This is a genomic window from Rheinheimera tilapiae, from assembly GCF_042432165.1.
Classification (GTDB): domain Bacteria; phylum Pseudomonadota; class Gammaproteobacteria; order Enterobacterales; family Alteromonadaceae; genus Pararheinheimera; species Pararheinheimera tilapiae.
Genome location: NZ_JBHLXP010000001.1, coordinates 2,192,291 through 2,249,961 on the forward strand (window position 1 = coordinate 2,192,291; position 57,671 = coordinate 2,249,961).

A 57,671-nucleotide genomic window follows, 5' to 3' on the forward strand; every position below is an offset into this window, starting at 1 on the left:
TCTGTCCATTGCAGGGCCAGCGCAGTAAATACCGGAAAAGCAAAGGCAGCGCCAAAGGCGACAATAGCGAGACCAGGCCAAAATCGGCGCGCCGGCACTTTTTGACGCATCACCCATAACAATAACAGGCTCAACAGACCGGCCACTGCCGCCCGGCCCGCGCCAACGAACACGGGTGGCAATTCAAGCACTGCCATCCGGGTTGCTACTATGCCGCCGGAAAACATCAGAACACCGGCTAAGCCATAAGCATAGGCTTCTGTCAGCACTGAAGACGGTTTAGTGACGACTGTGGTTCTGGGCAACACCTGCTCCGACATAAAAACTCCTGTGATTTAAAAATGTGTTCCGTGCCTGACAGTAACGCGAAAACACCTGTACACTCAGGACAGTTGATATTCTTAGTTTCGTACTGTACTGGTCGGTCAGCCGGTACAGTCGCTCAATAACCGGGAGTTACCAATGCAGGTAGCATTAAAAGATTTCCAACTGGATTTAGCTTCAGCGCAAGGTCTGACTACGCAACTGCTGCAGCAGTCGCGCCAGCAAGTGCAGCAAGGTAGCTGGCCGGCAGGCGCTCGCTTGCCCTCAGTGCGTGCGCTGGCGTCGCATCTGGGCATCAGTAAATTTACCGTAGCTGATGTGTATGAGCGGCTCAACGCCGAAGGTCTGGTGTTGAGCCGGCCCGGCAGCGGCGTATTTGTCGCGCGGCGCCATCCCGCCCTGCAGTTGCAGGAAAACAACAGTCCGAGTGAGCTGGCTGACGAAGTTGCACTGATGCGCCAGACGTTGCAACGCGAACCACACTGGCTAAAACCGGCCGCTGGCTGGCTGACGCCAGACTATCTGCCACAACAGGAGATCCGCGCTGCCCTGAAAGAAATCGCCCGCCAGGAACAAGCACTGACGGACTATGGTCCGGCCCAAGGTTATCTGCCGCTGCGTCAGTATTTGGTGAACCGGCTGGCGGAATTGCGCATCCAGTTGGCGCCACAGCAAATATTGCTGACTCAAAGCGCCACTCATGCGCTGGATCTGGTGCTGCGTCTACTGATCAAACCCGGTGATAAAATCATCGTAGACGATCCGGGTTTCTATAACTTTCAAGCTATGTTGCGCCTGCATCAGCTGGAACTGCTGTATCTGCCCCGCACTGCTGACGGTCCGGATCTGCAGATATTAAACGCCTTGCTGGACAACCATAAGGTGCGGGCCTATCTGACCAATTCGGTGTTGTCGAATCCGGTTGGAACTTGCGTCACTCCACCCAAAGCAGTGCAGGTACTGTCTTTGCTGAAACAACATCAGGTATTGCTGATTGAAGATGATATTTACGCAGATTTTGAAGCGCAACCGGCGCTACGTTATGCCAGTCTGACCGGTCTGCAGGAAGGTATCTATCTGGGCAGCTTGTCGAAAACTATTTCGGCTGACCTACGCGTTGGCTATATAGCAGCGTCGCCGGCACTGGTCGCATCGCTGACCGATTTGAAGCTAATCACGAGCACCTCGACGCCTGCGACTGTCGAGCGTGTGGTGTATCAGGTATTGACCAGCGGTAGCTACCGCCGCCATCTGAAACAACTCCAACAGCGCCTTGATGGCTTGCGTCGCGACGTCGTGGCTCAGTTTGCTTTACGCGGTATCCAGCCTTGGTATCTGCCCGAAGCTGGTTTTGCATTGTGGTTACGTCTGCCTGCAGGGATCAGTAGCCGTGCGTTAACAGCTTACGCGGCCGCGAAACAAGTCGTGCTGGCACCTGGCCCGAACTTCAGCCAATGGCCGGATGCCGATCAGTTTATGCGGGTCAACATCACTCAATGTGCCGATCCCAGGCTTTGGCAAGTACTGGATGACGCTCTGGCGTCGCTCGGCAACACATTACGGGGCTAAACAAAAAACCGGCGCTAGCCGGTTTTTTTCTGCAAAGTCACAGCGTTAGCCTTTGGCTTTTGCCACTGCGTCTTTACACAATTGCGTGATGCGGTCCCAATCACCGGCGACAATCGCATCATCCGGTACTATCCAGCTACCGCCAACACAACGCACGTTGGGCAGTGCCAGATACTCCAGGAAGTTCTTTTCATTGATGCCGCCTGTTGGACAGAAACGGATGTCTGAGAATGGACCGTGGATAGACTTCAGTGTTTTCACACCACCTGCCGCTTCCGCCGGGAAAAATTTAAAGTGGGTGTAGCCTAAGCCTGTCCCTTCCATCAATTCAGAAATCGATGCGATGCCTGGAATTAAAGGAATAGGAGCTTCTTTACCGGCAACCAGCAATTCGCGGGTCAGACCCGGGCTGATGGCAAACTTCGCACCAGCTTCCACCACTTTTTGCAGCTGATCAGCTGTAGTCACTGTACCAGCGCCAACAATGGCATCCGGCACTTCTTTGGATAACAACGCAATGGCTTCCAGTGCGACCGGAGTGCGCAACGTCACTTCCAGAACCTTGATACCGCCGGCCAGTAAGGCTTTCGCCATCGGCACCGCGGTTGCCAGATCTTTAATCACGATCACCGGAACCACTGGGCCCTGTGCAAATAAGGTGTCTGGTTGTAACTGCCAGTTTGAAAACGACATAATCAGCCCGCCAATTTTTGTTTTAAATAAACTGCACAGCCGAGTAAACCCGGTTGCTCTGCAGTGACGATATAAGTTGCGATTTGCCGGTTGAACGCGGCAAAGCGTCCTTTGGCTTCGAATCTGCTGCGAAACTCACTTTGCTCTAACAACGGCAGCAATTTGGGCGTGATCCCACCTGCGACATAAACACCACCAAAAGTGCTTAAGGTCAGGGCTAAGTCACCGGCCAGACTACCGAGTGAAGCAAAAAACTGCGCAACGACGGCCTGGCTCAACGCACAGCTACCATCCAGTGCCTGTTGGCCAATCTCTGCAGCCGTTTTTGCTGGTACATCCAGTTGCTGATAAGCAGCCAGTGCCAGATACAGACTTTCCAGTCCAGGGCCTGATAACAGCCGCTCCGGCGAGACATGACCATAATGCGCCGCCAGATAACGCTGGATGAACCACTCCTGATCGTTCTGCGCTGTCCAGTCGGTATGACCGCCCTCGCCAGGCAATGGAATGTAACCTTGTGCCGTTGGGATCAAATGGGCAACGCCTAAGCCGGTACCGGCACCGAGCACTGCCATTGGCTTCGTCAGATCGCGCTCGCCAGCACCAGTTTTCACCAGTTCTGCATCACCAATCGCCGGCAATGACATTGCCACTGCGGTGAAATCGTTCAGCACGAGAAACTCAGCCAGACCCAGTTCAGCTTTAATCTGCGCGATAGAAAATTCCCAGTGGAAATTGGTCATCTTGACGAAATCGCCGGTTACCGGGCAGGCAATTGCCACTGCCACATGCGCGATATCGGTCAATTCCTGCTGTTCGCGGTAATACTGCAGTGCCAATGACAGCGTGGCAAAATCCGCACAGGGATACACCACGACTTTATCCAGCGCCAGCGTGTCTAAATCCACCCGGCTGAACCGGGCGTTAGTGCCGCCAATGTCCGCGACGATTGCGAAGCGGATCTGTGCCTTAGCCATTGAGGTGCTCCTCAGTGGTAAACAGACTGCAGGCCCCTTGTTCAGCACCGGTCAGCACTGTGCGCAAACCACCAAAGATTTCGCGTCCCATACCGTAATAGCTTTCTGACATATCGCAGGTCGCCAGCGGCCGTGCATTAAATTCTGCAGCATCGACCAACACTTGTAACTCACCGGTCTGAGCATTGACGCGAACCATGTCGCCATCCTGAATGCGGGCGATAGCACCGCCTTCAATTGCTTCCGGTGTGACATGGATAGCTGCAGGGACTTTACCTGAGGCGCCAGACATCCGGCCATCAGTGACAAGAGCCACTTTAAAACCACGGTCCTGTAACACGCCCAGCGGCGGTGTCAGTTTGTGCAGCTCTGGCATACCACAGGCTTTCGGCCCCTGGAAACGCACGACCACGACACAATCTTTGTCCAGTTTGCCGGCTTTAAAAGCGGCATCCAGTTCATGTTGATCGCTAAAAACTACCGCAGGTGCTTCAACAATATCAGTGCCGGCACGCAGCGATGAGGTCTTAATCACACCGCGGCCGATGTTGCCGGATAACACGTGGACGCCACCGGAAGATTTAAACGGTGCAGCGACTGAAGAGATAACTTTGTCATCGAGTGATTTAGCCGGGCCATCAACCCACACCAGTTCGCCGTTTTGCAGCTCAGGCACCTGGGTGTAACGACGCAGGCCGTAACCGGCAACCGTGTGAACGTCTTCATGCACTAAACCTGCATCTAACAGTTCACGGATCAGCACCGACATACCGCCGGCCTGATGGAAGTGGTTCACGTCTGCTTCGCCGTTCGGATAGATCTTCGCCAGCAAAGGAGTTGCTTTGGATAAATCTTCAAAATCATCCCAGTTGACGATAAAGCCAGCACTGCGGGCGACCGCAACTAAGTGCATGGTGTGGTTAGTAGAACCACCGGTTGCCAGCAAACCGACAATACCGTTCACCACAGCTTTAACATCAACGATTTGGCCGATTGGCGTGTAGTTGGCGCCTAAATCAGTCAAACGGGTGACCTGACGCGCCGCCGCTTTGGTCAGTGCATCGCGTAATTCAGTACCTGGGTTGACAAAAGATGAGCCCGGCAGATGCAGACCCATCATTTCCACCACTAACTGATTCGAGTTGGCAGTCCCGTAGAAGGTACAGGTGCCAGCTGCGTGATACGACTTGGCTTCAGAATCGAGCAGTTCTTCTTTGCCGACTTTGCCTTCAGCATAGAGCTGACGCACACGGGCTTTTTCTTTGTTTGGAATACCGGAAGGCATTGGACCGGCCGGAACAAAAACAAACGGCAGGTGGCCGAAACTTAAGGCTGCCATCAACAGACCTGGTACGATTTTGTCACAGATCCCGAGCATCATGGCGCCGTCAAACATGTTGTGAGACAGACCAACTGCAGCAGACATCGCAATAATATCGCGGCTGAGCAGACTCAGCTCCATGCCCGGTTGCCCCTGGGTCACGCCGTCACACATTGCCGGTACACCACCTGCAAACTGCGCCACGCTGCCCACTTCAGCACAGGCCTGCTTAATCATGGCCGGATAAGTTTCATAAGGCTGATGTGCTGACAGCATGTCGTTGTAGCTGGAAATAATGCCGATGTTGGCTTTGGTCAGACTACGCAGGTCCGTTTTTTCCTGCGCGGTGCACGCAGCAAAACCGTGCGCCAGATTGCCACATGCCAGAGCTCCGCGATGCGGACCTTTGCGCCGGGCTTTTTCCATCCGTTGCAGATAAATGGCGCGGCTTTTTTCGCTGCGGGCCAAAATCCGTTCTGTAACCTGTAGTATGACCGGGTGCATATAAACCTCTATTGATCTGCGTACATAACTGATAACTCAGGAGTTGTCAGTTGAATAAAAGCTCGGATTGGCATCGCTGCCACATCAGTACCGGCAGCCGCCTGCTCGAGCACCTGCAATTTTTTACTGCCAACCAGATGTAGATAAATGGCGCGTCCTGCAGCGAGGCGTTTTTTGCTGAAACTAATGCGCTGATAAGGCGCAGTCGTTGGATTAGTTGCCAATAAGTCGGCTGCATCGTCCGCAAGGCCAGCCGCCAATTCTTGGCTACATGGAAATAATGATGCGGTATGACCGTCCTCGCCCATGCCGAGGATCACCACATCAAAGCGTGGTAAACCGTTAACCCGGCTCAGCAACTCAGGCACAGCAGCTTCGGCGTTATCTGCTTGAGCATACAGACTGACAAAACGCGCGGCTGCGGCTTTGTGCTGTAATAACGCAGACTTAACCAACCGTTCGTTGCTGTCTGGCGCGTCATCTGGCAAATACCGATCGTCAGCCAGCGTAATGGTGACTTTCGACCAGTCCAGATCGGCGTTTGCCAAAGTTTGGAACAATGGCAAAGGTGTGCGGCCGCCAGAGACGACAAGCACGGCTTCACCGCGTGCGGCGATCGCGTCTTGTAACTGAGCACTAATTTGCTCGGCAAAAGCGGCATTAAGCGTTTGTGAATCCGGAAATTGCTGCAATTGCATGTTATTCATCCCAGTTCCGATCGTCACGCGCCAGCAGTGAAATGGCGGCGACCGGGCCCCAGGTACCAGCCTGATAGGCCTTTGGCGGTTCATTGTTGATACGCCATGCATCCAGAATACCGTCGACCCAGGTCCAGGCCTGTTCAACTTCGTCCCGGCGTACGAACAAATATTGGTTGCCTAACATTGCTTCTAACAACAAACGTTCGTAAGCATCCGCGATGCGCTGTGACTGGAAAGTTTCGTCGAAACTCAAGTCCAGCTTGCTTTGCTGCAGTTGCATCGTTTCGCCCAGACCCGGGATCTTGTTCATGATCTGGATCTCGACACCTTCATCTGGCTGTAAGCGGATGATCAATTTGTTGGCAGGCAACTGTTTGTAGGTTTCATGGAAAATATTGTGCGGTTGTGGTTTGAAACAAATAACCACTTCGCTGACTTTATTTGGCATACGTTTACCGGTGCGCAAATAAAACGGCACGCCAGCCCAACGCCAGTTGTCGATATCGATTTTGATTGCAACAAAAGTTTCGGTTTTGCTATTTGGCCGCGCGTCTTCTTCTTCCAAATAACCCGGAACTGCTTTACCAGCAACAAAACCGCTGGCGTATTGGCCGCGGACAGTTTTTTCCTGCACGTTTTGCAGGTTAATCGGCCGCAGCGCCTTTAAAACTTTTAATTTTTCGTCACGGATACTGTCTGCATCAAGGCGCGCCGGTGGTTCCATCGCGATCAATGACAATACCTGTAATAAATGGTTTTGCACCATGTCGCGCATTTGACCGGCATCATCGTAATAACCCCAGCGCCCTTCGACACCGACTTCTTCGGCGACGGAGATTTGCACGTGGTCAATGGCGTTGTGATCCCAGTTCGAAGCGAAAATCGCGTTAGCAAAACGCAGCGCTAACAGGTTCAACACCGTTTCTTTACCAAGATAATGGTCAATCCGATAAATCTGCGATTCTTTGAAATAACGCGCGACTTCGTCGTTGATGACTTTCGATGATTCCAGGCAATGGCCAATCGGCTTTTCTAACACCACGCGTGATGGCTCTGCCGACAAACCTGCCGCATCTAGCCCTTTGCAAATGTTGCCAAACAACGACGGCGCTGTGGCGAAATAGCTGACCGGAATGCGTTTCGACGGATTGGTCACATCTTTTAATTGCAGATAATCCGCTTCTTTAGTCAGGTCAACCTGTACATATAACAGTTTGCCTTTCAGTCGTTGCCAGACGTCAGCATCGATTGGCTCTTTAATGAATTTGTGTAAGTTGGTTTCAACAAGCTCGAGATAGTCGGCCTGCGTCAATGCGTCCCGTGCCACGCCAATAATGCGCGAATCGGCATGCAGCAAGGCTGCACGTTCCAGTTGATATAAGGCAGGGAGTAGTTTACGGCGCGCGAGATCGCCTTTGGTGCCAAACAGAATTAAATCACAGGCTTTGTTTGATTGTGCTGTTGCTGTCATGCAAATGACCCTTGAATAGATGTAATTTTACAACACTTAGCCGCATACTAGCCGACTGAAAAGCGCTTGTAAACCTAATAAGATGTAATTAAATTACACATTAACTAAAGAAATTGACGAGCCGATGGCTGCACGCAGTCTTTGACAACTATCATCAATTGTGTGGTAAATTTATCACTTTTGATGTAGCCGTCCTTGTCAGACTACAAATAATATTACATAAACCTGCCCCCGCAGGTCTCATAACAAGCAGGTAACCGCGGATGAATGTGCTGGAAAAAATCGTCAACAGTGTCAACAGCTTTAGTAAGTCAGAGCGAAAAGTGGCAGATGTGATCCTGGCCAACCCGCAAACGACCATTCACAGCAGCATTGCTGCGCTGGCGAAAATGGCTGATGTGTCAGAACCAACTGTGAACCGCTTTTGTCGCCGCCTCGATACTAAAGGTTTTCCGGATTTTAAGCTGCACCTGGCGCAAAGTCTGGCAAACGGTACGCCTTATGTAAACCGCCACGTCGAAGAAGACGACGGCCCGGAAGCTTATACCGCCAAGATATTCGAATCAACGATGGCAGCTTTGGATGCCGCTCGACAAAATGTTGATATTCCAACGATTAATCGCGCGGTTGATGTACTGACTCAAGCGAAAAAGATTTCGTTTTTTGGCCTGGGCGCCTCTGCGTCTGTGGCGCATGATGCACAAAACAAGTTTTTCCGCTTTAACGTACCGGTTGTTTGTTTTGATGACATCGTCATGCAACGGATGAGCGCTATTAATAGTGCTGAAGGCGATGTAGTGGTCTGTATTTCTCACACTGGCCGCACAAAAAATCTGTGTGATATCGCCACTATTGCCCGCGAAAACGATGCGACAGTGATTGGTATTACCGCCTATGACAGTCCATTGGCGAAAGAATGCACGCTGGTGTTATCACTGGATGTGCCGGAAGATACTGATATGTATATGCCAATGGCGTCACGCGTTGCGCAGTTAGTGCTGATTGATATTCTCGCCACCGGTTTTACCCTGCGCCGCGGCACTAAATTCCGTGAAAATCTGAAGAAAGTAAAAGACAGTTTGCGTGGCTCACGCTTCGATAAAAAGGATTTTCACAGCTGATCGGAGCAGTTGAACGGCTAAAATTGTAGTTTTTTTTCAGATGCTCGCTATATTCTGTAATTTAATTACATTAAACTAATCCAGTTCGAACCGGGCATCCGCCCGGTTTTTGCCAATCAACAGGCAGGAGTTGCCAATGCCAAGAAGAACCAAAATAGTCGCCACTCTGGGTCCCGCTACGAATACACAAGCCGCCATTGAAAAACTGATCCAGGCTGGTGCTTCAGTATTTCGTTTTAACTTTTCCCACGGCAGTGCCGACGACCACATTCAACGTGCAGCGATGGTCCGCGCTGCCGCAGCCGCATGTGGTGCACATGTCGCTATCTTAGGTGATCTGCAAGGCCCGAAAATCCGGGTTTCCACTTTTAAGAACTCCAGTGTAGAACTGTCCGAAGGTCAGGATTACGTGCTCGACGCTGCCCTTGGTAAAGGTATGGGCGACGAGACTCAAGTTGGTATTGATTACAAAGAGTTGCCGGGCGATGTTTTCCCGGGCGATTTATTGCTGTTAGATGATGGCCGGATCCAACTGGTGGTCTCTCATGTTGATGGCAGCCGTATCGTGACCAAAGTCACTGTCGGCGGAAAACTCAGCAACAATAAAGGCATCAACCGTCAGGGTGGTGGTTTGTCTGCTCCGGCACTGACTGATAAAGATAAAAACGATATCGCATTAGCTGCTGATATTGATGTTGATTATCTGGCCGTGTCGTTCCCGCGTACCGGTGATGACCTGCGTTTGGCCCGTCAGCTGGCACGTGCTGCTGGTTCTGAGGCATTGATCGTGTCTAAAGTTGAACGCGCCGAAGCCGTTGCCGATGATGAAACACTGGATGATATTATCCGCGCTTCAGACGCTGTGATGGTTGCCCGTGGTGACTTAGGCGTTGAGATCGGTGATGCCGAGCTGGTTGGTCAGCAAAAACGTATTATTGCCCGCTCCCGTCAGCTAAACCGTGTGGTGATCACGGCGACGCAAATGATGGAAAGCATGATTGAAAGCCCGATGCCAACACGCGCAGAAGTGATGGACGTCGCGAACGCAGTACTGGATGGCACAGATGCTGTGATGTTGTCTGCGGAGACCGCGGCCGGCAAATATCCGACTGAAACGGTGAAAGCAATGGGCCGGGTGTGTGACGGCGCCGAAAAACATCCAAAAGTGTTGTCATCAAAACACCGGATGGACGTGACCTTCACTGAGATCAGCGAAACGATTGCGTTGTCTGCTATGTATGCAGCCAACCACCTGGCTGGCATCAAAGCGATTATTGCGCTGACAGAATCGGGTTATACCGCCAAACTGATGTCGCGCATCACCTCATCTCACCCGATTTATGCCTTATCGCGTCATGTGAAAACACTGAACAAAATGGCGTTGTATCGCGGTGTGTATCCGGTGTCCTTTGACAGCCATGGTATCAGCAACGACCATATTGCTGATGAAGCCGTCGCTGCGGTGAAAAAAGCGGCTGGTCTGCAAAGCGGTGATCTGGTGATCCTGACCCACGGCGATGTGATGGAAACTGTCGGTGCCTCAAACACCTGTAAGATTGTTACCGTGAAGTAAGTCCGTAGTACTACAAAAAAAACCGCCGATGGCGGTTTTTTTTTGCAGGTACATTAAGTTTCAGAACAACACTAGGCAGCAGCCCCCAAGTTAGACGGACTAAGCCCGATCAGCCAGATGTTGTTTCAATAGTGGCGATAACGCCGTGATCGCAGAACCAGCGACGACCAATAAAGCGCCAGTAACCGACCAGAAATTCAGCGCCTGTGCCGGCGCAGCATCCGGGAACAGCCAGCTCACTATATTGGCAAACAAAATGGTCAATAATGGCGTGATCGCCAGCACTGCACTTACTTTTGATGCTTCCCAGTGTTCCAGCGCTTCAGCGAATGCGCCGTACGCGATAATGGTATTTAAACAACAAAACGCCAGTAGGCCCCACTGTAAACCGGACAGATGTAAGATAGGGTTCAGCTCTGCGACCGGCAAGAAGCACAAGGCTCCGGCAAGATAAATAAACCACATAATTTGCTGCGAGTTGAAGCTCATCAGTAACTGTTTCTGTGCCAGCGCATAGCAGGCCCAGGTAACTGCCGCGATAATAACTAACAAAACACCAATGCTGTCCTGACCAAACTGGGTCAATAACAACACCAATCGTTCGTTGAAAAACAGCAACAAACCAATGAGCAGCAGAGTGGCGCCGATCTTTTGCCATAGCAATAACTGCTCACGAAAGATGAAAATACCGCCCATCATCATCAGGAATGGCGCTAACTGGATCACAACTTGAGCAGTTTCTGCGGTTAGCAGATGCAGCCCCATCAGATATAAGATGTAATTCGACAACAAACCGCCGATGGCAATGACCAGCAGGATACTCGCTTTACGGCTAAGCCCGCGCACGCTTGGCAATGCTTTTTGTTGCCAGAGCACAACGCTGACAAACAAAGCAGCGATTAAAAAACGGATCCAGGTGATGGTATTGGCGGTTAAGTCGACCAATAGATGTTTCAGTGCTATTGGCAACATGCCCCATAATACTGCTGTAACCAACGCTAACATAAAACCGTACAAACTGCGGCCAGACGCCTGATGCATACCCTACCCTTTGACCTGAAAAAACGCGCTATTGTCGTCGTTTTCACCGACGTTGTCGCCTGTTATCCATCACTGTGACCTTGTTTTTCCGTTGATTGACCTGTATTTGCGGTATATCAAGACAGGTTGATGCAGGCTGGTTTAAGCTCGATAGCATTCATACTGAAACTCAGGAATAGAGCGATGAGCAAAATGCAAAGGATAGGCGTGTTGACTTCCGGCGGCGATGCACCGGGCATGAACGCTGCGATCCGCGCTGTGGTATTAACGGCCAGTCAATACGGACTTGAGGTCATTGGTTTTCGCCATGGTTTTAACGGCATTTTCCAGCGCGACTTTCAGTTACTGCAAAGCACAGACGTGCGACAGATTAGTCATCTCGGCGGCACCATCTTAAAAAGTGCGCGCTGCAAAGCACTGCCGCAGCCCGGCGGAGCTGAGCTTGCTGCGCAAATACTGCATGAGCTGGGTATCGATGCGCTACTGGTGATCGGTGGTGATGGTTCGTTTCGCGGTTGCATGGCACTGTCACATTACTATCAGGGTCAGATTGTCGGCTTACCCGGCACCATCGACAATGACCTGGACGGCACAGATCTCACCATAGGTTTTGCCACAGCGTTGCAGACAGCGCTGGACGCTATCGATAAAATCCGCGATACCGCTGATGCCTTTGAACGAACCTTCCTGGTGGAAGTGATGGGTCGTCATACCGGTTATCTGGCTTTGTCAGCGGGTATCGCTGGTAGTGCAGAACAGATTATTTGCCCGGAGTATGGCGAGACTGTTGATGTAGCGGATATTGCAGCTGATATTCGCAGTTATCAGCAACAGCATGGCGCCTGCAGTTACATCATTGTGCTGGCTGAAACCATGTATCCCGCTGGTGCGGCTGCACTAGCGCAAGAATTATCAGTTCAAAGCGACACTGAATGCCGGGCTGTAGTGCTTGGCCATTTGCAACGTGGCGGTAGTCCGGTCGGGTCAGATCGGATCCTGGCAACTAAGTTAGGCGCTTATGCGGTAGAACAACTGATGGCAGGACATGCCCATTTGATGATGGCAGGCGAACAAGCCGGCCAAGCCGTTTTGTTTCCCTTGTCATTGACCGGTGCACAGCACAAAAAAGCCGACCCGTTTTTATTGGCATGGCAAGACCGTGTGTTACAGCAACATAAAGCGACGTAGTAAACGGTTAAAAATAACGACCATAAAAAAAACGGCGCCCAATAGGACGCCGTTGTCTTGTTAGGCCTTCTCGCGATTAGTTAGCTGCCAAACACCGTTTTAACGCGGTCTTTATAACTGCGGCTTACTTTCACCGACTGGCCATTAGTCAGCATTAGCTGGTGTTCGCCGTTTGCCAGCATCTGTAATTTGGCAATAGTCGCAACGTTGACAATGGCTGAGCGATGCACCCGCACAAACAAACGTGGATCTAACTCCTGTTCGAGCTCTTTCATCGTCCGGCGCAGAATGTGCGTCTGGCCATCGTTGGTGTGGATGCACATGTAGTCACCGGCGGCATCAACCCAGTCGATGCTGGCGACCAGCACGCGGGTGATCTCGCCGGAGTCTTTGATACTGATCGCTTCCGGAAATTTATCATTCATCACCGGCTGCTCATTATCAAGCCGGCCGAGAATTTGAGCAGTATCTTCGCCGGTCAGCTTGGCTACCACTTCCGCCAATTGGCCTTTATGTTTGTGGTCATCCCTAGCCTCGTATGCGCGCAATAATTTTTCGACCGCCGCCTGCAACCGCTCAGCTTCCACTGGTTTTAACACATAATCCACGGCACTGACGTTAAAGGCGCTCAGCGCATAATGATCAAAAGCTGTGACAAAAATTACGTATGGCAGATGCGTCATTTCACTTTGCAGATGTTTTAACACGGCAAAACCGTCCAGCACCGGCATCTCGACATCGAGAAATAGTACATCTGGCTTGTGGGTCAGCACCGCAGCAATCGCTTCTTCACCATTGCTACATTCAGCGACCACTTGTAATTCTTTAAATGCCGCAAGCCGCAATAACATGCCCTTACGCGCCAGCGGCTCATCGTCAACGACGATGACTCTCAGAATGTTCTTCATCAGTTTCTTCCACCTCAAACGGGATCCGGATGTTCACTTTGACGCCTTGCGGCTGATTATGCGTCAGCACCAGCGAAAAATTCTTGTCGTACAATGCAGCCAGCCGCTCACGGGTATTCACCAGGCCAAGACCGCTGTTTTCTTTTGGCAGACCGGCATCAATTGGCATCCCTGGGCCGTTATCTGCCACCTCAATCAATAAATCATGACCGAACTTACGGGCTTTAATCGCGACTAGACCACCTGCTGCCTGTCGGGCTACCGCATATTTAATGGCATTTTCAACGAGGGGCTGCAAAATCAGGCTGGGGACCAGCGCTTGTTCGGTATTGTCGGCGATATCATATTCAATCGTCAGACGTTCAGAAAACCGCACTTTTTCGATTTCCAGATACAAAGAAGCTGCGTGTAGCTCTTGTTGTAACGGGACTTTTTTGATCGGGTCTTTGTATAACGAATAACGCAGGAAGTCACTCAAACGACTGAGCATTTTATTGGCGGTATCGGCCTCACCGAGCATGACCAGTGTCGAAATCGCATTCAGCGTATTAAATAGAAAATGGGGATTAAGCTGATAACGCAACATTTTTAGCTGCGCTTCGTGCGCTTTATTCGACGCAGTCAGCAGTTTTTGTTTTTCCTGCTGCAGACTTTGGTAATAGCGCACGCCGAAATATAGGCCGCTCCAGCTCAGCATCACATAAAAACTAACCGGGGTTTGCTCCAGATATTGCAGCCAGTCTTTTGGCCGAAAGCCGTGCCGGTAAATTTCCCAGTAATTGAAGTTTTTAATCACTGACCAGCAGGCGGCGGTGACCAGGGACGCCAGCAACACCGAGCCAATCAGTGCAGCCGGGTGAAAGCTACGGATGCGTTGGTAGAGATAACGCAATGGAATGGTTAATAACCAGCCCGCGTAGGCATCCAGCGCGACGACTAACAGATAGGCATCTCGCATCTCCTGAAATAACGAGCCGAGAAACGCAACCAAGGCAAAACCCAACCATCCAAGGCTGTGCAATAACCAAAACTGACGGTGGCGGTCTTCCAGAATTCGGAGCAAGGACGGATACCCATGTGTGTCGGGACGCCGATTATACCAAAGCTGCTGCCAGGATAACCGGCGTTGAACCCGCCTCAGTGCCTGTTAGTCGCAGCGTTGGCGGATGCAGCTTAGCTCAGTACCGGCGTTGGTTTGCGATCAGGCCCCAATGCAACAAAAGTAAAAGAGCCGGAGATCGCGCGGTGTTGATCGTCGCTGTACATATCTTCGACAAAAATATCGACATTGACGCGGATACTGGTGCGGCCAACGTGTTCAATTCGGGCAACCAACTCAATAATGCTACCGGCAGGGATCGATTCTTTAAAATCAACGCGGTCGGAACATACCGTGACCAGTGGTTTGCGGCAAAAACGGGTCGCGGCGATAAACGCAGCTTCATCCATCCAGGCCAGCGCCTCGCCACCAAACAAGGTGTTGTGGTGGTTGGTGCGGCCAGGAAATACTGTTTTGGTAACCCGGGTCACCGCTTGCTCTATCCGGACTGCCACTTGCGCTTCATTCATCATCATTGATCTCCATCCTGTTGCCGCTTTCTGTAAAGGCCGCGCATTGTAGTGAATGCACGGCATATTGCCAGCAAAAGATACTGTTCAATCAGCGCGCCAGCATGGGGCCAAGTGCTTTACCACCGACCAGATGCATATGAATATGGAACACTTCCTGCCCGCCGTGTTGATTGCAATTCACAATCAGCCGGTAGCCGTTTTCTGCAATGCCGGCTTCAGCCGCCAGTTTGCGCGCTACGGTAAACAAACGGCCAAGTGCAGCTTCATGTTCAGCTGCAACATCGTTCGCGGTTGGAATTAATACGTTTGGTACAATCAGGATATGGGTCGGAGCCCGCGGGTGGATATCGCGAAACGCGGTAACCAGTTCGTCCTGGTACAACACGTCTGCCGGGATCTCACGACGAATTATTTTACTGAAAATCGTTTCTTGTGCCATTTCAACTCCTTATTGCGTGGCGTCGGCGTTATAATCCGACAAAACAGGATGCAGGAAGTATATGTGATGACTGAAGTCCGTTACCAGCTGGAACTGGCAGATTTAGCCGGCCATTATATTGATGTGACGCTAGAATTTGAGCCACAGGACCAAGAACCGGTGGTATTGGCGTTACCAGCCTGGATCCCAGGCTCGTACATGATCCGGGATTTTGCGCGTAATCTACTCGATATTCGCGCTGAAGATGCTGACGGGTTACTGGCACTGACGCAGTTGGACAAACAACGCTGGTCGCTAAAACCGGGGGTTCTACCGGTGACAGTGCGGTACCGCGTCTACGCCTTTGATTTATCCGTGCGGGCGAATTATCTCAATAGCGAGATAGCCGTGATCAATCCAGCCGCAACCTGTTTGCAGGTGCAAGGCCTGGAACTGCAGCCGCAGCATGTCAGCATCTTACGCGGGCAAGCGCCAACACATTGGCTGCTGGCAACGGGGTTGCCGCGAGCCTCTAACACCGCTGCGTTGGCGTTTGGTGATTACTCGGCCAACAGCTATGCGCACCTGATTGATAGCCCGTTACTGGCTGGCGGATTAGATATCGCCAGTTTCGAAGTCGACGGTGTCCCACACCATCTGGTGCTGTGCGGTGCGATGGCCACAGACATCCAGCGAATTGCCGTAGATCTGTTGCCGCTGTGCCAGGCACAACGGCAAGTATTTGGCGCCCTGCCCGCGGATTTAACCGAATACTGGTTCCTGACATGGGTAGTTGATAACGGCTACGGCGGCCTGGAACATCGCAACTCAACTTTATTGCTGTGTAACCGTTTTGATCTGCCCAATCCGCGGCAGCCGCAAGAATTCACTGAGGAATATCAAAATTTCCTGGCGCTGTGCAGCCACGAATATTTCCATACCTGGTGGGTCAAACGGGCGCGCCCCACGCCGTACCTCGATTATCAACTGGCTGGCGAACAATACAGCACGCAACTGTGGCTTTATGAGGGTTTCACTTCATATTATGACGACCTGAGTTTGTTGCGTACCGGTAAGCTCAGTCTGGAACAATATCTGACTGGTCTGGCTAAAACCATCAGCCGGCTGGAACGGGCGCCGGCGAATACCCGGCAAAGTCTGGCGGACAGCAGCTTCAACGCCTGGACGCGGTTCTACCGTCAGGACGAAAATGCTGCCAATGCGATAGTCAGTTATTATGCCAAAGGCTCGCTGCTGGCATTTTGTCTCGATGCTGAACTACATGCGCTCGGGCTGACACTAGATGGCCTGATGCAGCAATGCTGGCAGCAGTATGGCGCGCCGGAATGCGGTAGCGACGATCAGACATTCTTTCATCTACTGGCGTCCTACAGCCAATCTGAAGCTCTGGCCACAACGGTACAAACCTGGGTGGATACCGCTGCAACGTTGCCGTTGGCGCGCGCTGCAGGCATCTTCGGTATAGATTTAACCTGGCGTCAGCCGGAACATCCATTAGACCTCAGCGGCGACAAGTCGCTGTCTTTGCCGGCAATCGAACCAGGTTTTATGTATGAAAGCTCAAATGAAGGCCTGAAATTGACAGCGATCCGTAACGGCACCGCTGCGCATCAGGCCGGCTTTAGCAGTGGTGATCTGTTGATTGCCGTTCAAGGGCTTAAGGCCAGTGAAAATACCCTGAAACAGTTGCTGAACCGCGCCAATGTGGGCGACGTGCTGCAATGCCATCTGTTCCGCCAACAACGCTTGTTACAGCTTGACCTAACGTTGGTGCCGGCAGCCGCTACAGTTGCCGTGTTAAAGCCCTTGTCTCAGCGCACCGCTTGGCCTGGCATAGCGTGGCCGCAACCTGCACCGGCAGAACTGAACTGAGTCAGCATAAAAAAGCCCGCAGCGTTTGCGGGCTTATTTATTGATAAGCTGAGAGCTCCGCTTAGGAAAAAGCGATAGCGCCTTTGCCGACGCCTTCATACGCCACGACTTTATATGGCGCATTCTCCAGTACTTTTAAGCAACCCGCGATATATTCCGCCAGGCATTCCACTGTGGTGTCGCAAGGGACGATTTCGCAGTGAGCAACCGGTAAGGCGATTTCAAACCAGCCTTGTGGCGCTTGATAGCGGAAAAAATAACTGTCTGGCTGCGGCTTTAGCCACAGGCAGTCACCGGCACTGACCTGATCTTCAGCAGTTCCGAGATAGATATCAGCCCAGCGCTCACTCCACAGTTTGTTCAGCCGTGGACTCAACATATTGTGCTGATAAATCTCGATGGTGGAACGGTGACCATGCGCAATGCGCTGACAGTTGCCATCGTGTTTCTTCAGACCGTGACTGTAATGGTAATAAAAGCCGTTTGATTTTTCTGGTCTGAGTACAAAGTTCAGCTGTTCCACGTTCGTTGGTAACAGCGGTTTAATCTGTTGCTGCAAGAATTCGGTCAGGCTGAGTTCGTTGATTTGCTGCGCTGGGATGGCCACATGCGCTTCTGCTGGGGATGCTACCTGGATAGGCCCACGCAGGCTGTCCATTTGTAGCAACTCAGTTTGATCGATTTGACTGCAACGAATAGCCGGGTTCAGCGCCGGATACGCCAGCTTATGATCCACCAAACTGTCGATGGCTTTTTTAATCAGCTTTTTGACATGGGCAAAATCCAGCACCATCGAAGTGGCATCGAGACCGCCGTGCAGTTCGACATCAACGATAAAACTTTCGCCAAGCAGGCCACGCTGCGGACACAGGTAAGAGAAATCGATGACAGTTAAATCGCGGACAAACAGGATCATCACAACACCTATGGCAGAAAAAGGGATGGCATTATATGGCAGAACAACAGCAGATGTCACAATTTGCGCTGTTTAGCGTTTATGTTCGTTTAACCAGCTATTTAGTAACCCTACTTGCCCGAGTTTATGCGCCGCATACATCAAGCGGATCGCGTTACTCAGTAGCAAGCTGTCATTCCATTCGGTTTTATCCACGATTTCCTGATAACAAGTCAGCGCTTCCGGCGTCAGATAACCACGCAGCTCTTTTTTCCCGGACTGGCGTTGTTTCTCGCGGTAGCGCTGTTGTTTCTCTGCATTACTGAGCGGGGTCTGGTCTGGCTTGCTCATTTGCGACGTTTCTCTTTGATCTGTAGCGGGAACAAGGTGTCATCTGGCTGTCTCATGGGCAATTTAATCTGTCACATGTGCAGAAAGCGACTAATCGGACTTGTTTAGCGTACAGCTGTTCGCTAAAGTGATCCGGCATTTTTTTTGGACCTAACATACATGACTCAGAATAGCTTTACAAAAGAAGAATTAATCGCGTGTGGCAAAGGTGAATTATTTGGTGCTGGCAACAGTCAGCTGCCAATAGACAACATGCTGATGATTGACCGGGTGCTGCATATTTCTGAGGAAGGCGGCAAATATGGCAAAGGCCAGATTGTTGCCGAATTTGATATCCACCCTGATTTGTGGTTTTTCGCCTGCCATTTCCAAGGCGATCCGGTAATGCCTGGATGCTTAGGCCTCGACGCGATGTGGCAGCTCGTTGGCTTCTTCCTTGGTTGGGCCGGTGGGCCAGGTAAAGGCCGCGCCTTGGGTGTTGGTGAAGTGAAATTCACTGGCCAAATTCTGCCAACGGCAAAGAAAGTCACTTACACCATTGATATGAAACGGGTGATCAAACGCAAACTGTTCATGGGGATTGCCGATGGTGTGGTCAGTGTCGATGGGCGTGACATCTATGCAGCAGAAGAATTGAAAGTGGGCCTGTTTCAGGATACGTCCAGCTTCTAAGCAACATCAGCAACGCCGGAAACGACAAACCCCGCAAGTGCGGGGTTTGTTCCTCTAAACATCAGTCATTGCAGACTGGATTATTGACCTTTACTAAACAGACCACCACCGCGGTCTTCCATCGCATCGCGATACCCCCCCAACCACTGCGAGCGCGCATCTAAACTCTGATACGGACAAAGCTCTTTTGAACGGCCTGTAACACCAGCACGATAACCTTGGGCATGGGCACGTTCTAAACGATCACGTTTTTGTCTTTTCATACGGCAGTCTTCCTCAACTCAATTGTTCTTCGAAGAAAGCACCGGCTGCTGGGGTGCAACACCGGCGCACATTTAATAGATAGACCTGAGTGCAGAAAGGTTCAAATCAAAATAGCGGATATACTGTTTGACATTCAGTAACAAGCTGAACTTTATTGCAATTTGACGACAAAAAAATAAAATTATTTTTTTAAATTATTCAGAACCTGCCTAGAAATACCAAAAAAGCCCGCTGACGCGGGCTTCTTTCCAATCAAGCGCTGACTTAACCGCGACGGCGGAACCAAATGAATGGCAGTAAGGCTAACAAGCCAAACAAACCAAAACTAGCGCCTTGCCGTTCATAGGTTGTCTCTGCGCTGGTATCACAGTTGTCAATGGTACCGTTCGCGATTGGATTTAACTGTACTGCAACTGCAATCTCTTCTTTGAGCACATTGCCTGCACTGTCTTTGATCACTTCACCTTTACTGTCACGACGTTCAACCTCTTTCACTGCAGTGGCAACAATAACATTCTTTTCATTGATGTCCGTTGCAGTGACAATGGTATAAGCAGACTTACAGCTTAATAAGGTATTGATATCTTTAAAACTATTGGCAGCAATATCATAGATAAAACCTACATTGCGACGAGTCGATGTACCGGCTGTAGCAGTCTCGGTTGTCCCTACGATGATATTGTTGTCGTTGATCGCTTCCGGAGCTGTCGAGGCAGATGAAAACAAATCCGCCGGGAATGTCAGCTTCTGAGTGTTGTAATCGTAAACAAAGAAACGATTACGATCGACGCTGGTAATAGTTTTAACCGCATAACCAGTGATGATGTTTTTATTGTTTACCCCGGTCGCAAAGCTGCTGTTCCATTCTTTGGTATCAATAAATGACTTCAGCTCAGTGCCATCAAAAATGGTCGCGTGATAGGCATGGTACACCTCATCACGACCGGAAAAACCTGATGCATAGAAACGAATATCGTCGCTGTCTGAGTACATTGATGCACCTACGACCAGCCCGAGGTCATTCACATCATTTGGTGTACTGCTATAGGCCACAGTCGGATATTCAGTGCGGGTATGCGCCTTGCCGGAGTTTTTGTCGCCCAAAAAGCCAAGAACCTGTGGTGTCCCTGGTTTGCCATTTGCATCCAGTTGCCACACCATGCCACGGGTTTCATAGCTGTTCGACACGGCGTTACGGTAATAACACAAATCTTTCGGTTCTGCCTTGCCATCACAGGAAGCCGCGATCGCTGTTTGCGCTTCTGTGGTCATGGTACTGCTACCATAACCAATCACTTTGCCGTTGTTATTCAGACCACGGCCAACGCTGTAGCCACCACCAAAATCGGTGTAAGTTGGCGGTAACGTGTATTTGCCTTTATCAGTGAACACCACGCCCGCCATATGCATCGGCGCTGGCACCCAAAGCTGCTGTGCTACCGGATTTGGCGTGGTGGTGGTCGCTGCAGGTGTAAACGACTGTTTAGTGAATGGCGCTGTTGCGTAACCAATCATCTGATTCAAGTCATTAATACCCAACAGATATTCATTATTGGTTTGCACCGCTGCAGTTTCACGGACCCGTACCAACTGCTTGGTATCGAGACGCGCCGGATAAGTACCGGCAAAACGTTGTGTCGTATACAGGCCACTGGCGATCTGCAGGTAATTGGTCAGGACCGACAGCGCTTTCGCGTTGATATTGCCCTTTTTAACCTCTTCAATCTCCGCTGCAGTCAAACTGCCGGTAATAGCCGTACTCGTCAAATCAATTGAATTTAAATCAATAGGATAATTAAATCTGTTACTTAAATTGCCGACAATCTGGTTGTTATTATTCAGGCCAGCGACAAAACTTGATTTATAACCGTCAACCGGCCCAAGTTCAACGACCTGGTAAGTGGCTGCCTGCCCCGTAAAGGCCACAACGGCCGGTAACATGGCGACAAACAACGGCGAAAATTTCATTCAATTCCCCTGCTACTGCTGGTTTAATGCTTCTAATTGTTCCCAACGCTGATAAGCGTGCGCCAGCTTCGACTCAGTCTGCTGTATTTGGTTCAATAGAGCTGTGGTGACATCGGCACTCTGGCGGAAGAATTCCGGATCATTGACCTGCGTCTGTAAGGCACTGAGCTGCTGATCGAGGTTTTCGATCTCAGCGGGCAACAGTTCCAGTTCGCGTTTCTCTTTGTATGATAACTTCTTCGACGACGAAGCTGAAGCCTGCGCGGCTGATTGCTCCGTTGGTTTTGTAATTATTTGTTCATTCGATGCTTTTTTAACTTCAGTCTTACTTTGTTGCATCTGCTGATAGGCCAGCACGTCATCATAACCACCGGCGATCTCAACAATCTTGCCAGTACCTGTGAACCACAACGCACTGGTGACTGTGTTATTGACGAATTCACGGTCGTGGCTGACCAGGATCACAGTGCCCTGATATTGCTGCAAAATATCTTCCAGCAGCTCCAGCGTTTCGACGTCAAGGTCGTTAGTTGGTTCATCGAGGATCAATAAATTGCTTGGTTTGGCAAATAACTTGGCGAGCAATAAGCGGTTTTTCTCACCACCTGACAGCGCCCGTACTGGCGTACGCGAACGGGCCGGAGCAAACAAAAAGTCCTGCAGGTAACTAAGTACGTGACGGCTCTGACCGTTTTGCACGATTTCCTGGCGACCTTCTGCTACGTTGTCCTGCACTGTTGCATCTAAATCCAATGCCATCCGGTGCTGGTCAAAATACGCCACCTCGAGATTAGTGCCGCGTTTGATATCACCGCTTTCAACCGGATATTCGTCTAACAGCACTTTAATCAGGCTGGTTTTACCGACACCGTTAGGCCCTACCAGCGCGACACGATCGCCCCGCATCAACAAGAAGTTAAAATCCTGCAGCAGTGCTTTGCCGCCAAAACCTAAATTCAGTTTTTTGCCTTCAAACACCAGCTTGCCAGATTTATTAGCCTGTTCAATGGCAAAATCTACTTTACCGAGTTGCTCAACGCGAGACGCCCGTTCTTTACGCAGCTCTTTTAAGGCTCGAACACGGCCTTCGTTACGGGTGCGGCGTGCTTTAATGCCCTGACGGATCCAGACTTCTTCTTCTGCCAGTTTTTTGTCGAACAACGCATTATGTTGTTGTTCAACTTCGAGCATTTTGACTTTACGGTCGAGATATTCAGCGTAATTGCCAGGATGTGACGTCAGTTGACCGCGGTCTAAATCAATAATACGGGTCGCAACGTTGCGGATAAATGCCCGGTCGTGCGAAACGAAGATAATAGCGCCGGCAAATTGCAGCAAAAACTGTTCGAGCCACTGAATGGCAGCAACATCTAAGTGGTTGGTCGGTTCATCCAGTAACAGAATATTCGGCTTTGCGACTAAGGCCCGCGCCAGTGCCGCTTTTCTGAGCCACCCCCCAGACAGGCTGGCGAGAGTCGCATCCGGCGCCATGACAAACTGTTCGCACAGTTGATTAACCCTGGCTTCGAGCTGCCAGCCATCGCGGGCGTCCAGCTCACTTTGTAAGTCAGAAAATTCGCGCAGTAAAGCTTCGTCGTCAGCGTCAAATTCGGCGGAGATCTGATAAAACCGCTGCAGTTTATCCGCAAGATCGCCAGCGCCTTCGCGGATAAAATCGGCGATGGTGACATCAATACGCGCCGGCGGATCTTGCTCGAGTCGTGCCAGAACAACATTGTTCTCCTTCACGACCTGACCGTCATCCAGCGTTTGCTGGCCAGTCAGCACTTTGAGCATCGACGATTTGCCGGCGCCATTACGGCCAACCAGACAAACCCGCTCGCCGGCAAACAAACTAAAGTCGACATGGTCCAGTACCGGGTGAGTACCAAATGCCAGGCAGGCTTGTTGAAATCTGAGTAATTCCACGCTTAAATTTTCCCGTTCACAGCGCTTGCTGTGTAATAAATAACTGCAATGCGGCCGCATCAAACGGCCATTTTAATTCGGTGGTTTGTCCTGCACGCTGATAAGCCAGTACCGGAATTTCGACGCGGTACAAAGCAAAAGCGGCAGGGTCGTCGACTATATCGACCAGGCAGAAGTCAGCATCCGCTGCGCGCAGCAGCGCTTCTGCTTCTTCGCACAAATGACAACCCCAGGTGCTGTACAACGTCAGCATCAGGCGCTCCGCGTCAGCTCAAAACAGACGTGGATCTGCGGGTTGCGCTTAAAATCTTCCGGCAGTGATGCGGCGCTGATGTCTTTAATCGACCAGCCTGCGGCTTCCAGCTCTTCCCGGGCAATTTTGAATTTACGTTTGTTATTGGAAAAAATCACCTTGCCCTGCGGTGCGACCAGTTTACTGATCATCGTCAGCAGTTTGACGTGGTCACGCTGCACATCCCAGGTGTCTTCCATCCGTTTTGAGTTAGAAAAAGTTGGTGGGTCCACAAAAATCAGCTCAAACTGGTTTTTGCACTCGGCCAGCCATTCCAAGACGTTGGCCTGGACAAATTGATACTGTTTGCCAGCCAGATCGTTAATAGCAAAATTGCGTTTCGCCCAGTCCAGATAAGTGTTGGACATGTCCACGGTGGTCACACTGCGCGCACCGCCGAGTGCCGCGTGTACCGACGCGGAACCGGTATAAGCAAACAGGTTCAGCACGGCCTTGTCTTTGGCTTGTTGCTGGATGCTACGGCGAGTGACTCGGTGATCCAAAAACAGGCCTGTATCGAGATAATCACGCAAATTCACCAAAAACTTAGCGCCATATTCGCTGACCGTTTTGTATTGGCCGGCTTTGGCCAGCGCCTGATACTGCTCTTTACCTTTTTGTTTTTCGCGGACTTTCAGTACTATGGCGTCGGTTGGCACCTGGAGTACTTGCGGCACTAAATTGACGATATCAAACAGCCGTTTTTGTGCGATCTGCTCATCGACGTTCGAAGGCGCAGCATATTCGTGGATCACCACTTCACCGTCGTACCAGTCAACTGCGACGTTGTATTCCGGGATATCCGCGTCATAGAGTCGGTAACAACTGATTTGTTCGCGTTTGGCCCACTTTTCCAGCTGTTTGACGTTCTTCTTCAGCCGGTTAGCAAAAGATTCACTTTCGGCAAAAAACATCGACGGCGTTTTGCTGGTGATTTGCACCTGCTTTTCGGTCAGGTCAAACAAACTGAATTCACAGTCCAGCGGGCCGTTGGCAAACTTATAAGATTTCAGCTTGGACAGTTTCAGTGAGCGCAGCAGATCGCTGTTACTGGTGATAATGGCCAGACGCCAGTTGGCATAGTGTTGCTTCAGCCGCACCGAGAATTCGCTGTATACCGGGATCAGTGACGGAATATCGCCCAGACGTTCACCATAAGGTGGGTTACAAATCACCACGCCCGGGATTTGCGTGCCGGCAGCTTCTAACGTAGTGGCATCACCGGATTTAAATTCAATAAATTCTGCAACACCGGCACGCGCGGCGTTCTGGCGCGCTTTCTCTAATTGGCGTGAGTCTGTATCAAAACCAATAAATTTGCTGGTTGACGCTAACGCCTGACGCTGGCCAAGCGCTTTGGCGCGTAATTCCTGATACAAAGCAGCGTCAAACTCGCTGTCATTTTCAAAGGCAAACTTTAAGCGCTTCAGACCAGGCGCTAATTGGCGTGCCATTAACACCGCTTCAATCAACAAAGTACCGCTACCACAAAATGGGTCAACCAGCGGCTGCTGGAACTGCCAACCAGAGCGGATCAGCATGGCGGCAGCCAACTGTTCTTTTAATGGCGCTTCGCCCTGCTCTTTGCGATAGCCGCGTTGATGCAGCGAAGGGCCGGAGAAGTCTTTCAGGAAGTAAAAGTGCTGGCGTTCCATCCGCAGCTGGAAGCGGACATCCGGTTCCAGTCGGCTGACATCCGGTCTTTCACCGAATTTGGCTCTGAACTGGTCAACGATGGCATCTTTCACACGCATCGCGCCGAATTGGCTGTTATCTATAGTGGCATGTTTACCAACACACTCCACCGCCAGGCTTTGACGCAGGTCCATCTGAGCTGTCCAGTCCAGTTCATTGGCGACGGCATAGACATCAGACTGTTCATTAATAGTGAGTTGATCGAGCTGGCGCATGATCCGGGTAGCGAGGCGCGACCATAAACAGATCTGATAGCCCTGCTCTAACGTTGCCTCAAACCGAACAGCGCCAAGGCTGACTTTACTGACGGTGGCGCCGAGGCTGGTCAGTTCACTGGCCAGTACTTCTTCAACGCCTTTGGAGGTTAACGCCCAGAATTGCAACATAAGAAAATCCACAGCAAAAAAATTGCGCAAAGTATATCAGAAGTTGGCACCAGACTGCCGTCGAATTTGGCTGTTGCGTCAGCCAAAGCGCTGTTCAAGCCGCAAATCGATGCTTTAAAACACAAGGTGCTGATAAAACCAGCAGTCAGTTCAGCCTTGCCATATTTCTGTCAATTGTCGCTTGCTATCGATATCTAAAAGCAATAAGATGCGCCCCGCAATGACGGACGCGGGATGGAGCAGCCTGGTAGCTCGTCGGGCTCATAACCCGAAGGTCGTCGGTTCAAATCCGGCTCCCGCAACCAACTAAGTCATTGCAAAACAATAGATTACATTAACTGCTCAAATGTAATTTTCGGACGCGGGATGGAGCAGCCTGGTAGCTCGTCGGGCTCATAACCCGAAGGTCGTCGGTTCAAATCCGGCTCCCGCAACCAATTGTGACTTGTTTTTCCGAAGGTCATCAATTAACGTCTTGCATATCAAATAGTTATCTCATCTGCTCAGGGGTAACGCACGGTCGCGGGATGGAGCAGCCTGGTAGCTCGTCGGGCTCATAACCCGAAGGTCGTCGGTTCAAATCCGGCTCCCGCAACCAATTTTACACCTTTTTAATCCATTGAAAAATATAGAGTTCCCTTTATTAGGGATTTTTATGTTTCTAAAATCGCCACTCTGTGACCTATCTGTGACCAAAAAATTTTTCCAGCTGCAATTTTTAAAATTTTTCTGTTCCTAAAAAGTTATATTTTTGACCTTCGGTCGAATATCCCCAGCACAAAAGCGTGTCACAGATTTCTGTGACCAAAACAGTCATTAATTGACCTTAATGGTTATTCACTTATTGCGAAAAGCAGAAGAAATTCGGATTTAAAATGAATGATTTAGTCGTTAGGGCTGCAAGTTTTTTTCTTCCTGCAGATTTGAGTTTCTGTGACAAAATCTAAATGTGTAATGGCATAACGCAAATTGAAAAATTGATTCATAAGAAACGGGTATGAGCTGAAAAGAATCTGACCGAAACCAGTGCAAAACTGGTAACAGTCAGATAAGGTCTGAGCTAGTACAGCTAATACAAATATCTGTTCACATTGGTCACTAGCTAAAAAAACAACTCATGCTTTGTGAGCAACTATGTAGCTGCTTCCCCCTGTTGACTCAATGTTGAAGTCCCAAGTTGTAATATCAAATGCTTGAATATTATCAAAATCGAATCTGAACCGGCTGTATGGACGACGAGTTGCCCAATAACCCATTCCTTGGTCAAATAAAATTCGAACCACCTCTCCATTCGTTAGTGTAAACGTCAAGCACCTTCCATGATCGATGTCATTTTTGGAAGCAAACTCTGGATATACGTTAATTCCGTATGTTCTACAAACCGAGTCGATGAAATCATTAACATCGTCAACATTGCAAAAGTTATCCGCAATGCAATAAGGTTTCTTATCACCAGAAGGGCTCGGATGGCATGTAATAATCTCAAAATCTCTTATCCCCATTGTTGCTTTAACATGAGCAAAAATAGAGATAACCAAGCCTATACTTATCGGGCTTATCAAATATCTGTCGGTATAAGTAACATTCTCGACACCTTGCTCAAAAACATTCTTGAATCGCGGTATTGCCTCTTCAAAAAGTGCAAATAAAGAACTTCCGAATAAACTAAATGGAACGTTCAACTTTGTCGTAATGTCATCCATTAGCGCTATATTGCTTGAAAGCTCAGACTTCAATACCAAGTCTTCTAAGTTGAAAGGACTAGTCTTTAAGTCAACTACTATTGGTTTTGCTGAAACTATTGATGTGCCTTCCGAAGAGCCCCATTGAGCGTTACAAGAAATTTTCTTCGGATCATCGGTTGCATACCAATAATCACCATCGGTAAATTTCATTCGTAATAACGGGAACGAGCCGGCAGATATTTCCCTTGGTAACTCATACGATGAGATCTCGACTTGAGGCGGGATTTTAGACCTAAGCTGCCAGGCCAAATTTGGGGTAAGTGATTGAATCGCTGCACTACCCAGCAGCAAACGAATTGGTACTCCCTTTAAATCATGAAGTTTAGATAGCACAGAAACTTCAGCGAGATCCCAATCCGACTCAGACACAAACAAATCTATTCCTAATGACGACCTACCTTTGATTGATAGTAGCTGGTCAATACTACTGAGTTCGGGAATTGAACGCTCTCCAAAGCATGCCCGAGAAGGTTCAACTTCAAATAACAAATGAAACTTTGTTTCTTCAAAAAACTTAACTAACAATTTCCGGTCCAAATGCTCGACATGATGCTGTGTGTCATAATCCAAAAGGCATGCGTGACAATATGCATCACAAGCAGATGGACATTCTGACGCGTACTCATAGGCAGCTTTAAAAAGCTCTGCCAATACCTCAGGGATTGACGATGCATAACCTGCACCTTGTTCTGCAGTATCGAAAATAAAAAGACTACAAACAGATTCACTGTCGGAAGATGCTGTTTTCCTTTGGTGGACTGAAATGCCAAGCTCTGAAGTCGAAATCCCCTTCTTTGCACAGTAAACCTGTCTTAAGGCTGCACCAAGACTAAACACAAGCCTACGATCAAAAATCCACTCGTGAGTTTTTGGATCCCTAATTTGCAACTCGAACATACTTGTCACACTGCTGAACCCTAAAACAAAAGGAATTTGTAATGATCCATCTTGTAAATTCGAAGAACTGACTTTAATGCTCCAATCACTCTTAATACAGTCAGCATTTCCATCTATTGACGTACCAGACAACCTAGGATGCCTTTCTCGAGTAAGTAATCTCACCTGGCTTTTCAGATCTAAAAAAGTACGACCTTCGCTACTATTGACTGCCAATGGCTCCATCCGGCCACAACTCCAACAGAGAGCATACCCCCCACCATTGCCATTGTTGTAGTAAAAAAGTTCTGCCGCGTCGGAGACCTTAAAGCGTCCTAATTCATGCCGACATAGCGCCTGCCAAGTTGTGCCTGTTATGGAAATTAACGGTTCTGTATATGGCGCGTAAAGCGGTTGAGTATAATCGTTATGAAGTGGCGTCTTATAATCGACTTTAAATCCATCGGGTACGATATACTCCATCGTCTTGATTTTATTGGAACCACATTCCGGACAAATTTTGATGTCTTGATTGCTTATAATGTCCAACTGACAAAAGCCGCATTCCTGGCAGCTGCTTGCATTCCGCAACTTTTGAACCTTAGATAAGTCATATTGGCTTTGTGGCACTTTCCAAGATAACTGAAGCCCCATCGAGCGATATACGGAGCCGTTTAAAACGATATCACTGCCTGGAGAGAACTCCCGAATAGCCGTGGCTAACCCCCTTGACGGGTAGCTTTGAATTTCCTTTGCCCTTTCCATTTTATTGTTGGTTACCAGTTCAACTACGTTTACCGGGAAACCGTAGCCTGGGAGAAATCCTCTTGAGGTTAATTCACTCAATAGCGAATCTGTTTCCATAGATTCTTTCTGCTTAATCAAACGTCTTTTGGCTCCGGACTCATCATCGCTTACTTTCTGAATTTCTGCGCAAAGTGAGTCCCAACGCCTTCTCCAATGACTTGACGCATTTACGATGTCATTTAATGTTTTCTGAATAAGTGAAACTTCGGCCTGCCCTGCCAATCCACTCCCTACAATCATCATGCGTAAGCACTGGCTAATGAATCTATCATCAACAGCTTCACTGGATAACCAGCTTATAAAACGCTCATAAATTGCAGTACCTGTATCCGAGGTGAAGAATTTTCCAGACTTCAAAGTCGGCAGATTCTCTTTGCTAAACTTGGTGTTTAGATAGCGAGATAGGAGGAATGCGTTGATGTGCCTATGGACAATAGTCACACTTTCAAGTGCAACCTTCGGAACTGGAATGGGCGTTTCAAATGGCCACTTCGGGTTTGCAAAAATTCTTTCACCATGCGGAGTAGATTTACAGAAAGTGAATACGATAGAGGTACTCTCACCTCGTCGGCCAGCGCGTCCAGCGCGTTGCAGGTAATTTGCCGTCGATGGAGGAGCATTGTTCATCGCTACCATGACTAGCGAACCAATATCTACCCCCATCTCCATCGTTGTTGAACAATTAAGGACATTCAAAAAATCTTTTTTAAATGCCTTTTCAAAAAGCTTCAAATTGTCAGTGTATTGTTGAGCTGAGTGTTCTGCAGAACGAAGCATGACTGGGGGTAAAAGCGCCGAATCAGTGATATCTCTCCAGTTCCCCTGCTTTTTCATGTTAAGGATAAACTCATTGTTGCGTATCCAGTTGCGAAGCGATTGCGAGCTATTGCTTTGCAACAAATCAGGGGCTGGATGAGGAATCTTGCAGTTCGTATTCTTAACCAAGCAATCTTCTATCTCAGTCTTACTGGTTAAATATGGCGACATTCCACGAAATGCCGTATCTAACCATCGGTTAGTAATTGGGCACACGGATGCATTTGTTATCAATTCAAAGGATGCTGAGTTGCTTAGCTTTAGGTGGTAGCCCTCACGCCACTCTTTATTTCCATCCTTGTAAGGCTGCAGTATTTCTTTTTTAACTAGAGTGCGCCACGCAAATCTGAGAATTGCATTGAAAAGCTCTGGGTCGTCTTTAGCTGACCTCTTGCTAAATAACTCGAGCATACGCACCAGCTTATGTTGGTTCCCCTTGTTCACCGATGGAAAAGCCCAAATAGCTTTTTTCTCTTCCTCGGATTTGCCTTCAAACTCAGGCCCCTGCAGAAGGCGTGCAAATAATTTACCGCCCATCCAATTCACTTGATAAGAGTGAATGTCAATGAGCGTGTTTTCTCTGACATAAAAATCAAGAATGATCTTTAGGTAGCTCTTCCAATCATCGAGATTGAGACCTAGAGTGCCCCATTCCCGACAGCCAACTCGCAGATCTTCCTCAGTTATGGAATCTAGGGCTGGGTAAACTATCTTCACCAAGCCTAATGTTTCTAAGTTGTTAGCATTTTTAGGCCGCCTCGCAAACTCTCGGAGTAAAAACAATTCTGCAAGGTGTTTAGTATTTTCTAAGCGTTGGTCTCGATTACTATATTCGCCTGGGAGCATGTAGTCTTCGACATCTAGGTCCCCTGCCATCAACCTTATTTCGTCAGTGTTTGCCAAGAGTTCAACCGCAGCTACCCAACTCAATTTGAATGAGACTTTCTTTAACTCTTCAAGCCTTATTTTTATCTGCGATAAAATTAAATCCTTAGTAGCGGCTTCAGGATTACTATCAAGAATCATGTTGAATGTTGCAATTTTGGGGTCGTTATACAGTTCGGAATCAGAACTTCGCATTGCAATTTCGCGATAGATTTTTGAACGACACCACTTACGCTCAGAATCTAGTTGCAACTTTGCAGAAAATCTTGCCGTTCCTTGTCGGCTATCCGTAAAAGTTATTAAACGAGCACCGAACAACGAGTCATCATTTTTCCTTGGGATATGCCGCAATAACTCGGGGACAAGATTTCCCATTAAAAAAGGCGCACCCAGAAGAGCTCTCTTAAAAGTCGAACTTGCTACTGCTTCCGTAGCGTCACAGCATGCGCAACGGAGATATGAGTCACGATCCGCTGTTGTGTATCTAACCGCAAGGGTGTTTTCAGAACGAGTTTTTACTCTTCGGGTACTTAGATCCAGATAAGCTTCGACTGAGCTCCCGAAGGATTTATATCGTTCCAAATCGCTCGATTGGGAGCTAAATATTTGCACATTATTGCGAGTCTTATGTTCAAGAATTACATCGTTTTCTTGATTATCTTCAATCTCATCCGAATACTCATCTAAATCATCATGCTCTCGTGATAGCAAAACTCGATTTCCATGTGAGTCAATGACCAATGAGGCCGCAAGAGAAGGTTCTTTACAGACTGCGCAATGCGTTAATTCGTATACCGGCGCACTGCAGCCATCCATGCACTTTTGTCGCTCTGAAACAAACACTCTTCCGAATGGCCATCCCTGCTCTAGTTCACTCCCCGTCTTATGACAACAATTGGGGTTAACACACGCCCATAAGCCTCTTTGGGCTCGATGAAATATGTGAGCTCTAACGGGAAAAAAAGGCTCAAGACTTGGATTGCCGTCAGGGTATGCATTTGTTGCAATATCAATTAACTGCATAGCATTTTGTGTGTGCAGGGCCTCTAATTGCTCCCGTTCTGGATATACCGTTTTTGCAATCTCGCTAACTGTCATCGGAGATTGAATTAGTCTTTGGCGTAAAATGCGCATGAGAGGGATTTGGCAGAGCTTCTGGTATGAATCTGCACTATTTAATTTTTCTAAATCCGGAATTGAAATTTTGCCTTCAATATCAGTGAAGTCGGGAATTTTAGGAATGTATCGAGTACCACGCACCACAGATACTTGCTCTGGGCTCACTCCGGCAAGCCCAGAGAGGAATTCTTTGAGTAACTTCTCTGTTCTAATCCAATCTTTTGAGTCACCGATGGTTGCTGAAGTTGCAATAAATCTTACGTCCTCAGGTTTTACATTAAAAGCTATCATCGTCCGACGTAACAACAGTGATATTTCTGCCGCCTGCGTCCCAACCAAGGTATGAGCTTCATCCAAGATAATCCAGCGCAGCTTCCCTTGAGACTTTGTTAAGATTTCACGGTCAACTGGGCGAACAAGCATGTACTCAAGTATTGTTGAGTTAGTTACCAATATTGGGGGAGGTGCATTTCTTATATCATCCCTATACTCGACTTTTTCAGGCTTGTGTGTTTTAAAAACTCTGCTCGCTTTGGGTGGTGCAGTATGTTTAGTTTCGCCAGTGTAAAGTGCATATCTTATCTTTCCCTCAAATCCTCTAGTCCATGCACTTAAACGCTCTTGCTGAGAATTAATTAATGCATTCAGGGGATACAACATTATTGCTTGAACCCCAACTAATACTTCATCTTGCGATTCAGCTTGTTTGGCTAAATCATTAAGTAATGGAACCAAAAAGCATTCTGTCTTTCCTGAACCGGTTCCTGAAGTAACAACTGTGGAACGCGGAGTGTCCTGTGAAAGGAGATTCCATGTCTCTAACTGATGAGTATAAGGAGCTCTATTTTCGGGCCAGGTATAGTCCTCATCTATGTCTGTCGCGTATCCAAGACGGGATTTTCCCACTTTTGAATCTTCAGACCTTTGTTTTTCAGTATCTGGCGCAAAAGCACCATCCATACACTTAACTAACCTTGCTGATAACTTTCCCTGCTTAGCCAAGTCGTTCAAGGCCAGCTCGGATGAATGCCAACCAAATGTTGCTTCAATTACTGGCTCTGCTAAAAATCCATCATTCTGGCGCATTTGACCAGAGAGGATTGAGCGTAGATAAGCTCGCAAACTGTCATGTCTGAAATTTAATTGGTTGAGAACCGCATCAACAGACACTGATGAAATTGCTGTATACAAATTGGTTAGGGAAATGCTTTTTTTAGACATTAAATGAACCTATCTCCGGGCTTAACCGACCACTGTAAATTCTGAGTTACAAAAAGCTGAATATGCCGCCCCTGTGGCTAATGACATAGCCTCCTGCAACCATTCTCTGTCGAACTGTTGCAGTTGACTCAAAGAGAAACTCAGCGCGTGAAATGCCCAGGTCGGAAGAGGTTGGAGGAATACATCCAAGTTATAAAAAGCCACTTTTACGGGTAATTCAATCGTAAGCTTGTATGCTCGCTTTTCCACTTCACTTTGTTCACCTGCTCCCATTGACATGAAAAAGCCTCGAAGATCGATCGGCAACGAAGATACAGGCCAGCAACTATCCAAGCATTCGATTAACTCAAGGTCTCTTTTCTTAGACTGTGAAATACTCATCAAATGGTTTTGATGACGCTTAAACAATTTGCTTCTAGCAATCAAGAATTGATTTCCAACAGAAGAAACAGTGCCTTTAGAGTCTCTTGTATCCACCCAGATTCTTTTACTTGGAGTAAAATTGACTAATGCGATATCGACCAATGTATTAAAATAGGGTCCTTTTGCAGTCAGATTACTAAATAGACCGCGCTCTACTTCGGCATATAAATTTGGATCTGTTTTTTTTATCAGTTCCAATAATGGGGCATTTTTTTGTTTAATTTTATCAATAGCTTTGATCCACGCCGATATCGGTATGAGAGTCCACTCAAACGGCAAATAATCGGCCAACTCCCACACCTTGTGGAATCTGGAGGTATCTCTAAGAAGCATTAAGGTTAAGCAAGAAGGGCGCGATAACAGTCGCTTGAGTGCATGAAAATTTGCAGGCTCGATATCTTCTACGAGGTCTATCAGATCATTTAAATATGACCAACCTTCATGATCTATATCGTTTTCCATTTTTTCTAGAATACGATCGAGTGATGAGAAGTTAATAGTACGCTTGTTACCCTCTTGCTTTAGATACTTAATCGCATACTGTATCGAGTCTTGTTTTAGAGGTTCATTAAAATCCGTGATGCCTTGAGAACACTGAAGTGCTGACTTTAGAGCCTGTCCGAACGCACCTAAGTTATCTATTTTCTTGCGTACAACCGGAACGTCAAATTCAATCAATGTCGGTTTAAAGTTTGTTTGTCCGGGCCCCCACAGTAACCATCCGCCATATTCATCAATCTCTGGTAGCTTTGCTTTTACAAAATCTCCATCCTCAACCAGAAATTCTAAATCTGGAGTGTCCCGGTTAAGATCCCAAATTGGTGTCAACTTTAACTTCAACTGGTCAAGATGCTTTATCAATAGAAGAGTTTTAGGAAAGTAAACGAATTGGCCGCGAATTTTTGGTAGATACTTAAATCTATACACTAGAGGTATGCGGTTCTCCAGAATTTCGTTTTTAGCAAAGAACGATAACCTGACAACATGTTCCGGAGTTGAACCATTGCGGAAAAGTCGACGCACTAAGTTAGCAACAGCTCTCGCAGGAAGAGTTTTACTTGTACCAGACGCGGAAAGATTCATTTCTTGAGAAACTGACATGACAACTTTGTCATCGGCGAGGAGATCAACTTTAACCCGGGTTTCAGATGTGTCTGGTTGAAACTTGAAAGTACAGTCAATGAGATCGTCAGCTGTCAGACATCCTAGGTCACATTCTCTATAAACATCCCCCGTCTTTGTCAGCAAAGATACCGCATTAAGTGCAATGGGCAATCTGAGTCTTATTGTATTATCAGGGGTATCTGACCAGGAGATACTGAATTCAACACTGTCAACTAGAAGATCAGTTAATCTGATATCACAAAACTTAAAGCCCGCTATGAGTTCGGGCTCAGCGGTCAAAATTGCACTTTGACCAGGAACTAAACCAACATGGGCATTTTCCAAACCCCGGAATTTTACTTCAAACTCCCCTTTTCCATTGTGAATTAGTTCTGCCAAAAACTCATCGTGAAGATAGACGCATTCATGCACCCAAACAATTTCGCCTTCAAGGACCCTAACAACAGCACCTGTTCCCGAAGTAACCGTATTACTAAAATAGGGAATCCTCGTACCATTGGTGCTCACCCAAAAATATTCTTCTTTATTTAAGGATGCACCAGGCTTTGATTCATCAATTACTAGATTTGGTTTACCAATGTATACCGGTTTATCGGATATAACATCTACCAACTTTTTCCCTTTGACATTTACGCAGTCTAGATTCAGTTGGCTAGCATCGGTTCGAATATGAAAATGGCCAAAAGTTGATGGTATTTTTACATGGCCGGATATTTTGTAGACGCTACGTTCACAGAAGCTGACTTTACCCAATAGTCTAACTTGAGAGGATGGACTGCATTTCGCCGGTTCGCAGTTACTCACAACAAGCACTGATGCTAATCTGTCACGAAAACTACCATGGCCTAAATAATTAAATTTTTGTTCGTCAGCGTCAAAAATCCAAGGAGCACGATCGTCAAACGACTCGCCGTGGCGATAAGTATTGCTCCCAATAAGTTCTCCATCAGAATATAGCTGATACTTGAGCTCGCCTGCAGCCAACGCGCCAACTATGGGACGTACGATCTCTGAAACTATCCATCTTGGCGCAGCACCAGTTTTATAACTAAAACTGGCCGCTCTGGATCTGTGGCCGTCTCCGGTAATAGTGATTAATTCAAAAAAGTTTGGAAGTGAATTTACTCCAAGAACCTTATTTAGGTCTTCGGGATGAATTGTATGGTTTACATGCACCTCACTAAACAAATTGAATTCGTCGGCGTTTTGTCGGAGATAACGCTTTAGTCTGACTGGGTTCTGTGAACGTCTAACTACTTTGCTAGTTTTCTTTAGCAGTGTGTTTATCAACCTGCTAGCTTCTTCATCAATAACTAAAAACGGTAAGTTATTTCGCCAATTTGGATTCTTCATGTCCAAAAATGCGAGAGGATCAGACGTCTCGTAAAGATGAAAACTATCTCTAAGTTCGAAAAGGTAACTAATTAGCGATGAAGCTAGTTTAGAAAAAGACTTCTGCTGTAAGGTTTCAGGTAAGCTGGACAATTTGCTCTCAGCGATTTCATCAACTGTGAGCGAGTGGACGAACGTTGCATAATTATTAAGTACATCTTCAAAATACCCCATTAGGTGTGAATGAGAGATGCCAAGTAAATCCGCTCGAGGAAAACCTCCATGGCAATACAAAGTATCAAGGTATCTATAATTCTGAGTGTGGTGTATTTTTATGCCGAATTCTTTTAGACCTGCTCTAATACAGTCAAGTATAAGGGCGCGGCTACTGGTGTTGTAATCTAAGCAGATGCTATCCGTAACAGGTTCCCAAGTAGGACGAGATTTAGTTTTCCGCTGAAGCCAAGTTGCGATATAAAGAACAAGTGGCCGTGATAAGACGCTCAGATGCTTATTGAAAAGTAAGTTAGTATTGGTCGTTGAAAACAAACGTTGTAAAACTGTTTGGAGATCTTCAAGCTCACTGTCTGTGATTTTGTAAGCCCACAAAGGGCTACCAAAAGGCACGTGTTGCCTGCTCTGAAGAACCGATGCCGTCCACAGTTTAAGTTGTTCTACCACAGCCATTTTTTTAAATCCTTTTAAGCACTTAACTTTAATGTAATGTCTTGGCTATAGAAGCCCCTCACCTCACACTCAAGTTGTAATTCCTGCCACTTCTTCCGCCGCGAGTAATTCGCTGCCATTTTTGGCGGCATCAACTCGACCAAGACCTGATGAACTCCAAGTCGCTTGATGTATTTTTTTAGAATGGCCTTATCTTTGTTTTCCTCTGCCACCATACCGGCGTAAAGAAACATCAGAATAAACTGCACCTCACGCGGCGTTTCATACTGCATCGCGATGTTAGTTATGTAATTGACTACACCACAATTTATGTCAGTTGTCACTAATTTGAACACAGTCAAAAAGTCCTTATATAACCAAAATCGCTGAATGCTGCCGGTATACTTCTGCATCAAACTAAAGACCTCTTCATCACGCAATGCATGCGCAAAACCATTACGAATGTGGTAAATGCACCAAAAATCGAACTTGCCTTGAGAAAAGACTAATTGCGTTCCATCAAGCAGTGTTGCAATCTCCGACGATTGTTCAGCAAAACGTTGCGTGACGACAAATGCCATAACTCGTTCCTCCCCCCTCTACTACTGCTGACACGCACTAGGCTTAAGCAGCCACAAAACGACTGCATTTGTGACCATTCGTTTGCCGTTGTGGTGTGCTGCACAACCGGTCGCCAGCACAAAGAACAACGACACTAAAAACGAAAGAGGACTGAACGCCACAGCTACCGCCGGAACGGTTTGGACACCGACCGCCAGCAGTAGCGCGATGAACATCGATACCACCATACTGTCTCGCCACTGCAAAAACGCTTTATGCGCGCTCTTTACCAGAGGTGCATTTTGGTGAGGATGGTAGATATTCTGGTACCACACACGGTTTTGTTGCTCTTCCGTTACGTTTAGCTGGACCAAAGGCAGGATCTGCTGTTTCAGTCTGAGCAAGTCGATGCGCTGGTCATGTTCGGCGAGTTGCAGGAATCGGTGGCCGGGTAATGCGTTTTTTCGTCGCAAAAAGACCAACTGATGCTTAACTGACGCTGGTAGCAGGCTGCTAAACAGCGCTGCCACCAACACGATCAGACTCACCACCACCGTATCTGGCGAAAATACTTCAATTGACGACCAATCGAAACCCGGGTTCGACAATGCGTATGCAATCGATACCTGGGCAATCACCACTAAAGCAAGCGTTGGCAAATTCTGAGTTTTAAGAGAAATCCAAGCCATGGTTATACCTCCTCCTCGTAAGAGAAGTGGTATGGCTCAGGAGTTAATGACGACCAACCTGCCCGTCCAGGCGAATTGTGATAGTGCATAATGCCTTGACCACGAGTGACCAAAACCCGGGCTCCGCGATGATTAAAAGCATTCAACACCGCCTTTCTTGGGTGCTTTGGTTCGCCGGCTTTGGCAGTAGACGCTATAGCCATGACTGAACGCTGCTCACCATGCGGCACGGGCTCACCAATCAAACGGTTTAATACCGTTGGCCCAATATTGCGTTTGCTACCATGATGTGGAATTTGAATCAGCTTCAACTCGGCACCTGACTGACAGCCATCTATTTGGTCTGCAGCATGTGCTAAAGCCTGAATACCGGCATCCGCAGTGAACACCAGGCGCTTGCCATCGACAATCAGCTGGGTGATCACGCTCGAGTTGTTTTTTGACGACGTTTGACCGTCGTCTGAAATATGGTCTTCGCCCCAGTTTGCAAAAAATTCTGTGACTTTTCGCAACGCTGATGTCAGCCAACTCTCATTGGAAACTGCCCCCTTGTCTGCTCGGGCAGGCATACCATCAAAATCAGGGATCAATGCTTCATAATAAGACTGGCTGGGGCCCAACACTTTGACTGCCCCCGATTTATCAGTCAGCCCAGTGAATGGCTCTTTGAGCACTATACCTTTGCGGTTCGCCAGTTTAGCCAGCGACCAGGCCCGCTCTAAGTTTTGTTTTAAACGCTCGCCAAGGCTTGAATCGGTTAAACGGCCATCAGCAAACTCATCGGCTAAGTTTTGGTTATGCTGCCATGGCTGATGCAACCACAGCTCTTTGACATCGAGCTCATTTAATAACGCCTCAAGACCATTGATGTGGTCTTGATCCGGATGGGAACTGATGACAAGGTCAACGGTATCAGTACCAAAGTGCGTGCGGATATGCTCAACCAATTCAATACCGGTATCGCTAAAACCGCCATCAATCACCACTACTGTTTGCTCGTCTCGGCGGCCATGCAAATTGCCAAACCGAATGGCAATGGCATCGCCACTTTTAGACTCGCTGCCTACACCTAAAAAATCTACTTCGTAACCCATTTTGTATCTCCTATGAAATGTTGGTCACAGGAGATAATTCACGAGGCATGCCATCAGATATAAGCGATATGAATCATGTAGATAGCTAGAAATTCATCATCCAAAGCCATTATAAAAGTAAAACTAATTACCGAAATATAATTATTAATACCACTATGTTCGGTATTACCTTCCGGAGTAATCTCAACGTAAGGTAATCAATAAAAAGAACTAGGATGGCGGTAGATTCGGGTGAGGTCTTACAGCATTTGAACCAAACTAATATCGAACTCCCTTTTTTAAGGTTAATTAAGAGGGCGTTACGGAATTTATTTTCAGTGCCTTCCAGCCCCATTTGTCTTTTTTCTTATCGTAACTTTTTATCGCAACTCCAGATACTTGATTGCCTTTTTGTATATTGTGATGTTTGACTGTATTCGCATCGATAAAGATACTTGAGGAAGTAAACCCCAGACCAGCATCAGAAACACTGCATATTTCTTCAAAATTTTTTACCAGAGATGGATCTGCAGTAACTGACGCACGTGCAATGCTTAATACCATAAACTTGCCACCGTCCTGAGGCATTTCGCCTTTTATTGCAATAACATCACCAGTGCCTAAGTTTAAGGCTTTTAACTTTTGCTCACTGACAGAGGTCTCATATGGATTCCCTGAACTACTCATTTTAAAGATTATTCGATATTTCTTTTTATTGGGCTTGTCTTTAATAGCAAAGCTTTCAGCGACAACACCAATAAATGTCGGATGATCCCTATAAAGGACTGCCTCAGCACGGCCAGCGGCATCGGAATAAAAGGCTACGTTAGTTTTGGATGCATTTGTTTCTTCAAACCACTGTTGCTGCATAAGCTGCAGTGCTTCAGGGCTAATGTTATGACCAAGATTTTCGGCAGTACGTTTGATCTGTTCCAGCTCACATTTAGCAGCTGATAAATTACTCTTAAACAGAAACCAATGAGCTAATTTCAATCGCAGCTTTGCTACATAAAGCTCATCAGGTTTAAGTGCCAGCGCTTTGCCGTAAAAATCCATTGCTGAATCGTCTTGCAACTGTTGTTTGATATCACCTAACAGCTCCCATATCCAATACTCTGACATCTTTTTGCCAGCAATAGCGACTATAAATTTGAAAGCATCATCAGCATAACCCAGCAATAACAACGCTTTTGCTTTGTAGTATGTTAACCAAATAGGATCGACTGAAGTTGTTATGGCTTTTTCTAACACCGGTAACGTTTGAGAGATAAAGTTTGCGTCGCCCTGTTGTATTGCTTGTTTAAACACTTTTAACAGTAATTTTTCGGCTAACGAAGGTGAGACTTTACCAGTTGCATCTTGGTGATAAGGCTGGAAATCCTGCGCCTGTAGATTTTCAATCCCCCAGATCCGCAAAAACGCCACTAAATTGAAGTTATCTTCTTTAGCTATCGACACAGCAATTCGCAGCATAGACGAATGCAAAAGAGATGGCCTCTCAAGCTGTAAATTGAGGTAGCTATTTAATAATTTTTTAACTGCCTGAGTTTCTGGCTTTTCTTCTTTAAGTTTAATACTTGCAACGCGGTACTGTTCCCACCCGATTTTTTGCTTAATTCCGTGGTCATCAGGACATAAACGAAGTGCTTCCAGATACAAAGATAAGGCCTTTTCGTGGTCCTTTGCTTTACTGGCAACGATAGCCTGCTCCACTATTGGTGCAGCAGCCGACCCGAGCGTTTTCACCGCTGCAACTGATTTAAGCAGTATTTCATCGTTAGGAAGGCCGATCGAATTCAACGTATTTAAATATTGACTGGTTTGATCTGGGGTATTGTGCTGCGCACTTTTTTTTATCAGATCAATCAAACACCAAGCTGCTGCACGTTGGTTCCATTCATCGTTTGGGTTTTCATCTAAAAGATGTTTCGCCATAGCAAAAGCCTGCTCTAATTCGCCCGCCTTTCTAAGTGCAAACACATCCTTGGTCGAAACACTCATTATTTAATCTCCGATGCGAACATCGCTTCTACGTCTTTACTTAAAGCGGGCGAATTAGTTTTAGAAGTTACACTGGCATAGCTTTTAATTTGTTTTTTGCTGTTATAGAAAATACTAAAAGTTGCTAATTCTTCTGCTCTTACAAAGGTATATTCTTGGCAATAGTCACGTGCTTTTACGGTCAAAACTCTAAATGATTGTCCGGCACAGCTCGCCTCTATGCGCTGATGGAAAATTTCCAAGAATGGCTCGGGCAATTCAATAGGGTTCTGATCGCATTGGATGTTCACAGCAAGAGGTCGGTCAACAAGTACATTAAGCATTGAACTAATCTGGGAGCTCGCTTCGGTGAGCTGTGCGCTCTGTATCTTTGTAACCTTATTTTTTCCAGAGTAATGCACATTGATGGTTAACTCAGTTTGCTGGAACTTAATCAGATAGCGTTCCTGATACTGTTTATGATCAATCCACAGCACCTCTGCACCAACATTCAGCAAAATTTTTTGAATTTGTTGGAATAAGGTAACCAGAAACAACTCACCAGAAGGAATACCAAAGTCTGTTGCTTGTTTTTCTGTGATATCAGACTGTGGTTCCATCACTGCCACAAAAGCAGTATCTAAAGAAATTTCCGCCTGTTGGTTTAAAGAATTCATCAATGGCATTGAGTTCGATGCTGTTGCCGACTCATGAGTCATAGCGTGTGCAATTGATTCAGATTGACCAATCCAGCCAAAGTCTTTTTGAGATGCTTTTTTGATGCCTGAGCCTATCAAAATATGAGGTTCATCAAGCACATATAACGTTTCTTTAGTACGAGTAATTGCAGTATACAACCATCGGAAGTACGCTTGACTGAGTGTCGAAAATTGTGGGGCCTTGCATTTTACAAACACGTGCCGCCATTCACTACCCTGGGCCTTGTGCACAGTTATGGCATAACCATATTTTGCGCGCAGCGCATTAAAATATGGATCAGACATTAAGGCATCTTTGAACTCCTTCGAGCCTTCACGAAGATAAGAATTCCGCATCTTAAAATCAACATACAGAGCTTTTTGTTGATCAGAATTTAAAGTACCATCTTCAGAATTAAGCAAAGTTTCAATAATCTTGCATTGCAGCGAGATTACGGTATCGCTTTCTGTTCTTAACGAAAATTCAACACCACGAAATAATAAAGGAACTATTCTGGTTTCAAGCAGGCCGCCATTGTTTTTTGATTTTAGCGGGATAGACCTTAATTCTGGTTGGGGATCGCAACTGCGGACATAAATAAACTCACCATTTGTAATTAAATGTCCAAATATCTCGACATTTTTCACAACTATTAGCTTATCTCTAGGCTGTAAGGAAGGGCTGTTTGGAAAAAACTCTTCCCTAATTCGATCGTTATAATGCTTCACATCAGCATTAGAACCACTAACGATAATCGCATCATTACTTACTGATTTGTATTTACAAGCATTGAGAAAAGCCGGAACTAGTTCTTCTGGTTTGATATTTTTAATGTCCGGGAATTGCAACTTAAAATCCAGTTGGTTAAACACACCTGTTGCCATCGTTTCACGGAGCATGATTGCATTCGCCATAACGCCAGAGTCGGCCTGTTGCCTTACAACTGTTGTAAGCTCATAACTCATGCAGTCGACATTAAAGCGTTGTTTCAAATAATCAGCATCCAGTGCTGGTGACGTTGCCATTCCAACCGGCGGTAATTGGGCAGAATCGCCAATCACAATTAATTTTTTGCAGTGGTCATTATGATCAAGGTTAATGAATTTCATCATGTCAGTGAGCAAATAACCCGTACCAAACCTAAAAAACTCGTTTTCTTGATACGTATCTGAAATCATTGAAGATTCGTCGGAAATATAGACGGAATTATCTGGATTCTCGTTAGCGCGCAGAAGTGAATAGTATTTGAATGTTTCAGAACCATCCACACCCGGCTCTTTAAACTCGCGAATGTCCTTAAATGAATAAATGGTACGATGAATTGTAGATGCTGGACTCCCCGTTTTTTGTGCGATAACTCTTGCAGCTTTTCCGGTTGGAGCCATCAAAGTGTAGTGTCTGCCGATAGTGCGAAGATATTCGGTAAGACCCTTCGTAATAAAAGTTTTCCCTGTTCCTGCGTAGCCTTTGAGTAGAAAAACTTGTGGTTTGGGTTCACGTAAAAACTGTTCCAGAGACTGCACTAGGGCAAGCTGATCTTCATTCAGCTCAAAATCACTATAAGCATCAACCAAAGATAAATGAGCGATGGTTGTAGATGTTTCTAGATCAAACTGTTGTGCCGCGGCATTATTTGCTAAAGCAAATTGCGCTTGTAGCGCTTCTAAATTTTGAACTGAATTGGCAAGGCGATTGATATCGGCTAAAGCCTTTACATGTTTTTCTTGCAATATTCTTAATTCTAATTGGGCTGCTTCAAGTTCAACAGAAGACGTTTTAGACTCAATCGGCATAACCGCTTCGGAGTTTGTTTGCGGCTCTTGATAGTCCGGTATCTCCCTCGCCATCTCAGGAAAATATGTACATGCAAACCACTTGGATACCAGGTAAGCCTCTTTGAGCAACCATTTCGCGTCGCTACGACTGATTTTTTTACCATGAGCAGCTTTATTCCCATTAATACGTAATGCATTAAGTTTTAGGAGAATGCCTTTTTCGACTAACTTTTCAAATTGGGGATTTGTAAGTCGTTGGTAAAAGTCGTCTTTAGACTCTAGGTTAATCCCTAGCTCATGGTAGAGATGATCAACTAATTGTTCAGAAAAACAACGCAATTTCACCAAGCATGCTTGCGGATCTCGCTCGACATACTGCTCTGCGCCTCGGGAGAAATTGTATAAATCAGTGAAGTTGTGTTGCAAAAAATCGAAATTCGAGACCATCTTCTTTCCCTGAAAAACAACTGTTGAGGGCCTTGTTTGGACCTATTTTCATATCAACGTTTAAGATACACGATTGAATTAATTGGCGCTAATAGCTGCTGATTTGATTCTGCTGGTTCTGCCTCAGATTGTTGGGCCGTTTGCTTTGATGAGATAAGTAACTGGCAATATGTCAGCAGCGACTCTACCGGTATCACCTTATCTTTGCCTTTGTTGATGCGTTTTGGCTGGCCATTGAGATAAATGGCTAACTCTAGGGCTACCTCAGGCGTTAGTTCTTCCCGCCTGGTTTGCTCTAAAGTCTGAGTGACCCACAGCCCTGCGTCACTAATGTGACCATTGATACTTAAGTCAGTGTTTTTCACCCAGGCAACGTCAAAGTTCAGCTGACTTAGTCTGTCTAACAGCAACGCGATATCACTACGTGGCATGTATTCAAGTACTCGCAAACTTTCAGCAAGCACCCACTGCCATTCCATTGTTAGACGCGCTGAAAGCTCATCTACCGTTAACTTCAATACTACGGGAAAAAACACGGTAAACCGGCTACTGGCTTCGACAGCTATCAGGGTTTTATGCAGCGAACCATAACTGTTGTCGATAATATGAAGCTGCCAACACATTTGCGTGCTGCCACTTGTGACCGTGTTCACGCCTACTTGCTTGCCTGGCTCGACTGGTAAGCGCGGTAAATCAGCTTTAAGCCATTTGGTCAGAAAATTTGTAGCACAGAGTTGTAATATTATCTTAGTCTTCAGTTAAGTAGGCAGGATCAGTAGAACTGAGTTTGGAAACACACGGCACGAATGGTTGAGCATCGTTGTAATCTCGAGTTGCATTATCTACTTGTGCTCTATTCATTGTTCGCAGATTTGTACTAACAAGACGCTGTTCGTGAACTGAAGGCTCAATAAATCCCCGGTCAAAAATGACACCGCCTCTTTCAGTAAACAATAATCGCTGATGCAACTGGCCAGTACCGCCGTCATTTAGGACAGACCAGATCAAACGGATGTTGTCGGGTAATAGCCTGGTAAGTTGTTGAAAATGTGCCTCAACCAAATCTCTAACAGCTGCTTCCTTACTGTAAATTTCAACTACACATTGCTTAGTGCCAATCACGCCAAATAGTGATCGCAATACTGCTGTAACACTAGGTTTAGTGGGGCACGCGTAAGGGTCAACCAAACGGATTCTTGATGATGCTGATAAAAGAGGCGCCACAGGTTGAATAAGAGCTAGGGCATTGCGTGGAACATCAATAGAGCCGAAACTTTCAAAGTCTATTAACTCAAGCTGCTCCAGCGATGGCAGATGTCGTGGCGGAGCATTCGTATCACTTCCGACAATACTGTAAAACGGTTTTTGGTCGTTGATTGCATGGGCGGCCTGAACCCAATTATCACCAGCATAATCTCGCCCTGATTTAACGACAGCACGATCTCTAATGGTTGTTAACAAAGCGACCATTCGCTGCTTTTGAATCTGGCTTAAATTGCCGGCAATACGCTGATCAAGTAGAGCAAGCCAATTTTTGGGGAAAGCAGAAATCAATGTGCCCCGGCTGAAGTCAAAGCTAGATTTGAGTTGCGCCAAATTATCGAGCGAATTGACCTGTTCCGGATTTACCGCAAATTCTGCAAACAGCATCAGAACAACTCCTTGCCCCGTTCTTCAAAAAAGCCATTGGGCCATGCGGTGTCGAAATCACCATCAGAGGTGATTCCAATAGGCCTAATGCGAGTCTCTCCGTCAAAAACCTCACAGAAAATAATCTGGGCCAGCTTGCTATCAAGTGGCAGGCTGGCATCCTGACTCTCTCGAATACGCTTTAACAAACGTAACACCATGTGCTCGCTATGCGTCTCAACCAGGAATAGCTTATCTGCACTGTACTGATTGGTTTGAGTGAGCATTAAATCCGCAAGCTCCACTTGCCAAGCCGGATGCAAGTGAAGCTCTGGCTGTTCGATGCTGATCATGCCTACATCTGGTTTAACCGCGGCAACAACAAATGGAAAAATTTGTGATACACCTGCGCCCACCTGTGATGGCAACAACGGCATTGCACTGTTTGAATCCGCGAGCGCTACGCCGTAGCCAGACGGTGACTTTAAAAACTGATAAGGGCAATTAAAGTGATTTTTGTACCAATCATTCACTTCCTGCTGCAGCACTGAACTGCCAAAAGCAAAGGCGTCCCATCCTGCCTCACCGTTAAACCAACGTGGTTTATCTGGCGATCTTTTTGCCACAAAGCTTCGATTTGGAATGACGCGCAGCGGGCCGATATGAATAAGCTGCTGTAGTCTTTTGCTGAAATGACGTAATGGTGCCAAGACGGTATCCGCAAAAGCGCATTCAGTAATGATCCGACCGGCTAGCGGCTTTTCGGAACATATAAGATCCCATTCAAGTGGGGCATCTTCCAACCCAACCCGTTCGTCGACATTCAACAAAGCTTTATACGGAAGATTCAATTCAAAAGGACCGACATCTAAAAATGGGGGGAATTCGTCGTCATCCCTATCACCTATGACAAATAGCGCTAAATCTTGTAAAACCTCAATTGTGACTGACTTTTTCCCTGCCGCCGCGCTTAGAGAACAGAATAACTGATGGTTTATCGAGACACGGCTTTGCTTAACGAAAGCTCTGTTCTCAAACTCGCTATAGCCAATATCCATCTCAATCGCGTAGTGCATAACCGGTGCACTTACGTTAGAAATATAACCCTCACACACATTCGAGTCGGAATCAGTCATGAAGGTGTTATAAAAATCCATTTTGGGATCAAGGCTAAAAGTAACGCCCAACGTGATAGTTTTCGATAGGTCCTTGCCATTCACCAGCTCGGAAAAACCACCCAAATAGATATGTTCACCCGTTATGGTGGAATATTCTGGGTCGGCGTTTTTGTTAACCAACAACTCATATAAGTAGAAAAATGCATGCAAGATACTGCTTTTGCCAGAGCTATTCGCACCAAACAACATGGTGACAGGCGCCAGAGGTATTACAGCCTTACGGCGGATGCCTTTGAAGTTTTGAACGGTAATAGATTCTAGTTTCATGCAGGTTCCTTATCCGCCATAAACCGCTTCAAGCCGTTGCAGCAGCGAATCTTTCACGCTGCTGACAACCTCCACATTCATCCGAGCAGCGACCAGGCTTTGCAAAGTAATGGCGGCTTCAATGTATTGCTTTTGCTCGGCGAAGCTAAAACGTGGCCAGTTGCTGGCGTTCTTTTTGCCGTTGTGGGTCTTGAGCAGCAGTTGCAAATTATCTGGGTGGTGTTTGCCTGGTGTTTTGGGGTTCAGTAAAGCCGAAGCATGGTCTACTTCAAAATCCAGCCCAAAGTAAGTTTTCAGTTGGCGGCTGATGGCTTCAAACTCGTCGACACGATATTGCTCGGCCACACTCAGCTGTTCACTGTCGCGTTTAATGATATCGATACGGCGAAGTGGTGCTAAGTCTTCTTCCACCTCTTGCGCTTCATGTTCTTTTTGCTCAACGGCCGATAAAAAACGCACTTTTTTCGGCCGCTCGCTGGCATCAACTTCGACCGAGGCACCAAAACCACCGCTGGATAAACGAGAACTTAAACGTGCGGCAATTTCGCGAAGACCAGTGGTGTCATTTTTCTGCTTGGCAGCTTGGGCGTCGGCAGCAACCAGCAAGTCTGGGTAAACCTCGGCAACCTTGCAAGCCCACTCAGAGACGGTTAGCCAGTCAGTTGTTTGACTAAGTGCTTGTAGATATTTGTCATTTATTGATAATTGAGCATTCATAATCAAGGAGACACGAATATTTTTAAATCAACATCATTGTTATTGGCAATTGAAATCCAACTATTTATTAATTGATAAGCTTGCAAAGTCTCACTCCTAGCTAAAGAACCTGCCTTTAATTGTGTCGAAAAGTCTTTCAACGAAAAACTATTAGCCGCCACTATCCATATTTCCTTGGTTACGGCACTAGAGCGTCTTCTTTGCGAAATTGTTTCCCAGATCTCATCCAACTTAGCTTCACGAGCCGCATCAGAACTAGCTGTATATCTCGTGCCACCCGCCAACCTAATCCTTTCAAACATCTGCAACTTAGCTACACTAGACGGCCATGGAGATGATAATTGGTTCCAATTCCCAGGTTTTAACATTTGATTGTGAGTAAGCAACATTTCAATATTCTTAATTGCTTGAGAACCAACTTCGGCTAAAGCACCTGCTGATGACTGAGGTTTAGATGAGTCACCACATTTAACATGAACGTAGATCAACTTACTTGCTGATGAAATAATAAAGTCCGCGGGTTCAGTGCCCATATCCGTGTTTAAAAGAATATCAGCACCCGGTACAAAAGGTCCAAAAGGGCCTAAGTCTTTTAATGTAGGATTGGGAAGACTGTAAGATTTTATTTTATCTAAAAGATAAAAAACCGAGCTCTGGCTAAACTCTTGATTTACAACTTGGTAGACACCTTTAAGCGGACCTGTCTTGATCAGACCTTTCTCATCTAGAGCTTTATTTAGCAGCTCAGGTAATGCAATAACAACTTTGGCTAAGTTCGATGTTTGAAAGTCGAATTCATTTATTATAGGTAGCGTTAGTTGATAAAATTTTCCATCCGAGTATCCGACACCTTTATTAAGTAAAATTTTATGTATTTTAGTCATTAAAAATCTGGGTATATCGGGCACGTAACAGCCATTAACATCAAGATATTTGATAACTTTTTCGGTCACAATTTCAATATAAGGTTCTTCTGAAATTAGTTTTATTTCAACTTTAGAATCAGGCACGCCCTCTACAAGTAAGAGACCATTATTATAACCCCGATAATGGAAAGTATTATCGATACTGTAATGATTACCTTCAATTTCTAATTGAACTGGTGAGGGAAAATCGAAAACAACACTTTGAATGCTTAAACTTTTATCTACGGGGATAGGCTTTGCAAAAGAATCGATTAAGTTGCTCCTCATGTTCCCGCTCGTTTTAAAAATACTATCTACTGTTTCTAACCATTCATTTAATTCGCTAAGGCTAAAGGAGTTTTCTTTTTGGTCAGAAATCCGTCCTGAATCAACACCGATATAGAAGCTTCCTGATTTTGCATTCGTTCCATCATAAGTGTCTAAAATTGCTGTGGACAATCTGTAAGAAGCATTCATTTGCGGATCGGCACCCTGATCTAAATTACGCCCTTTAATTGCAATATTTTCAGGACGTAAATTCGCAGTGCTTATAGATCTGCTACTCGCCTCTCTTGTCTTTGCGCTTTTTCCTAGGTTCAATATTTTGAATAAAATTTCTTGCGAGACAGCAGAACCTAACGCAAGATCGATGTCATTATTAAAACGCCTACCACGGCTATCGAATATAGCTACCACGCCGTTAGACAATAGTTTGAACAGCGTCACTTCCAATGAAGGTTCAAATAAAAACTGATTTCTTAAGAATTTTGACCGGTTAAATGCGATTGAAATGACTGAATGAATACCCGAAGAGGAAACAAAATTTTTTGCTAACTCGCCTCCGTTATTGCACCGCCAATACAACATATCGGAAAGAAGCTCGGCAGTGAAACCTGGTATTGTCTTTAAGAAGCAAATGGAAGCAGTAGGTATTATTAACGAATCATCAGGTTCAAATGAATTGAGATCGAATTTAGCTAAAAATCTATTACCATAGTAGCTAACGTCTGGGAACGCGTTCAGATATAGCTCTATCAGTTTATTTGCATCTAATGAATCAATGAACTTCTTTACGGCTGCTTGGCTGTTAAGTGATGCATCAAAAAGTCTGTAATTAAGCCACATTTTTTCATTTGCATCATTTGCGATCTCTATGACTTTCGGCTCAATGTCACCAAAAACCCTGACAACACGCCCTATTGTTTGCACTAATTCTCTACCACTGCCAACAGGGTATGTAAGAATCAATAACTTGGCTTGTGGGATGTCCACACCTTCATCAAGCTTTCGCTGATGAATAATCACTTCAACCTTTGAGCCTTTTAGATTTGCAGGAACTGAAGACTTAGCGTTTTCACGCTGATCACCGGCGTATTGGTCATGAATAGCAAGAACGTTAAAGTCATCATTTAATTGGGCATAATAAAATTCGACGTCTTCAAATTTGTTGCACTTAATTATACATTTTGTGGTCGGATGTTCGTTCAAAAAAATCCGAATGCTGTTACTCAGCTGATCGGCTTGGACGGATTCGAAGGTAGGTTCTTTTAAAACGCCATCTGCCAAAGCTTTTTCAAAGGTATAAATAAAACTATAATCAGCACTGATATCGAATTGAAAGAGATCATTACGGTAAGGCGTTGCTGTAATGACAATTTTGTGCGCATCCAGATCTCTGACCAAGGTGCTCCAAACGGGTGATGGTTCAGCATGTCCTTCATCAATAATGATTAAATCGATGTTTTTCTTGAGTTCAGCTAACTTAACAGAATCGAAAGTACTCAGTTTCTGAAATGTAGAAACATAAATACCATTAGCAGACGTGTCATCTATATTGCTAAAAACTTTCTTTAATTTAATAGATTGACCCGGCGCACGCTCACGAAAAAATTTACCGCGAATTTCTGTGAACAGCTGATCGCATACTGCTCGGCGGTGACAAAGAACAAGCGTTTTCTTTTGAGTCGCTTTGTGACTAACTACGCTTATAACTCCTGATTTTCCTGCACCAGTCGGTAAACTGATCAAGCAAGATTTCAACGCCTCATCAAAAGGCTTTCTTAAATAACTCAATGCCGTTTGTATGCTCTCTTGCTGGCAATACCTTAAACTTTGCCAAAGCTGGGCATTAATCGAAAAACCACAAATATTCATTTACAACATCCTTGTCTTTCTTTTATAGCTGGCCAGAAAAGGCTTTTTCACTTAATGCATCGAAAAGATCATTATTTGCTAGATTAGCTAACTTAGCTTTTAGATTCATATTCTTTTCGGCAATAGCAAAAAAATCTTCCTGAATTTTGAGATTTGGTAAGGGAACCATAAAACTCTTGATATGCTTCATGTTTAAAAATGGTTGTACTCCAGCTGAGGCAATTTCAAGCATCTTAGGCTTGTAAAATTTCAGGTAAAAATAGAAATACAATTTGTTTATTTTTGACAAATCCAGTCTAATTCTGCAACTTCCTGTAGTAGAAAGAACCGCTTCATGGAATGTCGCTGGGAAAATGCATACATTGCCTATGGTCCCGACCTTTGTTAGTACTATGTCCCCTGGTAATACTTGGCTTCTAATAACTGACTCATACTTTTCTCGACTCATAAACTTCAAGTCATCAGCATTAAAAAAACCATCTGCAGTAACATTTTTTGTTCTAATAACAGGAATTTCTCCATCTTCGATATAGTCGATTTGCGTATTAATGCTAGAACCAAAGGGCCCATCAACTAAATCGTTTTTATTTTTGATGAAAAATTCGAGTGGCTTAACCTCCCACCCTTTTGGGTTGGTGACTGGGTCGCCGAACATTTGTAGGAAGACGGCGCGGAGGAAGTCGTCGGCTAGTTGGATGGCTTGTTGGCGTTTGCGGCGGATGGCGTCGGCTTTGTCCAGTATCGCAGCAATCCGTTTTTGCTCGGCTAGTGGTGGGAGTGGGATTTCACTATCCATAATAATTTTGTCAGAAACAGCTGGATAATTTGCCCCCGTTGCCTTTTTAACCATATCCGAGATGAAAGACTGCGTTTGAACCCAATAAAATAAAAATCTACTGTCTAGTTTCTGGGCATTAGCACGAAGCACGCAATACCCTGTTGATGCAGTTGCACCACAGAAACTCTCACTTACTAACGCCACACCATTCAGATTAGGTCTGACAGTTGAGACGAGAACATCGTTAGCTTTTACAAGTTGCCTTGCACGACTTGGGGCGTCGCTAGGCAAAATTGAAACTACTGAGCTCAGATCAATTTCTTTTTTGTCCTTATCAACAGAGCTCAAGTCAATATATAAGAACGAGTCTGTATCAGCAGATTTGAGTGGGTTCCATGACTTAATTTTTTCAATACAGGACCCGATTTTCACCATCGGCCAACTCACAGCATTTCCTCCAGCGCTTTTAAATCCGCCAGAATGTCGTTTTCCAGCGCGACTAATTTACTGAGGATCACTTTCGGGTCGTCATACTGCTGTTCGGCGTACACCACTTGTTTATAGCGGTTAATCGATAGGTCGTATTTATTGCCGACGATATCGGCTTTACTGACCCAAAAGGCTTTTTGGCTGCGATCGTTTTGCGCGGTTTCGGCAATGGCTTTATCACGCTTTTTAAATTGAGCGACCAAATCTGGTAAGTCGTTGTCTTTAATTGGCGTGCGCTTGTCATCCAGGCTCATGCCGTCAGCTTGCACGTCGTAAAACCAAACGTGGTCGGTGCGTGAGCCTTTGGTGATAAACAAAATCGCAGTCGACACACCAGCGTAGGGTTTAAATACGCCCGATGGCAACGACACCACCGCTTGCAGCTCGTTGTTTTCAATAATGTGCTGGCGCAGTTGCTGGTGGGCGTTGGATGAACCAAACAACACGCCGTCTGGCACGATAATGGCGGTTTTGCCACCGTTTTTTAGCAGGCGCAGAATTTGCGCCACAAATAACAGCTCGGTTTTTTTGGTTTTTACCATGCGCAAAATGGCTGGGTCGACGTCTTCTTCATCCAGAGAGCCTTTAAACGGCGGATTGGCGATACACATGGTATAAGCGTCTTTACTTTGATTGGGGAAACGCTCTGTAAAGCTGCCGCTCAACGTATCCTGATAATGCACGTCAGGTTCAGTCACACCGTGCATCACCAGGTTCATGGCGGCAATGCGTAGCATAGTGGCGTCGAAGTCAAAACCGTGGAACATATCAGTGTTGACGTAATCGCGGTGTTCCACCAGCAAGTCACCACTGTAGATTTTGACTTGCTGCGGCTCGCCGTTGTCGCCTACCACAGTTTCGGTATGTACGCCTTCGGGCGAGGTGTATTTTTCCAGCAAATATTCGTAAGCCACTGTTAAAAAGCCGGCGGTGCCGCAGCTTGGGTCGACAATACGGTCTTCGACTGTGGGGTCGAGCATTTCAACCATAGCGCGGATAATATGGCGCGGGGTGCGGAACTGGCCGTTAATGCCGGCGGTGGTGAGTTTGCTCAGCAGGTACTCGTACAAATCGCCTTTGGTGTCGCTGTCTTCCAGCGGCAGCTTATCAATCATCTCAACGGCCGATTCCATCAGCGTAGGCTTTTGGATCATGCACTGGGCGTCTTTCATAAACTCGGCAAATAACGAACCTTCGCCCGAGGCATTTTTAAAATGCGGGAACACTTCGTCGCGCACCAGCTTGAGCATGGTGTCTTTGTCCTGGTGGATAAAACGGTGCCAGCGAATATGTTGCTGGTCGTCGTTAAAGCGCCGTTTAAAGGCAATGCCGCGCAGCTTGGCGCGTTTTTCGTCGCGCTGTTCGTGTAAATCTAATAAGCGGGCGTACATCAGGAAGGTGATTTGTTCTATCACTGTCAGTGGATTCGCGATACCGCCGGTCCAGAACTCTTCCCATAACTTGTTGATATCGCTTTTTAATTTACCAGTGATCATAAAATCTCTTTCTTTAAATCTTCGTGTTGTTTAAATAGGTTTTAAAGCCCGGCTTGTTGTCTGGCCGTCATATCGGCTTTGCTGAGCGGCACTGGCAACTCCAGCGTTTTCAGTAGTGAAAACACTTCATCTTCTGAACTGCCCAAAATGCCGTCATAAATGGTGTTGTAAGGCGCCTGATCTAAATCGGCCATTTTAATGCCGCCACTGCGGGCAATATGGCCAATTAACATATCAATCACCCGCAGCGCCTGCGGCGGCATGCGGTGTTTTTGCAACAGCGCGGTAAAGCTTTGTTCGATGTAGCTGGCATCCATGCCGACAATACTGCGCAGCAGCTTATCGAGTGGCTCGCTGGTATCCGGATAGAAGGTTTTCAGCGTTTCAATATCCAAATCGGCATACTTGGCGTGAATGATACCGTTTAACTGGGCAATTTCATCTAATGTAACCGCTTTGCCCTGACGAATTTTTTGAATAACCGGGTTGGTGTTAAAGATGGGCTCAAGCGCTTCCTGGACTTTTTGCTGATAAATTTTGTAATCCACCGTGTGGATATTGGCAGCCCGGGTTTTGTACTCGGTGTGCGCGTCTTCTTCTTTCACATCGGTGTATTTGGGACCGGGGTTTGGCGGCTGAATTTCACCTTCAAGCAAATACATGATGTCACGCAAGGCTAAGCGGTGCTGTTCTAACTGGGCGAATGTGATGCTTGGCCAGTTATCGTTATTCATCAGAAATTTAATTTCCACAGCCTTAGCCTGTACCTGCACCACGTTTTTCGGCAAGCGCTCCAGCACGCTTTGCACTTCAAACTGCAACTCGCCGATGCCTTGCGGGTTTTTAATCAGTTCCATTTGGGTTTGCGCGATCAGGCAATCCCAACGGAAGGCCTTACTTTGGCCTTTGATTGGCAACCAATCCATTAACGGCGCAATATTGGCTTCCAGCATGGCTACTGTGGGTTTGGCAAATTGTTTGAGCAGTTTCAGATCTGATAACTGCTCCACTTTGGCCCAATGATCACGCACGTTGATATTGCGGGTATCAAGTGACTTGATGTCTTGCTGCAGCAGTTTGATGGCAGTATCAAACTCGGCCAGTTCGAGTTTTTTTAGTGCCGTTTCAGCAAGTTGCAGGCGCAGCTCAAAGCGTTTTTGCGCCAGCGACTTGCCATTGGATGGCTCTACTTCTTGGTAATGAAACTCGAAGTAATCAAAGTTATTCCAGTGGTCGAAAATCAGGAAACGGCTTTTGTCATTACCTTTGCCGAATAAATCTTTGCACAGGCGTGTGCCGCGACCAATCATCTGCCAGAACTTCACTTTGGATTTCACGGGCTTGGCGAACACCAAATTGACGACGCTTGGCACATCAATGCCGGTGTCGAGCATATCGACAGAAATAGCCAGTGTGATTGGGTCTGGCAACGTCGGATCGGCGGCCTTTTCTTCTTCGGTGATTTTAAATTGGTCGATTAATGCTTCCGCGCGGTCTTCCTTTGAGTGGATAACTTCACAGAAACTTCTACTTAGCTCCGGGTACATTTCGTCGAACAGTTCTTTAAGCAAACGGGCGTGGTCGATGCGGCGGGCAAAGATAATCGACTTGCCAATTAACTGGTTGTCTTTATCTTTAATGCCGTTTTGCATCAGGTTACGCAGCACTTTGCGGTTGGTGTCTTTGTTAAGCACCGCTTTGTCGATTTCGGCCGACTCAAACTCAAATTCATTGGGATCTTCGCCCTGCGCTTCTAACTCGGCAATTTGCTCGTCAGACAAAGAGCGCTGGTTCATCCCTTCGCGCATAAATTTGGTGGTCATGGTGACAATTTCAAATGGCACCAAATGACCTTCTGCTATGGCTTTTTCCAGCGGATAGTTGGCCGTCGGGTCTTTGTAATCACAATCAAACAAATTACAGGTTGAGCGCGACACCATTTCTACCGGTGTGGCGGTTAGCCCTACTTGCAAGCAGTCGAAGTACTTAAACAAGTTACCAAACACGTTGTATATCGAGCGGTGCGATTCATCGGCGATAATCAGGTCAAAGTAACCAACATCAAAGCGTTCATAAATGCCCATCATGCCTGGGTAAGTGGCGATAAAGACTCGCGCGGTGTCCTGGTATTTCTTATCGCTTTTGCCAACCACATAAGGTTTGACGCCCAAGAACTCGACAAAGGCTTTGTCCGCTTGTTTACGCAGCTCTTTACGGTCACATAAAAACAGGATGCGCTTCACCCATTTGGCGTCCATTAAGGATTTTGCCAAGGCAATAGAAACACGGGTTTTACCGGTACCGGTGGCTTGCACGACTAAAGCCTTGCGGCGTTTTAGCTCAAAGGTTTCGTGCACACGAGAGATGGTTTCCAACTGATAACGACGGCCGGCAATATTGGTATCTATCGCTACCTCAGTTAGCTTTTTCTTTTCAATGCGCTGAAACTTCACTAAATGCTGCAACGAGCTTTTGGAATAAAAACCATAGATTTTGCGTGGTGGGTAACCTTGCACGTCATCCCAAATGTAGATGTCATGGCCGTTGGTATAAAACATCACCGGGCGCTGGCCGTATTCTTTTTCTAACGCATCGGCGTAATCTTTGGCCTGCTTTTTACCGATCCGGGCGTCTTTAGCGGTTCTTTTAGCTTCAACAACCGCGAGCGGCAGGCCGTCGTCATCCCACAGTACATAGTCGACATAACCTTTACCTGTCTCAGTAGGCTGGTGCTTAACTTCAACTTCCTGACCGACTTCATCGGTGGATGTGTTGTTGTCAGAAACGTCCCAACCTACCTCGCGCAGCTCCATATCAATCAGATATTTGCGCGTTTCCGCTTCGTTAAGGTTTAAGGTGTTGGCAACCGTTTGGCTATTGGTGGCAAAGGCTTCGAACATCGGCTCATTGCGCACTGCCACTGTTTGTTTGGCGGCTGCCAGCAGTTTTTCATTGGCTTGTTGCTGGCGCTGCAGCTCTTCCATCGCTTGTTGGTATAGCTCTTCTTTTTGTTCGAGCTTTTTCTTTAAGCTGTGGGTTGGTGACACATCTGCGGTGAATTCGATAAAAGGCGGGATCACATCCGCTTTGGCTTGGTGGTAGCTGCAATAAAACCAGGCGCCTAACTGATAACTCTGTTTAACCGCAAACACAGCATCTTTATCGGTGCCTTTGTTTTCGTGCGCGGCTTTATTACCTAGGGTTTTGATGGCGTGAAATTTGTCGAGAATGGCAGCGCCTGCCAGCTGCTCAAAATCAGTACAGACTAGCTTGTCGTGAAAAGTGGCTTTTGGCAGGCATGGCAAATTCAGCGCGTGGTAAATGAAGTTCACCATAAACTCGCCGTACGAGCGCAGTTTAATCAATGCACTTTGAGGGTCACTAAACGCATACTCTTCCGCATAAGCGCCAAAATCAGCGAGTTCAGGCCAATTTTTTCGTAAAAACTCAAAATTCATCGATTGCTTCATTCCACAGTATTCCTTTTTCCCTATGGGCAACTTTGGTGCCAATGCAGTTTTATGCTGCTGGTAGCATTATTTTTCAGTGGCTATTCCTAAACGCTTCATCCAGTTAGTCAGCGTTTGATGGTCTTTTAACCCAAGCATTTGGGTCGCGTGTTTCTTCACGTTACCACTGGCTTTAAGCGCTGCTTCGAGATACTTTTTCTGAAAATTATCAGTGAGTTGCACTATATCTACTTTGTCGTGAAATGTTAAGGAAATCGAAACATCTTCCGTCACAGTTGGCCTTGCCAACATCGCTTGAGAGAGTTCCTGCCGGCTAACAACAGAACTGTCTGACCACAAAAACGCTCGGTTTAAGGAGCTCCACAGTTCGCGGATATTGCCGGGCCATGGCTGCTCACAAATAAATTTTATTCCATCTTCGGAAATTTCTTTACTTGTATAAGCAGGATGCTTGGCACCCGCCTTATTAATTTGCGCGATCAGCTGCGACACAATCGCTGGGATATCCGCCAGTCTCTGTTTTAGGGATGGTAACGTAATAATGCCAACCGCCAGCCGATAGAACAAATCTTCCCGAAATTTACCTTCAGCAACCAGTTGCGGCAGGTTTTGATGGGTTGCAG

Annotated in this window: 39 protein-coding genes, 3 tRNA genes and 1 pseudogene (1 of these 43 cut by a window edge); 9 read left to right on the top strand and 34 right to left on the bottom strand. The window is 46.7% G+C overall.

The window, feature by feature from the left end; genetic code table 11:
• Positions 1-320, bottom strand: a pseudogene (locus ACFFJP_RS09520) (hypothetical protein); the annotation flags it as partial.
• 142 nt (positions 321-462) lie between these two features.
• Between ACFFJP_RS09520 and ACFFJP_RS09525 the strand changes: the two are divergent.
• Complete coding sequence (locus ACFFJP_RS09525) at positions 463-1,893, top strand: aminotransferase-like domain-containing protein (RefSeq protein ID WP_377242799.1); 1,431 nt, start codon at positions 463-465, stop codon at positions 1,891-1,893.
• 45 nt (positions 1,894-1,938) lie between these two features.
• Here ACFFJP_RS09525 and ACFFJP_RS09530 read toward each other — a convergent pair whose 3' ends face one another.
• From ACFFJP_RS09530 to zwf, 5 genes are read right to left on the bottom strand one after another with little or no spacing between them, the layout of a single operon-like run.
• Positions 1,939-2,586 (bottom strand): bifunctional 4-hydroxy-2-oxoglutarate aldolase/2-dehydro-3-deoxy-phosphogluconate aldolase, encoded by a 648-nt coding sequence (locus ACFFJP_RS09530; protein WP_377242801.1) that lies wholly within the window; start codon positions 2,584-2,586, stop codon positions 1,939-1,941.
• Positions 2,587-2,588: 2 nt separating this feature from the next.
• A complete protein-coding gene (gene glk, locus ACFFJP_RS09535; RefSeq protein ID WP_377242803.1) occupies positions 2,589-3,563 on the bottom strand; it encodes a glucokinase in 975 nt (324 codons plus the stop codon).
• Positions 3,556-5,388, bottom strand: coding sequence for a phosphogluconate dehydratase (edd, locus tag ACFFJP_RS09540; protein ID WP_377242805.1), 1,833 nt, complete (start codon positions 5,386-5,388; stop codon positions 3,556-3,558). Before edd ends, glk begins: the two co-directional genes overlap by 8 nt.
• Positions 5,389-5,396: 8 nt before the next feature.
• Complete coding sequence (pgl, locus tag ACFFJP_RS09545) at positions 5,397-6,095, bottom strand: 6-phosphogluconolactonase (protein WP_377242807.1); 699 nt, start codon at positions 6,093-6,095, stop codon at positions 5,397-5,399.
• A complete protein-coding gene (gene zwf, locus ACFFJP_RS09550; protein WP_377242809.1) occupies positions 6,088-7,560 on the bottom strand; it encodes a glucose-6-phosphate dehydrogenase in 1,473 nt (490 codons plus the stop codon). Before zwf ends, pgl begins: the two co-directional genes overlap by 8 nt.
• A gap of 263 nt (positions 7,561-7,823) precedes the next feature.
• On the opposite strand from zwf, the gene ACFFJP_RS09555 reads away from it, so the two are divergent.
• Together ACFFJP_RS09555 and pyk are read left to right on the top strand one after the other, a co-directional pair.
• On the top strand, positions 7,824-8,681 hold the full coding sequence (locus tag ACFFJP_RS09555; RefSeq protein WP_208931402.1) for a MurR/RpiR family transcriptional regulator: 858 nt from the start codon (positions 7,824-7,826) through the stop codon (positions 8,679-8,681).
• A 136-nt stretch (positions 8,682-8,817) separates the two neighbouring features.
• Entirely contained in the window at positions 8,818-10,254 is a 1,437-nt protein-coding gene (gene pyk / locus ACFFJP_RS09560) for a pyruvate kinase (RefSeq protein WP_377242811.1), read from the top strand.
• A gap of 99 nt (positions 10,255-10,353) precedes the next feature.
• Here the strand turns inward: pyk and ACFFJP_RS09565 are convergent, their stop codons facing one another.
• A complete protein-coding gene (locus tag ACFFJP_RS09565) occupies positions 10,354-11,295 on the bottom strand; it encodes a DMT family transporter (protein WP_377242813.1) in 942 nt (313 codons plus the stop codon).
• 183 nt (positions 11,296-11,478) lie between these two features.
• On the opposite strand from ACFFJP_RS09565, the gene ACFFJP_RS09570 reads away from it, so the two are divergent.
• Positions 11,479-12,483: an ATP-dependent 6-phosphofructokinase gene (locus ACFFJP_RS09570; RefSeq protein ID WP_377242815.1), complete on the top strand. Its 1,005-nt coding sequence runs from the start codon at positions 11,479-11,481 to the stop codon at positions 12,481-12,483.
• An 80-nt stretch (positions 12,484-12,563) separates the two neighbouring features.
• Here the strand turns inward: ACFFJP_RS09570 and ACFFJP_RS09575 are convergent, their stop codons facing one another.
• The 4 genes from ACFFJP_RS09575 to hinT all read right to left on the bottom strand — a co-directional run bounded on the left by ACFFJP_RS09575 (position 12,564) and on the right by hinT (position 15,402).
• A complete protein-coding gene (locus ACFFJP_RS09575) occupies positions 12,564-13,391 on the bottom strand; it encodes a LytR/AlgR family response regulator transcription factor (protein ID WP_377242817.1) in 828 nt (275 codons plus the stop codon).
• Complete coding sequence (locus ACFFJP_RS09580) at positions 13,360-14,454, bottom strand: sensor histidine kinase (protein ID WP_377242819.1); 1,095 nt, start codon at positions 14,452-14,454, stop codon at positions 13,360-13,362. Before ACFFJP_RS09580 ends, ACFFJP_RS09575 begins: the two co-directional genes overlap by 32 nt.
• Before the next feature lie 110 nt (positions 14,455-14,564).
• Positions 14,565-14,966: an acyl-CoA thioesterase gene (locus tag ACFFJP_RS09585; RefSeq protein ID WP_377242821.1), complete on the bottom strand. Its 402-nt coding sequence runs from the start codon at positions 14,964-14,966 to the stop codon at positions 14,565-14,567.
• 85 nt (positions 14,967-15,051) lie between these two features.
• On the bottom strand, positions 15,052-15,402 hold the full coding sequence (gene hinT, locus ACFFJP_RS09590; protein ID WP_377242823.1) for a purine nucleoside phosphoramidase: 351 nt from the start codon (positions 15,400-15,402) through the stop codon (positions 15,052-15,054).
• Positions 15,403-15,468: 66 nt separating this feature from the next.
• Between hinT and ACFFJP_RS09595 the strand changes: the two genes are divergently transcribed.
• The gene (locus ACFFJP_RS09595) at positions 15,469-17,274 is read left to right on the top strand and encodes a M61 family metallopeptidase (RefSeq protein ID WP_377242825.1); all 1,806 of its coding nucleotides are present in this window, start codon (positions 15,469-15,471) and stop codon (positions 17,272-17,274) included.
• A gap of 61 nt (positions 17,275-17,335) precedes the next feature.
• Here ACFFJP_RS09595 and ACFFJP_RS09600 read toward each other — a convergent pair whose 3' ends face one another.
• Both ACFFJP_RS09600 and ACFFJP_RS09605 read right to left on the bottom strand, forming a co-directional pair.
• Positions 17,336-18,190, bottom strand: a complete 855-nt coding sequence (locus ACFFJP_RS09600) for a 6-carboxytetrahydropterin synthase (protein ID WP_377242827.1) — start codon at positions 18,188-18,190, stop codon at positions 17,336-17,338.
• Positions 18,191-18,262: 72 nt separating this feature from the next.
• Positions 18,263-18,520, bottom strand: coding sequence for a hypothetical protein (locus tag ACFFJP_RS09605; RefSeq protein ID WP_377242829.1), 258 nt, complete (start codon positions 18,518-18,520; stop codon positions 18,263-18,265).
• Between the two features lie 159 nt (positions 18,521-18,679).
• Between ACFFJP_RS09605 and fabA the strand changes: the two genes are divergently transcribed.
• Positions 18,680-19,192 carry a 3-hydroxyacyl-[acyl-carrier-protein] dehydratase FabA gene (gene fabA / locus ACFFJP_RS09610; RefSeq protein WP_208931413.1) on the top strand — a complete coding sequence of 171 codons (513 nt, stop codon included), beginning with the start codon at positions 18,680-18,682 and terminating at the stop codon, positions 19,190-19,192.
• An 80-nt stretch (positions 19,193-19,272) separates the two neighbouring features.
• Here the strand turns inward: fabA and rmf are convergent, their stop codons facing one another.
• The 5 genes from rmf to rlmKL all read right to left on the bottom strand — a co-directional run bounded on the left by rmf (position 19,273) and on the right by rlmKL (position 25,726).
• Positions 19,273-19,455, bottom strand: coding sequence for a ribosome modulation factor (rmf, locus tag ACFFJP_RS09615; protein WP_377242831.1), 183 nt, complete (start codon positions 19,453-19,455; stop codon positions 19,273-19,275).
• A 265-nt stretch (positions 19,456-19,720) separates the two neighbouring features.
• The gene (locus tag ACFFJP_RS09620) at positions 19,721-21,424 is read right to left on the bottom strand and encodes a DUF3466 family protein (RefSeq protein WP_377242833.1); all 1,704 of its coding nucleotides are present in this window, start codon (positions 21,422-21,424) and stop codon (positions 19,721-19,723) included.
• Between the two features lie 12 nt (positions 21,425-21,436).
• The gene (uup, locus tag ACFFJP_RS09625) at positions 21,437-23,353 is read right to left on the bottom strand and encodes an ATP-binding cassette ATPase Uup (RefSeq protein ID WP_377242835.1); all 1,917 of its coding nucleotides are present in this window, start codon (positions 23,351-23,353) and stop codon (positions 21,437-21,439) included.
• Positions 23,354-23,369: 16 nt separating this feature from the next.
• Positions 23,370-23,606 (bottom strand): glutaredoxin family protein, encoded by a 237-nt coding sequence (locus ACFFJP_RS09630; protein WP_377242837.1) that lies wholly within the window; start codon positions 23,604-23,606, stop codon positions 23,370-23,372.
• Positions 23,606-25,726, bottom strand: coding sequence for a bifunctional 23S rRNA (guanine(2069)-N(7))-methyltransferase RlmK/23S rRNA (guanine(2445)-N(2))-methyltransferase RlmL (rlmKL, locus tag ACFFJP_RS09635; RefSeq protein ID WP_377242839.1), 2,121 nt, complete (start codon positions 25,724-25,726; stop codon positions 23,606-23,608). Before rlmKL ends, ACFFJP_RS09630 begins: the two co-directional genes overlap by 1 nt.
• A gap of 228 nt (positions 25,727-25,954) precedes the next feature.
• On the opposite strand from rlmKL, the gene ACFFJP_RS09640 reads away from it, so the two are divergent.
• The 3 genes from ACFFJP_RS09640 to ACFFJP_RS09650 all read left to right on the top strand — a co-directional run bounded on the left by ACFFJP_RS09640 (position 25,955) and on the right by ACFFJP_RS09650 (position 26,324).
• A tRNA-Met gene (locus tag ACFFJP_RS09640) sits at positions 25,955-26,031 on the top strand.
• A gap of 55 nt (positions 26,032-26,086) precedes the next feature.
• Positions 26,087-26,163 (top strand) — tRNA-Met (locus ACFFJP_RS09645).
• Between the two features lie 84 nt (positions 26,164-26,247).
• A tRNA-Met gene (locus ACFFJP_RS09650) sits at positions 26,248-26,324 on the top strand.
• Between the two features lie 517 nt (positions 26,325-26,841).
• Here ACFFJP_RS09650 and ACFFJP_RS09655 read toward each other — a convergent pair.
• From ACFFJP_RS09655 to ACFFJP_RS09730, 16 genes are all read right to left on the bottom strand, one after another.
• Positions 26,842-33,195: a DEAD/DEAH box helicase gene (locus ACFFJP_RS09655; RefSeq protein WP_377242841.1), complete on the bottom strand. Its 6,354-nt coding sequence runs from the start codon at positions 33,193-33,195 to the stop codon at positions 26,842-26,844.
• A 21-nt stretch (positions 33,196-33,216) separates the two neighbouring features.
• Positions 33,217-36,762, bottom strand: coding sequence for an STY4851/ECs_5259 family protein (locus ACFFJP_RS09660; RefSeq protein ID WP_377242843.1), 3,546 nt, complete (start codon positions 36,760-36,762; stop codon positions 33,217-33,219).
• Positions 36,763-36,776: 14 nt separating this feature from the next.
• Positions 36,777-37,322: a DUF7004 family protein gene (locus ACFFJP_RS09665; protein WP_377242845.1), complete on the bottom strand. Its 546-nt coding sequence runs from the start codon at positions 37,320-37,322 to the stop codon at positions 36,777-36,779.
• Between the two features lie 21 nt (positions 37,323-37,343).
• Positions 37,344-37,991: a hypothetical protein gene (locus ACFFJP_RS09670; RefSeq protein WP_377242847.1), complete on the bottom strand. Its 648-nt coding sequence runs from the start codon at positions 37,989-37,991 to the stop codon at positions 37,344-37,346.
• 2 nt (positions 37,992-37,993) lie between these two features.
• Positions 37,994-39,085 carry a ComEC/Rec2 family competence protein gene (locus tag ACFFJP_RS09675; protein ID WP_377242849.1) on the bottom strand — a complete coding sequence of 364 codons (1,092 nt, stop codon included), beginning with the start codon at positions 39,083-39,085 and terminating at the stop codon, positions 37,994-37,996.
• Between the two features lie 288 nt (positions 39,086-39,373).
• A complete protein-coding gene (locus ACFFJP_RS09680) occupies positions 39,374-41,065 on the bottom strand; it encodes a DUF7017 domain-containing protein (protein WP_377242851.1) in 1,692 nt (563 codons plus the stop codon).
• Positions 41,065-43,965, bottom strand: a complete 2,901-nt coding sequence (locus ACFFJP_RS09685) for an ATP-dependent DNA helicase (protein WP_377242853.1) — start codon at positions 43,963-43,965, stop codon at positions 41,065-41,067. The genes ACFFJP_RS09680 and ACFFJP_RS09685 overlap by 1 nt, the downstream gene beginning before the upstream one ends.
• 53 nt (positions 43,966-44,018) lie before the next feature.
• Positions 44,019-44,618, bottom strand: a complete 600-nt coding sequence (locus tag ACFFJP_RS09690) for a hypothetical protein (RefSeq protein WP_377242855.1) — start codon at positions 44,616-44,618, stop codon at positions 44,019-44,021.
• A gap of 94 nt (positions 44,619-44,712) precedes the next feature.
• A complete protein-coding gene (locus ACFFJP_RS09695) occupies positions 44,713-45,615 on the bottom strand; it encodes a hypothetical protein (protein WP_377242857.1) in 903 nt (300 codons plus the stop codon).
• Positions 45,615-47,039: an AAA family ATPase gene (locus ACFFJP_RS09700; RefSeq protein ID WP_377242859.1), complete on the bottom strand. Its 1,425-nt coding sequence runs from the start codon at positions 47,037-47,039 to the stop codon at positions 45,615-45,617. Before ACFFJP_RS09700 ends, ACFFJP_RS09695 begins: the two co-directional genes overlap by 1 nt.
• Before the next feature lie 9 nt (positions 47,040-47,048).
• Positions 47,049-47,645 (bottom strand): hypothetical protein, encoded by a 597-nt coding sequence (locus tag ACFFJP_RS09705; protein ID WP_377242861.1) that lies wholly within the window; start codon positions 47,643-47,645, stop codon positions 47,049-47,051.
• Positions 47,646-47,758: 113 nt separating this feature from the next.
• On the bottom strand, positions 47,759-50,815 hold the full coding sequence (locus tag ACFFJP_RS09710) for a DEAD/DEAH box helicase (RefSeq protein WP_377242863.1): 3,057 nt from the start codon (positions 50,813-50,815) through the stop codon (positions 47,759-47,761).
• A gap of 22 nt (positions 50,816-50,837) precedes the next feature.
• Positions 50,838-52,040, bottom strand: a complete 1,203-nt coding sequence (locus tag ACFFJP_RS09715) for a restriction endonuclease subunit S (protein ID WP_377242865.1) — start codon at positions 52,038-52,040, stop codon at positions 50,838-50,840.
• Positions 52,037-53,578, bottom strand: a complete 1,542-nt coding sequence (locus tag ACFFJP_RS09720) for a class I SAM-dependent DNA methyltransferase (protein WP_377242867.1) — start codon at positions 53,576-53,578, stop codon at positions 52,037-52,039. The genes ACFFJP_RS09715 and ACFFJP_RS09720 overlap by 4 nt, the downstream gene beginning before the upstream one ends.
• 41 nt (positions 53,579-53,619) lie before the next feature.
• Entirely contained in the window at positions 53,620-57,048 is a 3,429-nt protein-coding gene (locus ACFFJP_RS09725) for a DEAD/DEAH box helicase family protein (RefSeq protein ID WP_377242869.1), read from the bottom strand.
• A gap of 66 nt (positions 57,049-57,114) precedes the next feature.
• On the bottom strand, positions 57,115-57,671 hold the 3' portion of the coding sequence (locus ACFFJP_RS09730; RefSeq protein WP_377242871.1) for a sigma-54 interaction domain-containing protein. The gene runs 946 nt beyond the window's last position; 557 of the gene's 1,503 nt are visible here — the last part of the coding sequence; the start codon falls outside the window, past its right edge; its stop codon occupies positions 57,115-57,117.

What these genes read in the sequence shown, in the direction of transcription:
- ACFFJP_RS09525 (WP_377242799.1), top strand. Translation starts at nt 463, where the DNA reads ATGCAGGTAGCATTAAAAGATTTCCAACTGGATTTAGCTTCAGCGCAA.
- ACFFJP_RS09530 (WP_377242801.1), bottom strand. Translation starts at nt 2,586, where the DNA reads ATGTCGTTTTCAAACTGGCAGTTACAACCAGACACCTTATTTGCACAG.
- glk (WP_377242803.1), bottom strand. Translation starts at nt 3,563, where the DNA reads ATGGCTAAGGCACAGATCCGCTTCGCAATCGTCGCGGACATTGGCGGC.
- edd (WP_377242805.1), bottom strand. Translation starts at nt 5,388, where the DNA reads ATGCACCCGGTCATACTACAGGTTACAGAACGGATTTTGGCCCGCAGC.
- pgl (WP_377242807.1), bottom strand. Translation starts at nt 6,095, where the DNA reads ATGAATAACATGCAATTGCAGCAATTTCCGGATTCACAAACGCTTAAT.
- zwf (WP_377242809.1), bottom strand. Translation starts at nt 7,560, where the DNA reads ATGACAGCAACAGCACAATCAAACAAAGCCTGTGATTTAATTCTGTTT.
- ACFFJP_RS09555 (WP_208931402.1), top strand. Translation starts at nt 7,824, where the DNA reads ATGAATGTGCTGGAAAAAATCGTCAACAGTGTCAACAGCTTTAGTAAG.
- pyk (WP_377242811.1), top strand. Translation starts at nt 8,818, where the DNA reads ATGCCAAGAAGAACCAAAATAGTCGCCACTCTGGGTCCCGCTACGAAT.
- ACFFJP_RS09565 (WP_377242813.1), bottom strand. Translation starts at nt 11,295, where the DNA reads ATGCATCAGGCGTCTGGCCGCAGTTTGTACGGTTTTATGTTAGCGTTG.
- ACFFJP_RS09570 (WP_377242815.1), top strand. Translation starts at nt 11,479, where the DNA reads ATGAGCAAAATGCAAAGGATAGGCGTGTTGACTTCCGGCGGCGATGCA.
- ACFFJP_RS09575 (WP_377242817.1), bottom strand. Translation starts at nt 13,391, where the DNA reads ATGAAGAACATTCTGAGAGTCATCGTCGTTGACGATGAGCCGCTGGCG.
- ACFFJP_RS09585 (WP_377242821.1), bottom strand. Translation starts at nt 14,966, where the DNA reads ATGATGATGAATGAAGCGCAAGTGGCAGTCCGGATAGAGCAAGCGGTG.
- hinT (WP_377242823.1), bottom strand. Translation starts at nt 15,402, where the DNA reads ATGGCACAAGAAACGATTTTCAGTAAAATAATTCGTCGTGAGATCCCG.
- ACFFJP_RS09595 (WP_377242825.1), top strand. Translation starts at nt 15,469, where the DNA reads ATGACTGAAGTCCGTTACCAGCTGGAACTGGCAGATTTAGCCGGCCAT.
- ACFFJP_RS09600 (WP_377242827.1), bottom strand. Translation starts at nt 18,190, where the DNA reads ATGATCCTGTTTGTCCGCGATTTAACTGTCATCGATTTCTCTTACCTG.
- ACFFJP_RS09605 (WP_377242829.1), bottom strand. Translation starts at nt 18,520, where the DNA reads ATGAGCAAGCCAGACCAGACCCCGCTCAGTAATGCAGAGAAACAACAG.
- fabA (WP_208931413.1), top strand. Translation starts at nt 18,680, where the DNA reads ATGACTCAGAATAGCTTTACAAAAGAAGAATTAATCGCGTGTGGCAAA.
- rmf (WP_377242831.1), bottom strand. Translation starts at nt 19,455, where the DNA reads ATGAAAAGACAAAAACGTGATCGTTTAGAACGTGCCCATGCCCAAGGT.
- ACFFJP_RS09620 (WP_377242833.1), bottom strand. Translation starts at nt 21,424, where the DNA reads ATGAAATTTTCGCCGTTGTTTGTCGCCATGTTACCGGCCGTTGTGGCC.
- ACFFJP_RS09630 (WP_377242837.1), bottom strand. Translation starts at nt 23,606, where the DNA reads ATGCTGACGTTGTACAGCACCTGGGGTTGTCATTTGTGCGAAGAAGCA.
- rlmKL (WP_377242839.1), bottom strand. Translation starts at nt 25,726, where the DNA reads ATGTTGCAATTCTGGGCGTTAACCTCCAAAGGCGTTGAAGAAGTACTG.
- ACFFJP_RS09655 (WP_377242841.1), bottom strand. Translation starts at nt 33,195, where the DNA reads ATGTCTAAAAAAAGCATTTCCCTAACCAATTTGTATACAGCAATTTCA.
- ACFFJP_RS09660 (WP_377242843.1), bottom strand. Translation starts at nt 36,762, where the DNA reads ATGGCTGTGGTAGAACAACTTAAACTGTGGACGGCATCGGTTCTTCAG.
- ACFFJP_RS09665 (WP_377242845.1), bottom strand. Translation starts at nt 37,322, where the DNA reads ATGGCATTTGTCGTCACGCAACGTTTTGCTGAACAATCGTCGGAGATT.
- ACFFJP_RS09670 (WP_377242847.1), bottom strand. Translation starts at nt 37,991, where the DNA reads ATGGCTTGGATTTCTCTTAAAACTCAGAATTTGCCAACGCTTGCTTTA.
- ACFFJP_RS09675 (WP_377242849.1), bottom strand. Translation starts at nt 39,085, where the DNA reads ATGGGTTACGAAGTAGATTTTTTAGGTGTAGGCAGCGAGTCTAAAAGT.
- ACFFJP_RS09680 (WP_377242851.1), bottom strand. Translation starts at nt 41,065, where the DNA reads ATGAGTGTTTCGACCAAGGATGTGTTTGCACTTAGAAAGGCGGGCGAA.
- ACFFJP_RS09685 (WP_377242853.1), bottom strand. Translation starts at nt 43,965, where the DNA reads ATGGTCTCGAATTTCGATTTTTTGCAACACAACTTCACTGATTTATAC.
- ACFFJP_RS09695 (WP_377242857.1), bottom strand. Translation starts at nt 45,615, where the DNA reads ATGCTGTTTGCAGAATTTGCGGTAAATCCGGAACAGGTCAATTCGCTC.
- ACFFJP_RS09700 (WP_377242859.1), bottom strand. Translation starts at nt 47,039, where the DNA reads ATGAAACTAGAATCTATTACCGTTCAAAACTTCAAAGGCATCCGCCGT.
- ACFFJP_RS09710 (WP_377242863.1), bottom strand. Translation starts at nt 50,815, where the DNA reads ATGAATATTTGTGGTTTTTCGATTAATGCCCAGCTTTGGCAAAGTTTA.
- ACFFJP_RS09720 (WP_377242867.1), bottom strand. Translation starts at nt 53,578, where the DNA reads ATGATCACTGGTAAATTAAAAAGCGATATCAACAAGTTATGGGAAGAG.
- ACFFJP_RS09725 (WP_377242869.1), bottom strand. Translation starts at nt 57,048, where the DNA reads ATGAAGCAATCGATGAATTTTGAGTTTTTACGAAAAAATTGGCCTGAA.